General features: G+C 59.0%; 51 protein-coding genes and 1 pseudogene (2 of these 52 only partly in view). 30 read left to right on the top strand and 22 right to left on the bottom strand.

Annotated features, from left to right (window positions below):
- On the top strand, positions 1-1,306 hold the 3' portion of the coding sequence (locus ACUNV4_RS25435) for a M12 family metallo-peptidase (protein WP_430881461.1). It extends 458 nt beyond the left edge of the window; the window shows 1,306 of its 1,764 coding nt (coding positions 459-1,764); the start codon falls outside the window, past its left edge; the stop codon is at positions 1,304-1,306.
- Between the two features lie 31 nt (positions 1,307-1,337).
- Here ACUNV4_RS25435 and ACUNV4_RS25430 read toward each other — a convergent pair whose 3' ends face one another.
- Complete coding sequence (locus tag ACUNV4_RS25430; protein WP_430881489.1) at positions 1,338-2,315, bottom strand: polyprenyl synthetase family protein; 978 nt, start codon at positions 2,313-2,315, stop codon at positions 1,338-1,340.
- A 135-nt stretch (positions 2,316-2,450) separates the two neighbouring features.
- On the opposite strand from ACUNV4_RS25430, the gene ACUNV4_RS25425 reads away from it, so the two are divergent.
- From ACUNV4_RS25425 to proB, 7 genes are all read left to right on the top strand, one after another.
- On the top strand, positions 2,451-3,476 hold the full coding sequence (locus ACUNV4_RS25425) for an ABC transporter substrate-binding protein (RefSeq protein ID WP_430881460.1): 1,026 nt from the start codon (positions 2,451-2,453) through the stop codon (positions 3,474-3,476).
- 91 nt (positions 3,477-3,567) lie between these two features.
- Entirely contained in the window at positions 3,568-4,335 is a 768-nt protein-coding gene (locus ACUNV4_RS25420) for an ABC transporter ATP-binding protein (RefSeq protein ID WP_430881459.1), read from the top strand.
- A 30-nt stretch (positions 4,336-4,365) separates the two neighbouring features.
- Positions 4,366-5,256 carry an ABC transporter permease gene (locus ACUNV4_RS25415; protein ID WP_430881458.1) on the top strand — a complete coding sequence of 297 codons (891 nt, stop codon included), beginning with the start codon at positions 4,366-4,368 and terminating at the stop codon, positions 5,254-5,256.
- 253 nt (positions 5,257-5,509) lie between these two features.
- Positions 5,510-5,824 (top strand): 50S ribosomal protein L21, encoded by a 315-nt coding sequence (gene rplU / locus ACUNV4_RS25410; protein WP_430881457.1) that lies wholly within the window; start codon positions 5,510-5,512, stop codon positions 5,822-5,824.
- 39 nt (positions 5,825-5,863) lie between these two features.
- A complete protein-coding gene (gene rpmA / locus ACUNV4_RS25405) occupies positions 5,864-6,133 on the top strand; it encodes a 50S ribosomal protein L27 (protein ID WP_430881456.1) in 270 nt (89 codons plus the stop codon).
- Between the two features lie 84 nt (positions 6,134-6,217).
- Complete coding sequence (gene cgtA, locus ACUNV4_RS25400) at positions 6,218-7,309, top strand: Obg family GTPase CgtA (RefSeq protein ID WP_430881455.1); 1,092 nt, start codon at positions 6,218-6,220, stop codon at positions 7,307-7,309.
- Complete coding sequence (gene proB, locus ACUNV4_RS25395; protein ID WP_430881454.1) at positions 7,302-8,423, top strand: glutamate 5-kinase; 1,122 nt, start codon at positions 7,302-7,304, stop codon at positions 8,421-8,423. The genes cgtA and proB overlap by 8 nt, the downstream gene beginning before the upstream one ends.
- 65 nt (positions 8,424-8,488) lie before the next feature.
- Here the strand turns inward: proB and rpsT are convergent, their stop codons facing one another.
- A complete protein-coding gene (gene rpsT / locus ACUNV4_RS25390; protein ID WP_430881453.1) occupies positions 8,489-8,752 on the bottom strand; it encodes a 30S ribosomal protein S20 in 264 nt (87 codons plus the stop codon).
- An 80-nt stretch (positions 8,753-8,832) separates the two neighbouring features.
- Here rpsT and murJ point away from each other — a divergent pair, with 80 nt between their 5' ends.
- From murJ to uxaC, 11 genes are all read left to right on the top strand, one after another.
- Positions 8,833-10,386, top strand: coding sequence for a murein biosynthesis integral membrane protein MurJ (gene murJ, locus ACUNV4_RS25385; protein WP_430881452.1), 1,554 nt, complete (start codon positions 8,833-8,835; stop codon positions 10,384-10,386).
- Between the two features lie 31 nt (positions 10,387-10,417).
- On the top strand, positions 10,418-11,347 hold the full coding sequence (gene ribF / locus ACUNV4_RS25380) for a bifunctional riboflavin kinase/FAD synthetase (protein ID WP_430881451.1): 930 nt from the start codon (positions 10,418-10,420) through the stop codon (positions 11,345-11,347).
- 43 nt (positions 11,348-11,390) lie between these two features.
- Entirely contained in the window at positions 11,391-14,225 is a 2,835-nt protein-coding gene (gene ileS, locus ACUNV4_RS25375; RefSeq protein WP_430881450.1) for an isoleucine--tRNA ligase, read from the top strand.
- A 2-nt stretch (positions 14,226-14,227) separates the two neighbouring features.
- A complete protein-coding gene (gene lspA / locus ACUNV4_RS25370; protein ID WP_430881449.1) occupies positions 14,228-14,731 on the top strand; it encodes a signal peptidase II in 504 nt (167 codons plus the stop codon).
- Between the two features lie 135 nt (positions 14,732-14,866).
- Complete coding sequence (gene ispH / locus ACUNV4_RS25365; protein WP_430881448.1) at positions 14,867-15,820, top strand: 4-hydroxy-3-methylbut-2-enyl diphosphate reductase; 954 nt, start codon at positions 14,867-14,869, stop codon at positions 15,818-15,820.
- 114 nt (positions 15,821-15,934) lie between these two features.
- Positions 15,935-17,182 (top strand): ABC transporter substrate-binding protein, encoded by a 1,248-nt coding sequence (locus ACUNV4_RS25360; RefSeq protein ID WP_430881447.1) that lies wholly within the window; start codon positions 15,935-15,937, stop codon positions 17,180-17,182.
- A gap of 51 nt (positions 17,183-17,233) precedes the next feature.
- The gene (locus ACUNV4_RS25355; RefSeq protein ID WP_430881446.1) at positions 17,234-18,262 is read left to right on the top strand and encodes a carbohydrate ABC transporter permease; all 1,029 of its coding nucleotides are present in this window, start codon (positions 17,234-17,236) and stop codon (positions 18,260-18,262) included.
- Positions 18,263-18,274: 12 nt separating this feature from the next.
- Positions 18,275-19,156, top strand: a complete 882-nt coding sequence (locus ACUNV4_RS25350) for a carbohydrate ABC transporter permease (protein ID WP_430881445.1) — start codon at positions 18,275-18,277, stop codon at positions 19,154-19,156.
- A gap of 63 nt (positions 19,157-19,219) precedes the next feature.
- Entirely contained in the window at positions 19,220-19,570 is a 351-nt protein-coding gene (locus tag ACUNV4_RS25345) for a pentapeptide repeat-containing protein (protein WP_430881444.1), read from the top strand.
- 180 nt (positions 19,571-19,750) lie between these two features.
- Positions 19,751-20,857, top strand: a complete 1,107-nt coding sequence (gene hppD / locus ACUNV4_RS25340) for a 4-hydroxyphenylpyruvate dioxygenase (protein WP_430881443.1) — start codon at positions 19,751-19,753, stop codon at positions 20,855-20,857.
- A gap of 158 nt (positions 20,858-21,015) precedes the next feature.
- The gene (gene uxaC / locus ACUNV4_RS25335) at positions 21,016-22,422 is read left to right on the top strand and encodes a glucuronate isomerase (RefSeq protein WP_430881442.1); all 1,407 of its coding nucleotides are present in this window, start codon (positions 21,016-21,018) and stop codon (positions 22,420-22,422) included.
- Positions 22,423-22,558: 136 nt separating this feature from the next.
- Here uxaC and ACUNV4_RS25330 read toward each other — a convergent pair whose 3' ends face one another.
- The 7 genes from ACUNV4_RS25330 to ACUNV4_RS25300 all read right to left on the bottom strand — a co-directional run bounded on the left by ACUNV4_RS25330 (position 22,559) and on the right by ACUNV4_RS25300 (position 28,479).
- Positions 22,559-22,867 carry a hypothetical protein gene (locus ACUNV4_RS25330; RefSeq protein ID WP_430881441.1) on the bottom strand — a complete coding sequence of 103 codons (309 nt, stop codon included), beginning with the start codon at positions 22,865-22,867 and terminating at the stop codon, positions 22,559-22,561.
- Positions 22,868-23,011: 144 nt separating this feature from the next.
- Positions 23,012-23,290 (bottom strand): CsbD family protein, encoded by a 279-nt coding sequence (locus ACUNV4_RS25325; protein WP_430881440.1) that lies wholly within the window; start codon positions 23,288-23,290, stop codon positions 23,012-23,014.
- Between the two features lie 154 nt (positions 23,291-23,444).
- Positions 23,445-23,609, bottom strand: a complete 165-nt coding sequence (locus ACUNV4_RS25320; protein ID WP_430881439.1) for a DUF1328 domain-containing protein — start codon at positions 23,607-23,609, stop codon at positions 23,445-23,447.
- A gap of 440 nt (positions 23,610-24,049) precedes the next feature.
- Positions 24,050-24,226: a hypothetical protein gene (locus tag ACUNV4_RS25315; protein ID WP_430881438.1), complete on the bottom strand. Its 177-nt coding sequence runs from the start codon at positions 24,224-24,226 to the stop codon at positions 24,050-24,052.
- A gap of 191 nt (positions 24,227-24,417) precedes the next feature.
- Positions 24,418-25,671, bottom strand: coding sequence for an HDOD domain-containing protein (locus ACUNV4_RS25310; RefSeq protein WP_430881437.1), 1,254 nt, complete (start codon positions 25,669-25,671; stop codon positions 24,418-24,420).
- 312 nt (positions 25,672-25,983) lie between these two features.
- Positions 25,984-27,942 carry an Ig-like domain-containing protein gene (locus tag ACUNV4_RS25305; protein ID WP_430881436.1) on the bottom strand — a complete coding sequence of 653 codons (1,959 nt, stop codon included), beginning with the start codon at positions 27,940-27,942 and terminating at the stop codon, positions 25,984-25,986.
- A 33-nt stretch (positions 27,943-27,975) separates the two neighbouring features.
- Positions 27,976-28,479 carry an outer membrane beta-barrel protein gene (locus ACUNV4_RS25300; protein WP_430881435.1) on the bottom strand — a complete coding sequence of 168 codons (504 nt, stop codon included), beginning with the start codon at positions 28,477-28,479 and terminating at the stop codon, positions 27,976-27,978.
- A 217-nt stretch (positions 28,480-28,696) separates the two neighbouring features.
- On the opposite strand from ACUNV4_RS25300, the gene ACUNV4_RS25295 reads away from it, so the two are divergent.
- Positions 28,697-29,293: a TlpA disulfide reductase family protein gene (locus tag ACUNV4_RS25295; protein WP_430881434.1), complete on the top strand. Its 597-nt coding sequence runs from the start codon at positions 28,697-28,699 to the stop codon at positions 29,291-29,293.
- A gap of 11 nt (positions 29,294-29,304) precedes the next feature.
- Positions 29,305-29,727, top strand: a complete 423-nt coding sequence (locus tag ACUNV4_RS25290; protein ID WP_430881433.1) for a CopD family protein — start codon at positions 29,305-29,307, stop codon at positions 29,725-29,727.
- A gap of 75 nt (positions 29,728-29,802) precedes the next feature.
- Here the strand turns inward: ACUNV4_RS25290 and ACUNV4_RS25285 are convergent, their stop codons facing one another.
- The 3 genes from ACUNV4_RS25285 to apbC all read right to left on the bottom strand — a co-directional run bounded on the left by ACUNV4_RS25285 (position 29,803) and on the right by apbC (position 32,145).
- Complete coding sequence (locus tag ACUNV4_RS25285; protein ID WP_430881432.1) at positions 29,803-30,285, bottom strand: RNA pyrophosphohydrolase; 483 nt, start codon at positions 30,283-30,285, stop codon at positions 29,803-29,805.
- A 202-nt stretch (positions 30,286-30,487) separates the two neighbouring features.
- The gene (dcd, locus tag ACUNV4_RS25280; RefSeq protein WP_430881431.1) at positions 30,488-31,057 is read right to left on the bottom strand and encodes a dCTP deaminase; all 570 of its coding nucleotides are present in this window, start codon (positions 31,055-31,057) and stop codon (positions 30,488-30,490) included.
- A complete protein-coding gene (gene apbC / locus ACUNV4_RS25275) occupies positions 31,054-32,145 on the bottom strand; it encodes an iron-sulfur cluster carrier protein ApbC (protein WP_430881430.1) in 1,092 nt (363 codons plus the stop codon). Before apbC ends, dcd begins: the two co-directional genes overlap by 4 nt.
- 138 nt (positions 32,146-32,283) lie before the next feature.
- On the opposite strand from apbC, the gene metG reads away from it, so the two are divergent.
- From metG to ACUNV4_RS25230, 9 genes are all read left to right on the top strand, one after another.
- A complete protein-coding gene (metG, locus tag ACUNV4_RS25270) occupies positions 32,284-34,320 on the top strand; it encodes a methionine--tRNA ligase (protein ID WP_430881429.1) in 2,037 nt (678 codons plus the stop codon).
- Between the two features lie 79 nt (positions 34,321-34,399).
- Positions 34,400-34,975, top strand: a complete 576-nt coding sequence (rsxA, locus tag ACUNV4_RS25265; protein ID WP_430881428.1) for an electron transport complex subunit RsxA — start codon at positions 34,400-34,402, stop codon at positions 34,973-34,975.
- Between the two features lie 5 nt (positions 34,976-34,980).
- Positions 34,981-35,652 (top strand): electron transport complex subunit RsxB, encoded by a 672-nt coding sequence (rsxB, locus tag ACUNV4_RS25260; RefSeq protein ID WP_430881427.1) that lies wholly within the window; start codon positions 34,981-34,983, stop codon positions 35,650-35,652.
- The gene (gene rsxC, locus ACUNV4_RS25255) at positions 35,649-37,256 is read left to right on the top strand and encodes an electron transport complex subunit RsxC (protein WP_430881426.1); all 1,608 of its coding nucleotides are present in this window, start codon (positions 35,649-35,651) and stop codon (positions 37,254-37,256) included. The genes rsxB and rsxC overlap by 4 nt, the downstream gene beginning before the upstream one ends.
- Positions 37,253-38,371: an RnfABCDGE type electron transport complex subunit D gene (locus ACUNV4_RS25250; RefSeq protein WP_430881425.1), complete on the top strand. Its 1,119-nt coding sequence runs from the start codon at positions 37,253-37,255 to the stop codon at positions 38,369-38,371. Before rsxC ends, ACUNV4_RS25250 begins: the two co-directional genes overlap by 4 nt.
- Complete coding sequence (gene rsxG / locus ACUNV4_RS25245) at positions 38,368-38,973, top strand: electron transport complex subunit RsxG (RefSeq protein ID WP_430881424.1); 606 nt, start codon at positions 38,368-38,370, stop codon at positions 38,971-38,973. Before ACUNV4_RS25250 ends, rsxG begins: the two co-directional genes overlap by 4 nt.
- Positions 38,970-39,704, top strand: coding sequence for an electron transport complex subunit E (locus ACUNV4_RS25240; RefSeq protein WP_430881423.1), 735 nt, complete (start codon positions 38,970-38,972; stop codon positions 39,702-39,704). The genes rsxG and ACUNV4_RS25240 overlap by 4 nt, the downstream gene beginning before the upstream one ends.
- A 31-nt stretch (positions 39,705-39,735) precedes the next feature.
- Positions 39,736-40,164, top strand: a complete 429-nt coding sequence (locus ACUNV4_RS25235; RefSeq protein ID WP_430881422.1) for a DUF1841 family protein — start codon at positions 39,736-39,738, stop codon at positions 40,162-40,164.
- A 274-nt stretch (positions 40,165-40,438) separates the two neighbouring features.
- Positions 40,439-42,265, top strand: coding sequence for a L,D-transpeptidase family protein (locus ACUNV4_RS25230; RefSeq protein WP_430881421.1), 1,827 nt, complete (start codon positions 40,439-40,441; stop codon positions 42,263-42,265).
- A gap of 373 nt (positions 42,266-42,638) precedes the next feature.
- Here ACUNV4_RS25230 and mazG read toward each other — a convergent pair whose 3' ends face one another.
- The 10 genes and pseudogenes from mazG to ACUNV4_RS25180 form a co-directional block, all read right to left on the bottom strand.
- Positions 42,639-43,634 carry a nucleoside triphosphate pyrophosphohydrolase gene (gene mazG, locus ACUNV4_RS25225; RefSeq protein WP_430881420.1) on the bottom strand — a complete coding sequence of 332 codons (996 nt, stop codon included), beginning with the start codon at positions 43,632-43,634 and terminating at the stop codon, positions 42,639-42,641.
- 286 nt (positions 43,635-43,920) lie between these two features.
- A complete protein-coding gene (locus ACUNV4_RS25220; protein WP_430881419.1) occupies positions 43,921-44,538 on the bottom strand; it encodes a YfaZ family outer membrane protein in 618 nt (205 codons plus the stop codon).
- Positions 44,539-44,620: 82 nt separating this feature from the next.
- Positions 44,621-48,532 (bottom strand): ATP-dependent RNA helicase HrpA, encoded by a 3,912-nt coding sequence (gene hrpA, locus ACUNV4_RS25215; protein WP_430881418.1) that lies wholly within the window; start codon positions 48,530-48,532, stop codon positions 44,621-44,623.
- 85 nt (positions 48,533-48,617) lie between these two features.
- A complete protein-coding gene (locus ACUNV4_RS25210; protein WP_430881417.1) occupies positions 48,618-49,367 on the bottom strand; it encodes a transposase in 750 nt (249 codons plus the stop codon).
- A 429-nt stretch (positions 49,368-49,796) separates the two neighbouring features.
- Complete coding sequence (locus ACUNV4_RS25205; protein WP_430881416.1) at positions 49,797-50,399, bottom strand: SPOR domain-containing protein; 603 nt, start codon at positions 50,397-50,399, stop codon at positions 49,797-49,799.
- Positions 50,400-50,402: 3 nt separating this feature from the next.
- Positions 50,403-51,875: an arginine--tRNA ligase gene (locus tag ACUNV4_RS25200; protein ID WP_430881415.1), complete on the bottom strand. Its 1,473-nt coding sequence runs from the start codon at positions 51,873-51,875 to the stop codon at positions 50,403-50,405.
- A 156-nt stretch (positions 51,876-52,031) separates the two neighbouring features.
- Positions 52,032-54,218: a primosomal protein N' gene (locus tag ACUNV4_RS25195; RefSeq protein WP_430881414.1), complete on the bottom strand. Its 2,187-nt coding sequence runs from the start codon at positions 54,216-54,218 to the stop codon at positions 52,032-52,034.
- Between the two features lie 538 nt (positions 54,219-54,756).
- A complete protein-coding gene (locus ACUNV4_RS25190) occupies positions 54,757-56,133 on the bottom strand; it encodes an NAD(P)(+) transhydrogenase (Re/Si-specific) subunit beta (protein WP_430881488.1) in 1,377 nt (458 codons plus the stop codon).
- A gap of 182 nt (positions 56,134-56,315) precedes the next feature.
- A pseudogene (locus ACUNV4_RS25185) lies at positions 56,316-56,579 on the bottom strand (NAD(P) transhydrogenase subunit alpha); the annotation flags it as partial.
- Positions 56,576-57,671, bottom strand: partial view of a hypothetical protein gene (locus tag ACUNV4_RS25180; RefSeq protein WP_430881413.1) — the 3' portion only. The gene runs 653 nt beyond the window's last position; the window shows 1,096 of its 1,749 coding nt (coding positions 654-1,749); its start codon lies beyond the right edge, outside the window — the gene reads right to left on this strand; the stop codon is at positions 56,576-56,578. The gene ACUNV4_RS25180 and the pseudogene ACUNV4_RS25185, both read right to left, overlap by 4 nt.

Raw genomic sequence — 57,671 nt, 5'->3', positions numbered from 1 at the left:
GCCGCAAGCCCCCGACACCGGAGCAGAGAACCGGCTCCCGGCAGACAGCCACGCCAAACTGGCTGATTCAACCGCGGCAACAGTCACACGATCCATCAAGATCGGCGTAACGGTGGACAGCAGCTACAACGAATACCACGACCAGCGCGGTCTGGCACACGCCCTGAGCATCATCAACGGTGTCGACGGCCTCTATCGAGAGCAACTGGGCCTTGCCGTCATCGTCGCCGGCATCCGCGTCTACGACGACCCCGCCCAGGACCCCTTGGCGAACTACCCGGGCGATGTCGATCAGATACTCGCCAGCTATCGCGACGTGCGGATCCAGGACGAGCAATTGCCGGCCGATCTGGCTCTGGTGCACCTGTTCAGCGGACATCCCGACCCGAACAAGACCATCGGCCTGGGCTGGATCGATACAGTGTGTCGTCTCGATGGCTACGACCTGAGCATGTCGACCCCGTTTCCCCATGACATGCTGTTGTCAGCACACGAAATAGCCCACAACCTGGGCGCCGAACACGATGACGGCGCAGCCTGCAGCACCGATGAGAGCATTTCCGGCAACGAGATCATGTGGTCGGAGCTCTCGAGCAGTACCCGACCCGCCTTTTCCGCCTGCAGCCTGCAGCGCATGCGCCCCGCCCTGTCGGCTACCTGCGTACAGGACAATATCGATGTCGGCGTGGACATCGGCGCCATGGCCAGCAACCAGAGTGATCAGCTGACAGCCACCATCACCGCCTACAACAATGACAGCAGCCGTGTCGCGCCACAGGTGAGCAGTACCACACTGTTTCCCGGCGGCACACAGCTGTCTGCACCCTCCGCCGGCTGCAGCATCGCCGACAACCAGCTGACCTGTCGCCACAGTGTTCTGCAGCCTGGTGGCAGCAATACCCTGTCGGTAACGGCACGATTCATCAATGATGGCGCCACCTACCCACTGGTCGTCAGCGAACTGAGTCACGGCGGCTTCACCGATACACAACAGCTGGACAATCAGGCGACGCTGAACCTGGCCGACCCGCAGCTTGCGCTGAGCGCCGTGACCTTCTCGGACACGGCTGCGGGCCCCACCACTCTGCCGGCATCCGGCGACGACAGGCTGGCGGTGCAGAGCGCAGACGATCCGGCTCCGGAATCCCGGGGCTTGCCACAATCCTCGGGGGGCAGTGCGGGTGCCGGTGGTACCGGCCCTGTGAGCCTGGCTCTCATGGCCCTGATCGGCCTTTTTGCCGGTGTGCAACGACGCCGCCGGCCAGTGCAGACTCAGACTACCGACTTCTGCCATGCTTCAGACTGAGAACAAGCGGCGCATCAGCAGCCGCTGACGATCAGTAGCTTCGATCGACCGAATAGCGCGCTATCTGCTGCAGAGCATCCCGATAAGGCGATGCCGGCAGGGCAATCAAGGCGTCAATGGCTCGGCTGGCAGATTCATGCGCCCGGTTCATCGACTTGTCCAACGCATCCGTCTGCCGGATGATCTCCAGTACCTCGGGCAGACGCTCTAGCCCGCCTGCGCGAATGGTCTCGGCTATGACGGCGGCCTGAGCGTCCGTACCATCACGCATGGCATGGATGAGTGGCAGCGTTGTCTTGCCTTCAGCCAGATCATCGCCGATGTTCTTGCCCATGGTGTCACTGTCGCTCTTGTAGTCCAGCACATCGTCGGCAATCTGAAAGGCGGTACCCAGATGCATGCCATAACTGGCCAGCGCCGCCTGGATATCGGCGGATTCGCCCGCCAGCACCGCCCCCAGCTCGGTCGCCGCCTGAAACAGCCGAGCTGTCTTGGCTTCGATGACCTGTATGTACTGGGCCTCACTGATGCCCGGCTCCCGCACGTTCAGCAATTGCATGACTTCGCCTTCGGCGATGCGATTGGTGGTGGAGGCCAGAATGCTCATGACCTGCAGATTCTGCACCTCTACCATCATCTCGAAGGAGCGTGAATACAGGAAGTCCCCGACCAGCACCGCCGCCTCGTTCCCCCAGACCGAGTTGGCCGTATCCCGACCACGGCGCAGCTCGGAGGCGTCCACCACGTCGTCATGCAGCAAGGTTGCCGTGTGGATGAACTCGATGATGGCCGCCACGGTCACCGGATTCGCCTCGGTATCGGGGTCAAGACCGCAGGCACCGGCGGCCAACAGCACCATCTGAGGACGCAGGCGCTTGCCTCCGCTTCCGATGATGTAACTGGACAACTGATTGATCAGCACCACTTCGGAGGCCAGTCGCTGACGTATCAGTTCGTCCACGCGGCTCATGCCGGTGGCTATCAGGGCCTGGCTGTCTTCGATCGACAAGGTCATCAGTTGTGTAGCAGAAGAGTTCATTAATCGGAATCTTTGATGCGCGCCCTCAATACTGGCAACTTCGCGTCAGGCAATCAACTATTGGGCGCTACAATAGTCCGCGACATTCTTGCAAGGATACAGTGTATGAGCCCCATCAGCCGCCGAAGAGCCCTTGGCATCATGGGCGCAACTGCCGCCTCCAGCCTGTTCGGCCTGCCGGCCATCGGCCAGGCCCGCACCCGGATCAACGTCGGTGCCCTGCGTTTCACCAGCCATGCTGCCAGTTTCGTGGCGTTCGAACGCGGTTATTTCGAGGAAGCCGGCTTCGATGTCGATTTCCGGTTTTTCCAGGCAGCCCAGCCCATGGCCGTGGCCATTGCCTCGGGCGACGCCGACTATGCGGTCACCGCCATTTCCGGCGGCCTGATCTCACTGGCCGAAAAAGGCGCCGTCAAGGTCATCGGCGGCGCCCTGTCGGAGGAGCCCGGTATCTACGGACAGCAGATTCTGGCGTCCAACGCCGCTTTCGAGGATGGACTGGACTCCCCGGCGATGCTCGACGGGCGCAGTTTCGGGATGACCCAGGCCGGCTCCTCCTTTCATTACATGGGGTCGAAAATTGCCGCAGCCGAAGGCGTCAGCGTGTCATTCAAGCCACTCCAGAAAACCGGGGCCATCATTGGCGCCATCAAATCCGGACAGATCGATGCCTGGTCGATCGTGCCACACATCGCCAAACCACTGGCCGACGCCGGCGCCGTGAACATCATCGGCTCGGTGGCTGATTACCTGCCCGACTACCAGGTCACGACCGTCTTCACCTCGGCCAGTGGCGCCAGCGAGGAAACCGAGCGCAACATCGCCTTTCTGTCAGCCCTGTCCAGGGGAGCGGCAGATTTCAACGCAGCACTGGTAGACAAGACCGCTGGCGAGAACGCCCGTGACGACATGGTGCGATTGATTCACAAATACGTCTATACCGATCGGGAGTACGACAAGGCGGCACCCAGCATCATCAACGGCGCCATGCGTATCAACGAAGGTGCGGCCATGAACCTTGCTTCCATCAGGGATCAGATCGACTGGTTCAAGGCCGAGGGACTGGTCAAGGATTCCGTGACCGTCGATACCGTGGTTGACACCTCTTATGTACCCATCATCGGCAAGTGAAGCCGCTGGTCTGACAACCTGCCAGGCAACCCGGACGCCCTGATGGCGCCCGGAGAGCTCCCTCACTGGCTCATCGGCTTAACAGGACTGCATGCAACTGCAATTGCGAGGCGTCAGCCACGCCTACGACAAGACGACCGTCCTTCAGGATATCGATCTGAAGGTCGAAGCCGGGCGCATACTGTGCCTGGTCGGGCCTTCGGGTTGCGGCAAGTCGACCCTGTTACGCCTGATGGGCGGGCTGGAAAAACCGACTGCCGGCTCCATCCGGCTGCTGGGAGAGGCCCCGCCCGGCTGTCTCAATCCACTGACCTACATCTTTCAGGATTTTGCCCTGCTGCCCTGGCGCAGCGTGGAACAGAACATCTCTCTGGTGCTCGAGGACCACTCGCTACCTGCCACAGAACGACAGCAGATCATCGATGAGGTACTGCAGCGTACCCGCATGAGTGACTTCAGGGCGGCCCTGCCGCGCCAGCTCTCCGGCGGCATGAAACAGCGTGTGGCCATCGCCAGAGCCCTTGCTGTCAATCCAGCCGTCCTGCTGATGGATGAGCCTCTGTCAGCGCTGGACAGCCAGACGCGCGAGCTGCTGCTGGACGATCTGGTGCAGCTCTGGACCAACGCGCCCTTCACCGGCGTCTACGTCACACACAATCTGTCCGAGGCCGTTCGCCTGGGGCATGAGATCGTCGTACTCTCGCGCCGACCGGGCCGCATCTTCGAGACCGTGCGCATCGAACAAGCGCTGATCGAGCGGGACCCGCACAGCGGCGAACTGGAACAGGTGCGACGCCAGCTGTGGCAGATGATGCGCGATGAAGCAGAACAGGCAGAACGGGAGCTGCTGAGTTCATGATCCGTCAGACGCAACAATACGAGCCAGCCCATGTCTGAGTCAGGCAATGACCAGTCGACCGGCCCTGACCGGGACAGCAGCACGACCGGCAGTGAGCACACCCGGCGTGGTGCGGTCGCCGCCGAGCCGCCGACCAGCGACATCGAGGTTCCGTTTCGTGGCGGTGGCTTTTCACCAAAACCGATTCGAGGTGTTGCCCTGCTGGTATTTGCCGTCCTGCTGCTGGGTATCGAGTGGGGCAGTCGCCAGGGCTACATCTCGAATCTGACCCTGCCTCGACCGTCCGATGTCATCGCCACCTTCCAGCAACTGTGGAGCAGCGGACTGCTCTGGAAGCACCTTCTGCCCTCGCTCAGCCGCCTGCTGATCGGCGCCTTGTTCGGCATCACGTTCGGGGTGGCTGTCGGCATTCTCATCGGCCTGTTCTCGCTGATACGCGCGGGCCTGGTACCCGTGGTGGCAGCCCTGTTCCCGATTCCCAAGATTGCCCTGCTTCCCCTGTTCGTGATCTGGTTCGGCATTGACGAAGCGTCCAAATACGCCCTGATTGCCTTCGGCACCTTCACCCCGACTGTCGTGGCAACCTACGCAGCCGTGGACAATGTCGATCGCACGCTGGTGCGCATGGGGCAGAGCTTCGGTCTAGGCTGGTTCTCCATCGTGCGCAAGATCATCGTGCCTGGCGCCATGCCCGGCATCCTGTCCGGCCTGCGAGTCAGCCTGGCCATTGCCATCATCCTGTTGGTTGCCGCCGAAATGCTAGGGGCCGAATACGGAATTGGCGCCTACATCCTCGAAGCCGGCTCCTTGTACGATCTGGAAAGACTGTTTGCCGGAGTCGTCATACTGTCGATTCTCGGTGTTGTGATCAGTAGCATGATTGCCTGGATCGAACGCAGAATACTTGTCTGGCGCAGTTGAAACCGACGCCTGGCGCCATCAAGCTAGCCTGAGGACCCGCAGCTGCCTCCCATCGAGTGCATCTGTTCGCAGTTCTTGCCGATACCGGAGGATGTCGATTCGGGGCTTGTCAGATTGCACACTTTGTGCATTCCCCATGCTTGACGAATCCGATAGTCTGCCGGTATAGTAGCGGGCTGTTCGCGGTAGATGCCGCATATCATTGCGCAAAGGCCCGATGTCAGTTTGGGCCCCAGTTTCAGGACCAGTAATCATGTACGCGGTAGTCAAAACCGGTGGCAAGCAGTACCGAGTAAGCGAAGGTGACCGTCTCAAGGTCGAAACCATCAAGGCGGAAGCCGGCAGCGACGTCACTCTGGACGAAGTGCTGATGGTCGGCAGTGGCGAATCAGTCAATGTGGGCGCACCTCTGGTAGCCAACGCCTCAGTCAGCGCGAAGGTGCTGTCTCATGGCCGTGGCGCCAAAGTCAAGATCATCAAGTTCCGTCGCCGCAAGCATCATCGCAAGCAGGCAGGACATCGTCAGAACTACACTGAGCTGCAGATCACCGGCATCAACGCCGGCTGAACACAGCCCTTCGTACAGAATCCAGTCAGGTAATCAGTCATGGCACACAAGAAAGCAGGCGGTAGTACTCGCAACGGTCGCGATTCAGAATCCAAACGTCTGGGCGTGAAGATGTTCGGCGGCGAAAACGCGGTAGCAGGCAACATCATCGTTCGCCAGCGCGGCACTCGTTTTCACGCGGGTGTCAACACCGGCATCGGCAAGGATCACACCATCTTCGCCAAGGCAGACGGTGTTGTCACTTTCAATGTGCGCGGCGCAAACAACCGCAAGTTCATTGACATCATCCCGGCAGCCGTCGAAGGCTGAAGCCCTCGGTTACTTCCAAGGTAACAAGCAGGACGACAGCGAAACCCGCCCAGTGCGGGTTTTTCTTTGCCCGGACACAAACCCATGAAATTCGTCGACGAAGCCAGAATCAACGTTATAGCCGGTGATGGAGGCAACGGCGCGCTCGGATTCCGGCGCGAAAAATACATTCCGCGTGGCGGACCTGACGGTGGCGATGGCGGTGATGGTGGCAGCGTCTTCCTGAGAGCGACTGAAAGCCTGAACACCCTGGCAGACTTTCGTCACCAGCGCACCTACCTTGCAGAGCGTGGCGAGAATGGTCGTGGCCAGAATTGCTCGGGCGCCGGCGGCAAGGATTGCATCGTCGATGTGCCGGTAGGAACGGTTGCCACCGATCGCAGCAATGGCCAGGTGATTGCCGATCTGCGACACCCCGGACAGACCATCGAGGTGGCCAAGGGCGGCTGGCATGGACTGGGCAACGCCCGCTTCAAGAGCTCCACCAACCAGGCCCCTCGCAAGACCACCGATGGCACACCGGGCGAACGTCGTGAACTGCTGCTGGAACTTCGTGTTCTGGCCGATGTGGGCCTGCTGGGCCTGCCCAATGCCGGCAAGTCCACCCTGATTCGGCAGCTCTCCTCGGCGCGCCCCAAAGTGGCGGACTATCCGTTCACCACTTTGCACCCGAATCTCGGCGTTGTCAGCATCGAACCACACCGCAGCTTCGTGATGGCCGACATTCCCGGACTCATCGAGGGCGCCGCAGAGGGGCACGGCCTTGGAGTGCGCTTTCTGAAGCACCTGAGCCGCACTCGGATCCTGCTGCACCTGATCGACGTCATGCCGATCGACGAAAGCGACCCGGTGGAAGGTGCCATCTCCATTGTCAAGGAGCTGAAGAAACACAGCGAAGTGCTGCACGCCAAGGAGCGCTGGCTGGTTCTCAACAAGACCGACTTGCTGCCCGAGAGCGATGTCGACGCGCATTGCGATGCGATCGTGCAGCAGCTGGAATGGAAAGGGCCCGTCCATCGAGTATCGGCGGCAAGTGGCAACGGCACCCGGACCCTGGCAGCTGACATCATGAATCATTTGGAAAGATTACGCGAGCAGGATGAAGAGGCCGCCGCCAAGGCAAGCGGCAAGAGCAGCTCCGGCAAGGAGGACGAGGTCTCCACGGACGATGCGTGACAGATTGCGTACGACCCGGCGCTGGGTCGTCAAGGTAGGCAGCTCGCTCCTGACGGCCGACGGCAAGGGCCTGGACCACGCCATCATCGGTCAGTGGACAACGCAGATCGCCGCGCTGATGGCTGACGACCTGGAAGTGGTACTCGTCTCCAGCGGGTCCATCGCCGAAGGCGTCGCTCGTCTGAAGCTGGCACAGCGCCCTACACAGGTCAACGAATTGCAGGCCGCCGCCGCCGTCGGACAGATGGGGCTGATTCGCGCCTACGAATCCGGCTTCGAACGCTTCAACCGGCTCACTGCACAGATCCTGCTGACGCATGACGACCTGGCCGACCGTCGACGCTACCTGAATGCACGTGGCACACTGACCACCCTGATCAGGCATCGAGTGCTTCCCATCGTCAACGAGAACGATACGGTCACTACCGCCGAGATCAAGCTGGGTGACAACGACACACTGGGCGCCCAGGTGGCCAACCTGATCGACGCCGACGTGCTTGTCCTGCTGACCGATCAGGATGGCCTGTTCGACAAGGACCCGCGCAGCAATCCCGATGCGCGCCTGCTGGAACGCGCCAATGCGAGCGACCCCGCCATACTGGCATTGGCCGGACCTCCGGGCTCGACCCTGGGTAGCGGCGGCATGCGAACCAAGGTACTGGCAGCTGACAGAGCGGCGCAGAACGGCACCACCACGGTGATTGCCAATGGGCGTGAAACCGACATCCTGCTGCGGCTGCGCAAGGGAGAACCACTGGGCACCATGCTGACCAGCGACCAGAAGCCGGTGGACGCACGCAAGCGCTGGCTGGCCGATCATCTGCGAGCGAAGGGCACACTGGTACTGGATGATGGTGCCTGCCATGTGCTGCAGAGCCGTGGCTCCAGCCTGCTGGCTGTGGGTGTTCGCCAGTGCAGCGGGGAATTCTCACGCGGCGAGCTGGTGTCATGCGTCAGCCAGAGCGGCCGGGAAATAGCACGCGGACTGAGCAACTACAACTCATCGGACACACGCAAGGTGCTGGGCAGATCCAGCGAAGAATTCGAACAACTATTGGGCTTTGCCAGCGAACCGGAACTGGTCCACCGGGACAACATGATCGTTTTCCGGTGAACCAGCCTCTGGAGATTCAGCGGCAAGCCAGGTACAACGCCGGGGCCTTGCAGCCCCGGATGGCATTACGCCAGAGCGCGAACCTGAGCGTTGAAACGGCTCTTGTATCGGGCTGCCTTGTTCTTGTGAATCAGCCCCTTGCGAGCCATGTGATCCAGAACGGGTACGGCTTCCTTGTAGGCTGCCTCTGCCGCGGTCTTGTCACCGGTTGCAAGTGCTGCGAATACTCTCTTGACCATCGTACGCATCATGGAGCGCTGGCTCGCATTGCGTTGACGGGATTTTTCTGCCTGACGGACGCGTTTACGCGCCTGAGCTGTGTTTGCCACGGACTATCCTCTAACTTGACATTACTGAATTCAGCCGCCCATTATCCACCGCCTTTTGCAAGACGTCAACGACAGATTTCATGAAACCGGCAAATCTTGTTCGATCCGGGTCCATTGTGGGCCTGATGACCCTGCTTTCAAGAGTGCTGGGCTTTGTTCGTGACCAGGTTCTCGCGATCGTGTTCGGTGCCGGTGCCACCACCGATGTGTTTCTGGTGGCCTTCAAGATCCCCAATTTTCTGCGTCGCCTGTTTGCCGAGGGTGCCTTCGCCACGGCCTTTGTGCCGGTGTTCACCGAGTACAAGGAAACCCGCAGCCGCGAGGCCATGATCGATCTGGCGGCGCATGTCTCCGGCACACTCAGCGTCATCCTGCTGCTGGTGAGCACACTGGGGGTCATGCTCAGTCCGCTGCTGATCATGCTGTTCGCACCGGGCTTCATCGATGAGCCTGAGCGCTTCGAGCTGGCCACCCACATGCTGCGCATTACCTTTCCCTACCTGTTCTTCATCAGTCTGGTTGCCTATGCCGGCAGCATGCTCAACACCTTCGGCAAGTTCGCGGTGCCCTCGTTCACGCCGGTGCTGCTCAACATCTGCATGATTGCGGCAGCCCTGACCTTCAGCCCGATGTTCGAGGCGCCCGTGGTGGCGCTCGCCTGGGGGGTCTTCGCCGCCGGTGCCGTGCAGCTGTTTCTGCAACTGCCCTTCCTGCGACAGATCGGCCTGATTCCCCGGCCCCGCTGGGGCTGGAAGCACCCGGGGGTCAGACGCATCCTGAAGCTCATGGCACCGGCCATTCTCGGCTCCTCGGTAGCGCAGATCAATCTGCTGCTGGACACCATCATTGCCTCCTTTCTGACAGCCGGCAGTCTGAGCTGGCTCTACTACAGCGATCGCCTGATGGAATTCCCGCTGGGCTTGCTGGGTGTGACCCTGGCGACGATCATCCTGCCCAGACTCTCACGCGAACATTCGCTCGATACCCCTGATGAATTTCGTCGAACGCTGGACTGGGCCCTGCGTCTGCTGGTGATCCTGGGTCTGCCGGCGGCCATCGGCCTCATGATCCTGGCCAGGCCGATGTTGCTGACCCTGTTCGGCTACGGAGAATTCACGCCCGGCGATGCCAACATGGCCAGTTACAGCCTGATCGCCTATGGCGCCGGACTACCGGCCTTCCTGGCGGTCAAGATCTTCGCCCCGGCCTTCTTCGCCCGGCAGAACACCCGGACCCCGGTACGCATAGGCATCATCGCTCTGGTCGCGAACATGGGTTACAACCTGTTGTTCGTCTTGCCGATGATCTGGCTGGATTTCATTGCCCCGCATACGGGCTTGGCGCTGGCCAGTTCGGTGGCCGCCTGGCAACAGGCCATCATGCTCTATCGTCGGCTCGAAGCCGATGAGATCTACACGATCTCTGCCAGCGTCTGGGAGTTCATGCGTCGCAGCCTGCCTGGACTGCTCGCGCTGACGGTCCTGCTGCTGCTGTGTACGCAGATTCAGTGGCAGGCAATGGGCGCGCTTGGTAGGCTGGGAACTCTCCTCGGTATAATCGTGGGCGGCAGCCTCGTCTACGCAGCAGGATTGCTGCTGGCCGGCATCCGTCCTCGACAACTGGCGAGCCCATGAACCTCCATCCATCCGTCATGACAGCGATACCATGCAACTGATTCGAGGCCTCGGCAACTGGCCGGATGCCATTGATACCGCCATTACCATTGGCAATTTCGATGGCGCTCATCTCGGACATCAGGCCATGTTCGACGAGGTGGTCCGAACGGCGCGCGAACGCCAGCTGGCAAGCACGGTCATCAGCTTCGATCCGCTGCCGCATGAATATTTCGTGGCGCAGGCCGCTCCGGCTCGCTTGCAGGGCCTGCGCGACCGTTACAACAGCATCAAGGCCGCCGGCATCGAGCGCCTGTTGCTGCTGGACTTCGATCACGAATTTGCCGCACAGTCGGCTGATGACTTCGTCAATGAGGTACTGATCGACACCCTGCATGCCCGACACCTGGTCATTGGCGACGATTTTCGTTTCGGGCACCGGCGTCTGGGCAACTTCGAGCTGCTCGAAGCCGCCTCGAAAACACATGAATTCACCCTGCAACAGAGCCCGACCTGTATTTCTGGTAATCAACGTGTGTCCAGTACGCTCATCCGGGATCATTTACGCAATGGTGCGCTGAGCGAGGCCGCCACTCTGCTCGGTCGCCCCTATCGCATCAGCGGACGAGTCGTCCACGGCGACAAGGTTGGCCGCCAACTGGGGTTTCCCACCGCCAATGTGGCTCTGGGCCGTCATCGCCCGGCGCTACGCGGTGTCTTTGCAGCCTGGGCGCACGACGAGGACACTGGCCGACGCCATGCTGCGGTGGCCAATCTCGGTGAACGACCCACGGTCGGCGGACACAAACTGTTGCTGGAAGTGCATCTGCTGGATGCCGAGGAGCAGCTCTACGGCCATCATCTGGCCATCGATTTTCTCGAAGCACTGCGTCATGAACAGCGATTTGCATCACTGGACGAACTCAAGGCACAGATTGCGCGCGATGCGGACGCTGCACGCGAACTCATGAGCCGCAGATGACTTACACTGACCCACTTTGTACGACTGACGAAGCAAGACACACGTGACCGATTACAAAAAGACGCTGAACCTGCCCAAGACCGATTTCCCCATGCGGGGCAATCTGGCCAAACGCGAGCCGGAAATGCTGGCGCGCTGGAACGAGCAGGACCTGTACCAGCACATTCGCGAGCACTCGGCGGGCCGCCCGAAGTTCATTCTGCATGACGGACCTCCCTACGCCAACGGCGATATTCATATCGGCCATGTGGTCAACAAGGTCATCAAGGACATGATCGTGAAGTCCAAGCAGCTCGCCGGTTTCGATTCGCCCTATGTGCCGGGCTGGGATTGCCACGGTCTGCCCATCGAGAACAAGGTGGAAGGGCTGATCGGCAAACCCGGCGGCAATGTCACCGAAGCCGAGTTTCGCGCACGCTGTCGGGAATACGCCAGCGAACAGATTGCCAACCAGAGCACGGAATTCCAGCGCCTGGGCATTCTGGGTGAGTGGCAGGCGCCTTATCTGACCATGAACTTTGCCAATGAGGCAAACATCGTGAGAGCGCTGGGCAAGATCATCGAAGCCGGGCATGTCTACAAGGGCACCAAACCGGTCTACTGGAGCTGGGGTGCGCATTCCGCCGTTGCCGAGGCCGAGATCGAGTACGAGGACAAGACCTCCACCGCCATCGATGTGCGTTTCGCCCCGCGCGACCAGGCAGCCGTGCTGAACATCTTCGGCGCCGAGGATGATGGCAGCGAGGTCAATATCGTCATCTGGACCACCACGCCATGGACCATCCCGGGCAATCTCGCCATCACGCTGCACCCCGAGCTGCAATATGCGCTGGTGGCCGTCAATGGCGAGCGCCTGATCATGGCCGAGGCCATGGTCGATGATGTCATGGCACGTTACGGGTTCAGCGATTACAGCACGGTGGCCACCGCTGCAGGTGAATCACTCAAGGGGCAGTTGTTCAAGCACCCGCTGTATGAACGCGATTCCCTGCTCATCATGGGTGACTACGTGACGACCGATGCCGGCACCGGTGCCGTGCATACGGCGCCGGATCACGGCGTCGACGACTTCTACGCCGCCAAGGCCCATGGCCTGGGTCTGCTGGATTACGTCAATGATCACGGCGTCTTTCGAGACCACGTCGAGCTGTTCGGTGGCGAGCATGTCATGAAAGTGGACGCTCACATGATCGAGGAACTGGAGAGCCGCGGCCGTCTGATCAAACATGAAAAGTATCAGCACAGCTACCCCTACTGCTGGCGCACCAAGACCCCCATCATCTACCGCGCCACGCCGCAGTGGTTCATCGGCATGGACACCGAAGGCCTGCGGCGCGACACCCTGGCCGAAATCGACAAGGTGAAATGGATCCCTGACTGGGGCCAGTCACGCATTCATGGCATGATTGCCGGCCGCCCCGATTGGTGCATTTCGCGTCAACGCTACTGGGGGGTGCCCATCACGCTGTTCCTGCACAAGGAAACCGGTGAACTGCACCCGGACACCACGGCTCTGGTGGAGAGGGCGGCACAGCGCATTGCCGAACAGGGCATTCAGGCCTGGTTCGATCTCGATCCAGCCGAGTTGCTGGGCGACGATGCCAATGACTATGACAAGGTGACGGATGTGCTGGATGTCTGGTTCGACTCCGGCACCTCCTGGATGCATGTCCTGCAACAGGACGAGAAACTGAGCTATCCGGCCGATATCTATCTGGAAGGCTCTGACCAGCATCGTGGCTGGTTCCATTCCTCGATACTGACGAGCGTTGCCATCAATCGCCATGCCCCGTATCGCCAGGTACTGACTCACGGCTTCACGGTGGACCAGCAGGGTCGCAAGATGTCCAAGTCCCTGGGTAACATCATCGCTCCGCAGAAGCTGCTGAAAACCCTCGGTGCCGACATCGTGCGTCTGTGGGTCAGTTCGACCGACTATCGCGGTGAAATGACGGTATCCAACGAGATCCTGGATCGCATGGCCGATGCCTATCGCCGCATCCGCAACACCGCCCGCTACCTGCTCAGTGCCATCGATGACTTCGACCCCGACCTGCATACGGTTGCGCCCGAAGACATGCTGGCGCTGGATCGCTGGGCCGTGGATTGCGCCCTGCGCACACAGAGCACGGTTCATGAAGCCTACGAGGCCTATCAGTTCCATACGGTGTACCAGACCATTCACCATTTCTGTGCAGTCGACATGTCGAGCTTCTATCTCGACATCATCAAGGACCGCCAGTACACCATGCCCGCCGACAGCCTCGGCCGTCGCTCGGCGCAAACAGCCATGTACCAGATCACCGATGCCCTGGTACGCTGGATCACACCGGTTCTGAGTTTCACGGCCGATGAAATCTGGCAGCATCTGCGCGAACAGTCGGAAACCGATCGCAGTACGCGCTCACCGACGCCATTCACCCAGACCTACCTCGAGACATTGCCGGCTCTGGACGATGACGCCCTGCTGAGTCGGGCTGATTGGCAGGCAGTGACCCAGGTACGTGAAGCAGTGTCCAAGTCACTGGAAAACCTCAGAAGCGCAGGTACCATCGGCGGCGCTCTGGAGGCCAGTGTGACCGTCTATGCCTCCGATGCGCTGGCGCAGATTCTGGCCAGACTGGGTGATGAACTGCGCTTCGTGTTCATCACATCGACAGCGGCAGTGGAATCCCTGGACCAGAAACCGGCGGAGGCAGAAATGCACAGCGCCAGCGGACTGGAATTTGCCGTACAGACCAGCAAGGCGAGCGGTGAGAAATGCGTTCGATGCTGGCATCTGCGAGAGGATGTCGGTACTGACAGCGAGCATCCGGACGTCTGCGGTCGTTGCATCAGCAATGTACACGGCAGCGGCGAACAGCGATCCATTGCCTGATCATGTCTCACGCATTGCGCTATGGCATCGTGATTCTGATCGTGATACTCGATCAGATCACCAAGATCTGGGCGGATCGCTCGCTGGAGATGTATCAACAGATTCCGGTGACCGGTTTCTTCAACATCACCAAGGCTTACAATTACGGTGCTGCCTTCAGTTTTCTGGATAACGAGGGAGGCTGGCAGCGCTGGTTCTTCACAGCCATCAGCCTGGTCGTCAGCATCGTGCTGTGCGTCTGGCTGTTTCGCATGACACGGGCAGAGCGCTGGCTGAGTGTTGCCATCGCCCTGATTCTGGGTGGGGCAGTCGGTAACCTGATCGATCGTGCCGTTTACGGCTATGTCGTGGATTTCATTCAGGTGTACTGGAATACCAGCTACTTCCCCTCTTTCAATATTGCCGATGCCGCCATAAGCTGCGGTACGGTGCTGCTGCTGTGTCTGACCCTGTTCGAGAAGAACGACCCGACAGCCGAAAAGCACGAAGACAAGCCGGCGTCCTGATTCAGGGCGCTGTTGACGGATGATCGCACGACCAGTTCGAACACAGGACCGGTCGCCGGAATCAGCGCAGGCTGGCAGAGACTGCAGCCGTTACAGCGCGGCCGGGTTCAGCCCCATTAACCAGGATTGACTACCATGAAAATTCTACTCGCCAATCCACGCGGCTTCTGTGCCGGTGTTGACCGCGCCATCGAAATCGTCGAGCGCGCCATCGAGATTCACGGGGCGCCCATCTACGTGCGTCACGAAGTCGTGCACAACAAGTACGTGGTTGATGGCCTACGGGACAAGGGCGCGGTGTTCGTCGAGGAACTGGATGAAGTACCGGACAATGCGACAGTCATCTTCAGTGCCCATGGCGTTTCACATGCCGTGGAAAGCGCGGCGCATGGACGGGGTTTGCAGGTGTTCGATGCCACCTGCCCGCTGGTCACCAAAGTTCACCTGGAAGTCGTGAAATACGCACGTCAGGGCAAGGAAGTCATCCTGATCGGTCACGCCGGACACCCTGAAGTGGAAGGCACCATGGGACGTTATGACACCAGCAATGGTGGCCGCATCATCCTGGTGGAAAAGCCGTCGGATGTCGAGACACTGGAAATCAGGGACCCGGAAGGCCTGGCATTCGTGTCACAGACGACCTTGTCCGTGGATGATACCCAGGATGTCATCGATGCCCTGCGCAAGCGCTTTCCCGCCATTGCCGCACCGAATCGCGATGATATCTGCTACGCCACGCAGAACCGCCAGGATGCTGTCAAGAAGCTGTGCGAAGAGGTCGATCTGCTGCTGGTCGTCGGGGCGAGCAACAGCTCCAATTCCAACCGATTGGCAGAACTCGGAGAACGTGCAGGCGTCGAATCACGCCTGATCACCCGAGCAGTGGATATCGACAGCCGTTGGCTGGCCGGCAAACAGAGCGTCGGGGTCACCGCTGGTGCATCAGCTCCCGAGATTCTGGTCAACGAGGTGATCGAGCGACTGCGTGCAGAAGGCGGGCAGCCTGCTGTCGAGTACGATGGCATACGCGAGACGATCACCTTCTCGATTCCGAAACCTCTGCGCCGCATGGACAGATCCGCCAGCTGACTGTTCTGTAAGCAGCCCTCTCACCGACGAATCCTGCGCTTGTGTCGCAACCCGGCGTACGAGGGCAGACGGGGCACAGCACCTGCCTCGCACGCACCATTCCCAGAGAACCCCATGAAGCACCTGTTGAAATCCACCGCCGCAGCCAGCCTTCTGCTCGGCACCATGAGCCTGGCCTCGGCGCAGGCTGACTGCGGCATCGACAAGGGCAGAGTCAGCATACTGTCCGACGATTTCGAAGCTATGCATGTCGTTGCCGACAGAGCCGTGGCATGCGCCAGCGACACCGTACAGATCACCACGAACCAGACCGCAGAGCACAAGAACATCCAGGTCCCGGCACTGAGTGCCGAGCCTGCCACCTATACCGTTGCCATTGTGCCGAACAATTCCCTGCCGCCATTGCTCAATGAGGATCTGGTACGGCCGCTCGATGCGCTCATCGACAAGTTCAGACCCGCATTGCAGGACCATCAGCTGATCCGGATCGATGGCAAGGTCATGGCCATTGCCTTCATGGTCAATACCCAGCATCTGTGGTACCGCAAGGACTTGCTCGAGGCAGCCGGGGTCGAACCACCAGAGAGCTATGAGGAAGTTCTGACAGTGGCTGCAGCTCTGCGTGAACAGGGCATCAAGGAATATCCACTGGCACTGAACCTGAAACCCGGCTGGGATCTGGGCACCGAGTTCCTGAACATGTACCAGGGTTTCGGTGGTGAACTGTTCAAGGACAATTCCGCTGAACCCCGCATTGACAGTGAAGAGGGTGTCAGGACGCTGAACATGCTCAAGGAGCTGTCCGAATACATGAGCCCGGAGTTCGCGACTTTCGATACCAATGAAGTCTCACGTCGCTGGGCCGCCGGAGAACTGGCCATCTACAATGGCTGGAGCTCTCGCCCCGGTGGCATCATCGATCCGGAGGGCAGCTCTGCGCCCGAGGTCATCGCCAACTCGGCCTTCGGCGCTGCACCCACGGTTGCCGGTGGCACCACACCCGCCAGCTATCTCTGGTGGGTGGGCTTCACGATCGCCCGCAACATCTCGGACGAAGACGCTGAAGCATCATTTCAGGCCATGATGCATGCGATTTCACCAGAACTGCTGGAAACTTCCGCAGAGCAAGCCGTCTGGTTGATTGCAGGCTACCAGCCAACGGCCGCCTCCACCGGTGCGTTCCTGACCGTCGAGGCCGGAGCCGAACCGTTTCCCATGCTGCCCTACATGGGCTTGCTGCACACCGCCCTGTCCGAGAACCTGATCGAATTCCTGCAAGGCAAGGAGAGTGCCGAGCAGGCACTGGCCGATGCCACACAGGCCTACCGGGCAGCGGCCACGGAAGCCGGCTACCTGAAATGACCATGCACTTGGCACACTTGCATTACGCTGCCAGCTGACACGACTCGAACAATGAGGCATCGGCAATTCCTGTTGTTCATGCTGCCGACAATGCTCGTCATGCTGCTCTTCATTGCACTGCCACTGATCTCGGTGGCCGTGCAGTCGCTCTTCGTCGAGCATGAGCAGGTCATGAAAGCGGTAGAGAACTGTGGCCCCTTCGGCTGCCGCCTGGAAATGCAAGTCGATGCCGAGGCCATGAAGACGCTGCGGGAAGATCAGCCGCTGGGAAGATTCAATGGCTTGGGCACCTACCTTGATGCCAACCACCTGGCCATTGAGCAGATCGGCACCATCTGGCAGCAGAGCAGCACTCTGTCACAGGCTGTCGGACAGCTGCTCAATCTTCCCTTCTACAAGGCATTGAGCTTCACCCTTGCCTACACGGCCATCGTCACACCGCTGGTCATCGTGTTCGGCTTCATCATTGCCCTGGCCGTCAACCAGTTGCCAGCCTTGCTGCGTGGACCGGTGATCTTCTTTTCCCTGCTGCCCATGATCGTGACGCCACTGATCGGATCTCTGGTCCTGTTCTGGATGATCGATGCAAAGGGGATCATCGGCGCCAATCTGCAACTGCTGTTCGATGATCCGCAACTGTCGTTGAAAGCCTCTCCCGTGCTGACCTGGGTGACACTCTTCGTCTACGGTGTCTGGCACTCGATACCACTGAGCTTCATCATCTTCTTCGCCGGTCTGCAGACCGTGCCGAAGGACATACTGGATTCTGCCCGAGTCGATGGTACCCATGCCCTGCAGCGGGTTCGCTATGTCATCATTCCTCACCTGATGCCGTTGGCGATCTTCGTGGCGCTGGTTCAGTTGATGGACAATTTTCGCGTTTTCGAACCGATTGTCGGTCTGAGTGCCCAGGCCAATGCCACCTCCCTGAGCTATCAGATCTACAGTGATCTGCGCGGCCAGGAAAGCCCCTTGTACGGTTCGGCGTCGGCAACCTCCCTGATGACCATCATCGGCATCATCATCCTGTTGCTTCCCATGCTTCGACGCAGCTGGCGCGACTTCAGACAGCAAGTCTGAGTGATGCCCCTGATGAACAGACCATTCAATTCCCGCTCCATGGCGCTGGGTCTCCTGTCGCTGACAGTGGTCTTGCTGTGGGTACTGGTCGCCGCCTTTCCCTTTGCCTGGACACTGTGGGGCTCGTTCAAGCTGGAAGCGGACTTTCTGTCACCTGCCGACTGGAAAAACGCCCTGCATGGCCCGAACACCATCGATCGTACCGGCAGCGCGTTTTCCGGTTCGGCCTACTACGGCGCCTGGATCGAGAAGGCCTTCTGGAAAGCGACGCTGAATACACTGATCGTCACCGTATCCGTGGTTGTATTGTCCCTGGGTATCGGTCTGCTCGGTGCCTACGCCCTGGCTCGCTCGGGGTTCCGCTACGCTTTCTGGCTGCTGATTGCAGCCCTGGTATTTCGGGCCATGCCACATATCACTCTGGTGTCCGGCTATCTTCTACCTTTCTTCGAATTGAAGATCTGGGGCTACCTGCCAACCAGCATCATTGTCCTCGTGGCCATCAATCAACCGTTCACCCTGTGGATGCTGCACGCGTTCTTTCTGAACATTCCACGCGAGATCGATGAAAGCGCCATGATCGACGGTTGCACCCAGTTCCAGGCGTTTCGACTGACCGTCATCCCGCTGATGTGGCCCGGCATCATCACCACGGGCCTGTTCAGCTTCCTGCTGTCCTACAACGACTTCACGGTGACCTCGATTCTACTGAGCCAGGACAACCAGACCATGATCCCCAGAGTTGCCAGCTTCCTGGGCACGACTCAGTCCGAAGGTGAGGTCATGTATGCTGTGGCAGCGGCCGTGTCCTCCATTGCACCGCTCTGCATCCTGATCCTGCTGTTCCAGCGGCAGATCGTCAGCGGCCTGACCGCGGGTGCCGTCAAGGGTTGAGCCCGGCCAACACGTCTGCAGTGCCGACTGCAGTTCCTTCAACACCCAGGGAAGATCCCGCAAATGAACGACAGACGCGACCCATTCGACGGCCCCGACCTGCACGGTCAGACCTACTCCCGGGCAAACATGAGCCAGACGAACTTCGATGGCGTCAACCTCAGTGAATCACGGTTCTTTGCCGTATTGAGTGATGCCAGCTTCCGCGATACCAATCTGAGCCGCGCCGAGTTCGACGATGTCAATCTGTCCGAGGCCCGGTTTCACGATATCAATCTGCAGAACGCGCGTTTCGACAACATCAATTTCTCGAACGTCAGTATCAGCAATGCCAATCTGCAAGGCATGACCATCAACGGCATTCTGGTTACCGAGCTGCTGGACGCCTTCGCAGCGCAGACAGGAAAAAACTGAAAAACCTGAATTTGGTCTGCACAACACGTGCATTGAACAACGATTTTTCATACTGAATAGTCGTAGAATTTCCTTGTTTGCACATATCACGCGTTTTTCTCAAGATATTTGCATATTGTCCGCAGCATTCCCATACTGCCCTTACAGACAGTCAGACGACTGCGGACACTGGAGACTCTCATGGGCCCCTACCCTCACAATGCACCCAAAGCCACCATCGACGATGTCAATGTCGCAGGCACCGATGGCTTCGAGTTCGTCGAGTTTGCCCATCGCGATCCGGCGGAGCTGGAAGCTCTGTTTGACAGGATGGGATATCTGGAAGTCGCCAGGCACAGGAGCAAGAATATCTCCCTGTATCGTCAGGGGCGTGTCAACTACATTCTCAATCGCGAGAAGGACTCCCATGCTTCCCGCTTCGTGGAGGAACATGGCCCCTGCGCACCCTCCATGGCCTGGCGGGTCGTGGATGCCCAACACGCCCTGAAATGTGCGCTGGACTATGGCGCAGAGGAATACACCGGCGATGACAAGACCCTGGACGTGCCGGCGGTCATCGGTATCGGCGGTTCCCTGCTGTATCTGGTCGAGGAATACGATCAGGGTCGCTCACCTTATGACAAGGAGTTCGAATGGCTGGGCGAACGAGATCCGCAACCCACAGGCGCTGGCTTCTACTATCTGGATCATCTGACGCACAACGTCATGCGTGGCAACATGGATACCTGGTACCAGTTCTATGCCACGGCTTTCAACTTCCGGGAAATCCGTTTCTTCGACATCAAGGGCAAGATGACGGGGCTGACCAGCCGCGCTCTGACATCACCTTGCGGCAAGATCCGTATTCCGATCAATGAAAGTGCCGATGAAAACAGTCAGATCGAGGAGTACCTGAAGGAGTACAAGGGCGAAGGCATTCAACACATCGCCGTGGGTACTGATGATATCTATGCAGCAACCGACCGGATTGCCGACAAGGGCATGGAGTTCATGCCTGGCCCACCACCCATCTACTATGACAAATCATTCGAGAGAGTGGTGGATCACGAAGAACCCATCGAAAAGATGAAGAAACACGGCATCCTGATCGATGGTGAAGGTGTAGTGGACGGCGGATCAACGCGCATTCTGCTGCAGATTTTCTCGAAGACGGTGATTGGTCCGATCTTCTTCGAATTCATTCAGCGCAAGGGTGACGACGGTTTCGGAGAAGGCAATTTCAAGGCCTTGTTCGAGTCGATCGAGGAAGACCAGATTCAGCGGGGTGTACTGAAAGCCTCTGCCTGATCAGGAACGGGCTCACGGACGAGCCTCCTGATCCTCCGGGTCCAACAGGCCCGGCTGGTTCTCCCGTCTGCGGCCTTGACGGCCACTGTGCGCCATTCCCGTGTCATGTTATCTTGCTGGAATTCCAGTCACTCGCCGACACAGGTCATACGATCATCATGCCGCAGCTTGATCCGGACAGACTTTTCCCGCTCGACAATCGCAGCCAGGCAATCGCACGAGAACTCTACCAGCGCATTTCGGACCTGCCCATCATCAGTCCGCATGGTCATACGGACCCGAGATGGTTTGCCGAGAATGCCGCATTCCCCAACGCCGCAGAGTTGTTCGTCATTCCCGACCATTATGTATTCCGCATGCTGGTTTCACAGGGAATCAGCCTCGAGTCGCTGGGTGTCCCTCGGGTTGATGGCGGCGCCGTGGAAACGGATCCCAGAGCCATCTGGCGCGTCTTTGCGGAGAATTATCATCTTTTTCGCGGTACGCCATCTCAGCTGTGGATCGATCACTCCTTCGAACAGGTATTCGGTATTGCCGAGAACCTGAACGCCGCCACGGCAGACAGGATGTATGACACGATCACGGAGAAACTGGCAACCGACGAATTTCGTCCCCGCGCTCTGTTCGAGCGATTCAACATGGAGCTTCTGGCAACGACCGAGAGCGCCCTGGATCCGCTGGAGGCACACAGTGCACTCGCAGCATCGGACTGGCAGGGTCGTGTCATCACGACCTATCGACCCGATGCCGTGACCGACCCCGAGTTCGACGGATTCGTGGAAAATGTCAGGCAGCTTGGCCTGTTGACCGACTGCGACACCAGCACGTATGCCGGTTATCTGGATGCCCATCGTGCACGTCGCCGGTTTTTCAAACAGCACGGCGCTACCGCAACCGATCATGGTCACCCGACGGCGCGCACCGAAGACTTCAGTCAGGACGAGATGACGCGACTGTTCGACAAGGTGTCAAGCGGGCGCTGCAGTGCCGAGGAAGCGGATGCCTTTCGTGGACAGATGCTGACCGAAATGGCCCGCATGAGCCTGGATGACGGGTTGAGCATGCAGATCCATCCCGGATCACTGCGCAATCACAATCACGGCGTCGCGGCACGTTTTGGCCGTGACAAGGGATTCGATATTCCAACACGAACCGACTACGTCAATGCCCTTCAGCCGCTGCTCAATGCAGTGGGTATGGAGCCACAATTGACCATCATCGTTTTCACACTGGACGAAACAGCCTTTTCCCGTGAGCTGGCGCCTCTGGCCGGGGTCTACCCTGCCTTGAAACTGGGACCACCCTGGTGGTTCTTCGACAGCTATGAAGGCATGCGCCGCTTCCGGGAAAGCACGACCGAGACCTGTGGCTTCTACAATACTGCAGGCTTCAACGATGATACTCGTGCCTTCTGCTCCATTCCCGCCCGTCACGATGTCGCTCGACGTGTCGACTGCGCCTATTTGGGGACACTGGTTGCCAGTGGCAGATTGAGTGAAGACGATGCCGGAGAGGTCGCTCAGGCCTTGACCTACGATCTGGCGAAGAGCGCCTACGGCCTGTAGTTGCCAGCAACGACGGCTGGAGTCTTTCAGGCGTTTTTCCAGGCCGAAAAAAAGCCGGACCAAGTCCGGCTTTCTCCTGCTTCAGACCTACATGGCGAGTGAACAGCGTACTTGGGGAACGCTGTCACTCAACCGGTCACGAACGAGCGACGTTGTTCTCGATCTTCGTGTTGGAACTCTCGGTACGCTCCTCGATGAGCTGGTTCAGTGCATCGAAAGCCTGCTGATCATCGACAATACCTTCAATTGCAAGTGTGCCGTCTTCCATCGGATTCACCGAAATACCATAAGATCCGAGCATGGGATGCAGCTGGATATCACTCTGCAGTTCGGTAGCTTCCACCTTGGCCGCATCGGATGCATCAGCCAGAGCTACATTACCGAGAGACATCATGGTCAACATGCCGGCAGCGGTGATGGCAGTCAGTGTATTTGATACTTTCATTGATATATCCTCTTTCGTTGATTGTGGTTGGTAATACAAGGGCGAATTCAGTCTCGGTTGTTCGACTTGCAATCCCGATCTGTCACAGCCCTGAACTTGCAAATGCCGGATGGGCGTGCAATCGCCATCCGTAAAGGATGGTTTCTATCCGTCCATATCCAGTGATTCAGCCCACTTGTCTACCTGAGCCTCAGCCTCTTCCTGAGCGATTCCGTATTTCTCCTTGATCATGCCGACAAACTGATCGCGCTTGCCTGACAGCTGGTCGACTTCGTCGTCAGTCAAGTCACCCCATGTCTCCTGGACATTGCCCTTGAACTGATCCCAGTTACCTTCCACCTGATTCCATACACCGTCATCAGCCAGAACAGGACCGCCAAGCAGTGCCAGACCAACTATTGATGCTCCAATGATGCGCTTCATGAATATGATCTCCATCTTTTAATAATGACTTCGGTAATTGAAAGTGTCTTTGCTGCACCGTGCGCGCGCAAAGCTTTCGCAACGGTTCAACCCAAATCTGTCACTGATATGACCGGGCTTCTACAGCCTCTTTCACTCACTGCTCAGCTGGCGTCTATGTCCTGGGACCGCGCCCGCGAATGAACGAAATGATGGCCAATATCAGAAATACGACAAACAGAATCTGAGCGATGCTGGTAGCGCTTCCGGCGATACCACCAAAACCCAGAACAGCTGCGATAATGGCGATGACAAAAAATGCGATTGCCCAACTAAGCATGACGTTCTCCCTTTTAATCGTTTCTCGCCGTGATTGGCTGTAAACGTTGGAGATAAATCTACAGCAGGCTTGCGGGGACACAGCACGATTGAAAAATGGACAATCCCGCCGACACCTGTCGCCAAACAGGCTTCCCGGAACCGGAAGGAGGCGTTGCCATGCAATCTTTCCGAACTGCAAGGCGCGGGGGGATATGTCCGGCCATGGGAGCAGTTCACACGCTGAAGCGGTCCTCTGCGACAGGGCGGGAGTTGTGCTTATCTCCCCGGGATGACATCGGCATCAGGTTCACACAGACATTCCTGCGGCCACGATGAGCAAGTGCTGACGGGATCCGGCCGCGTACTGGCAACCGTCATTACTGCGGTGTAATCATGCCCGTTCGAGTCGCGGGGCATTCACGCAAGCAAGCGCAGGCATGCAAGCCGACAGCGGCATTTTCACTTCAATCGGCTGAAAAACCAGTCGGGAGAATAGCCAGCGGCAGTAGGCGCGACCCGGGGTATGGCAGAGCATGCTCTGGAGCTGCGCGAGGCATCATCGCTCTGCGGACTCTCGACAGACGGGACATTGTCAGGCGCTACGTGGAAACGCCAATCCAGGTCGACGTTCGACATCGCCCCCTCATATAAACCACGCCTGGGCGCAGCCTCCGGCCGCAGCCTGAAACGCTGGCGATGACAGCACAGCACGCAAACCTGCGACACCAACATAAGAGTGCCGGAGCTGTGGTATTGAAGTGAGCACGGAGACCATCGTCCACCGCCACACTACACCGATACTACAAGACCTCTGTCAATCGAGCGCTTCAGCTGGCCTTGAGCAGCGCCTCGACCGTGACCAGTCGGCCGGTTGCCGCCTTGACGATTTCACCGGGTGTAGTCAGGTCGATACCGGCCTGCTGCAGTCGACGAGCCAGCAACAGATTGTTGGCACTCGGGATGGAACTCTGCTTCGGCTCCGGCATTTCGGATTGAATGATCAGCAGTGCTGCCGTCACAAGATCCGTATAGGTGATTTCACCGTTATGATTGCGATACCAGTCGCGCGCAGTCTGGCAGGCATCGATGAACTCGACCGGAAAGTCCCAGTCGGCGATCAACCAGCTACTGACGATGACTCGCAGCTTGTCGATCACACCAGCCAGTTGCTCTTCATCATTGAAGCGATCGGCATGCTGATTGGCATGCGTCAGTATCAGCAGCTCACCCACGTCAGCCGTCAGAGCCACCATCATGGCCACTTCCGGCTTCAGATGCGGCACCTCTCTGGCCAGCACCTGAACGATGGCCGATGACAATCGTGTGCGCTGGATGTACCTGCGCAGTCGTTTGCCAATCACTTCATTGGCGGGAATCATGGTATTTCGTTGCAGGAGCTCCGACAGATTGCGCTGGGTTTCCTCCACCCCCATACGGGTGATGGCACCGCGAATACTGGAGGTGGCATCCGAACTGGCAGCGTCAATACTGTTGGCAACTCGCACGATATGCACAGCGAGTCCGGGGTCGCTCTGAATGACTTCGGCCAACTCGGGAATACCACCGACCTGCTTGTAGGCAGCCAGAATCCGGGTGGCAGCATCCCTGGAGCTGGCCAGCGTGACGTTACGACTCTTGATGGCCGCCACGATATCGTCAAAGACGACATTGTCGTCCTCTCCGACCTGAACATCCATCACACTGATGGCGTTTTTCTGCTGTTCCTTGAGCAATATGCTCAGTTGCTCGCGGCCGAATCTGACGATTCTCGCCACCGTACTGGTTCGCGCACTCTGGTACGCGCCCTTGTCCTGAAACAGGGGCTGCAGGGCTTCGCTTGTGTTGGCATTGATGACACCCACCTCATCCTTGCCGGAATACAGATTGAGGGAACCATCAACAAGGTACATCAGCCAGCGGTGGGAGTTCTCGGGCTTTATCTGGTCGTTGCGCTGCACATGTACCACGGTGGCAGTCTTGCACAGGGCCTCGCGATTGCTGGCGTTCAGTTCGCTTACTGGCGACACGGCAGCGGCCGCCGCCAATATCACCGACCCGCTCTCATCGGCGCCTGATGTCACTGGGTTCGAATCGCTCTTGAAAACCATAGTACCTGTATCTTCCTGTTGACCGATCGGCGCTTGATACCGTCTCGGCAAAACCACTGATTCTGAGAATGATGGCGGCTAACATCCGGAAAAGTTTACTGATCATCCCTCATGGGATGTGTTCGGGACGCGTAGTCCGGACTGCACCCGGGATCCGTGGTTCGAGACTTGCCGTCCGCAAGGTACGGGCCGAAATGCGTGATACCTGGCATACAGTCCGACGCATGCCGTCCGGGACACGGAGCCCGGAACGACATGCCCACTTCGATGAACCGACTCACGCCCTCAGTTGGTGTTGCTGCAATCCAGGTCCGATCCGTACGGACTGATATGGTTGGCTGGAATCTCGTCATCCTTGGTCACTTCCGAGCTTGGCAACGGGAGTGTCGTTCTGAAGGAATCGTCCGCCTCTGCCCCCAAAGCCTCAGCCCTGGCCGTTATCTCGACATAGGACCACAGGGAATTACTGGCCGGATACAGCATCTCGAAATACCCCGAGCCGTTCTTGTCCGTGGTCAGAGACCCACCGGAAATGGTGGCGTAGTCCTCATCATCGATGGCAGCCAGCGCGGCCGGATCCTGCGGGTCCAGCGAACCGTTGTTGTTGAAGTCCTCGCCGGAGTCCAGCAGACGGTTGCCATTGTCATCTTCACTGTCGCAGTTGACACTGCCACCGAACATGGCCCAATGATGTGCCGACCAGTTCTCGATATCCGGGGCATACTCGAAGCCACCTTCGTTGACCAGAACCATATACCCCTTCGTGTATCGAATCGGGCGGATGGACAGTTTCACGGTGGCATCTTCCAATGGGGTACCACTACCATCGGCAACCTGCACGATGAACGGCAATGCATACTGGGTACCCAGCGGCTTGATGTTGATTTCGTTCGATGTACCAATCGTCACATTCAGAGCACGCTCGACCACCGTCAGATTCAGCTCATCCATCAGTTCCGTTCCCTTGACACGGGCTTCGATCAGGATGTCATCCAGCTCGGTGGCATTGGCACCGGCAGTAAACGCAACACTGGCCACCCCCGAACTGTTGGTCTTGGCCGATGCCGGATTCAGCTGACCGCCCTTCAGGTCCACACTGGTGAAGTCCACGGTCTGATTCTTCACCGGATTGCCATTGTCATCGGTAACCAGCGCCATCAGGGTGCTCGCCTCGTTTGCATGCACCCGTGTGGTTGTTGCGTCTATGGACACATCGCCCGGCACCGTGGCCACGAATTCCACATCGACACTGGTCTTGGGATTGCCGGCCTGTGCACCTTCCACCGTCACCTTGGCAGGGCCGGCGCTGCTCGAGCGAAGCAGAATCGTCGCCTTGCCGGTTGCATCCGTCAACACCGTAGAGTCACCCACGATCTCACCGGCAGTGGTGGAAAAACGCAGCTCGCGCCCCGACACCACCGACCCCTGGCTGCTCCAGAAGACGACGATGCGATTGTTCTGGGACACGGGCAATTCCGCATTACTGGTATTGCTGGCAAAGCGCAGAACATCTTCTGCAACTTCGAAACTGTGCGTGGCGGTGACCGTACTGTTCAGCGCACTGATGCGGATCTTGTCGTCGGAATTGTCCGAACCGACCAGAATGGACACCCGTCCATCAGGGTCCGTGACGACCAGCGACGGTTCGATGCTGTTGCCGACCGATGAGGTTACATCGATCACCTGATTGGATATCGGCTCACCATTACCGGCAATCAGGCTCAGTACCAACTCTGCCTTGTCACCCAGAACCAGTGTGTCCGGCCCGGTCACCTCGAGCGTGCTACCCAGTGCCGTCACCTTGACTTCCGCATCGTTGCTGCCCGAAGCGACGGTAACGATGATGTCCCGGTTCTGAAAATCCTGGGGAAGCTTCAGCGTGGCGCTGGCCTCGCCGTTCTCATCGGTAGTTTCAGAGATGTTCTGCAGTACACCGCCGGTCGAACTGAAGGTTACCGGCGTATCCGCCAGAGCATTGTTGTTCTCATCTGTCACCAGAGCTGTAATGTTGGCTACATCGGTGCCGCCGGTATTGATGCTGTTGACATTGCTCAATACACGCAGACTGAGCTCATCGGCGCTGCCGCCATCGCCATCTCCATCAGTGCCGTTATCGACATCGCCACCGGTATTGAAGTCCGGCTGACCGGTACTGTCAGTGGTGCCGTCTTCATTGCGTTGTCCGCAGGCCGACAGCAAGATACTGGTCGCCAGCAGCAATACACCCAGATTCAACTTGTCCATTTTTTCAGACTCTCTTCTGCGCATGAGCATGACCTACCGGAACCCGCCGAAGTAGTGCTGAAAACCGATGGTCGTCGTGGTGAACGCACCGTCATCGAAATCGAGCACATGCAGATTCAGGGCAGTGGTCTCGTTACCGAACAGATTGATGCCGAAGCCCACCGCCGTACCCGCATCGCTGTCGTTGAAGTCCTCGTCGATATCCAGTCTTGCATGGCCGCCCAGCACATAGACCCCGACTCGGTCCCAGCGGTAGCCCAGACGCAACATGGCTGCCTGATAACTCACCAGGGAGTCGCTGAGGATGCTGCCACTCTGATCAGAGGCGGCTCCCGCTTCAAGTTCGATACCGACAAAGTCGAGTAACTGGATACCGACAGTGGCCGTGATGGTGCCCAGGCTCTTGTCACCACCGTCGGTGACATCGACACTGCCGTCGGCAAACCCTGCGCCAAAATACAGCTTGGTGACATCTGCGTGCGCAGTGCCTGCCAGTAGGCCAAGGCTCAGCACCAATCCGCTGAGTAGTCTTCTCATGAAACAATTCTCCAGTTAACGACTGCTTCATCACATTCCTGCGTGGAAGCGTTTTGAATTTGGCGATCCAGCGGGCAACGCAAGCCCCGCCGAGAAAAAACTTGAGTCAGAACAGAAACGTCCATCAAAAATGTCGGCCACTCCTCGAATTTCCTTAGCGTTTTGTTGTCCTGTACACATTGCCGCATGAATCAGACGAACAAGGTCACGACTCGGTATGATTGACCCCATCCACAAGCAGCGACTGAAAATCGTGCCGTATCCCCGCAAACGTCCGGATCGGACATCCGCAAGAATCAGCCTGGCAGACACGGTGTCGATTCATTGGCGACTGCTCATCCAGTGCCTGCTGGCCATGGCATTGCTTGCCTCATGCAGCAACCGTACCGAGCTGGACGATTCGGTTGCCGAGCTCACCCTGAAGACACTCTCCGGCCAGCCCGTGAAGGTTGGCGACGCCACGGGACCACTGCTGATCAATTTCTGGTCGACCAGCTGTGTCATCTGCGTGAAGGAGATGCCGGACATGGCTCGTCTGTATGGCGACTACGCCGACAAGGGCCTGGAGCTGGTGGCCGTCGCCATGGCCTACGACCCACCCAACCATGTGCTGGAGTTGGCAGAGGCCTGGAATTTCCCGTTTCCGGTAGCGCTGGATATCAATGGAGAGGCCGTCGCCGCCTTCGGCGGCATCAAGGGCACCCCGACCAGTTACCTGCTTGATTCGGAAGGTAGACTGGTCAAGCGTTACGTCGGCGCCATACCGTTCGACGGACTGCGCGAAGAACTCGACGAACTGTTCGGAATCAGCTGATAATGCTCTGGATGAAATCCCTGCACGTGATCTTCATGGTCACCTGGTTTGCCGGACTGTTCTACCTGCCGCGTGTCTTCGTGTATCACGCCATGAGCGACCAGAACAATCTTGCACAAATGGAAACGTTCAAGGTCATGGAGCGAAAGCTGATGGCCATGACGAATATCGGCGGCCTGCTGACCATCGTCTTTGGCAGCCTGCTGTTGATCATCTGGCTGCCCGGGTTGCTGACGCTGGACTGGATGAAGCTGAAACTGCTGCTGGTCAGCGGGCTGATCGTCTACCACGTCTATTGTGCACACCTGGTGAAGGTGTTTCGCGATGATGCCAACACGCGATCGCATGTCTGGTATCGCTGGTTCAATGAAGTGCCTGTCCTGTTTCTGGCAGGCATCGTCATTCTGGTCATCGTACGACCCTTCAACGGATGAACCGTCGGCCGCTGCCGCCTGGCACCTGCATGCCGTGCCGGCGGCGGCGGCTGATCGAGAGCTCTTTCGCCTTGTTCAGCCTTGCACGGGTACCAGCAAGGGCTGCAGTTCAGTCAGTGCCCGCTTGTAGACCTTGCGCTTGAAGAAGATCACCTGCCGCGAAGGCTCCCAGTAATCCACCCAGCGCCAGTGATCAAACTCCGGTTTGGGACTGTTCGCCAGATCGACGGCGGTTTCGCTGCCCATCATCCGCAGCATGTACCAGATCTGTTTCTGACCGATGCACAGCGGCTTCTGGTGCCGTCGCACATACCGTTTGGGCAAACGGTATCTCAGCCACTCTCGTGTACAACCCAATACGTCGACATCACCGGGTGATAACCCTGTCTCCTCTTTCAGCTCGCGGTACATGGCCTCCTCGGGAGATTCGGCAAGGTCGATTCCGCCCTGCGGAAACTGCCATGCGTTCTGACCGACTCGTCTTGCCCAGAAAACCTGTCCTTTGCTGTTGCTCAGAATGATGCCGACATTCGCTCGATAGCCATCGCAATCAATCATGTCGGTGCTCAATGTTTGTTGATACACCCGATTCAACCAAAAAAACTCGCCACTGGCAAACAGACAAGCACCAACCAGACCACAGTGTCACGCCGCAGAGTGGCAATTGGCCGAAACGGAACCGCTCTCACAAGCTCATACGCGCGGATTTCCACGAAGACTGATGCGCCTGGGGAAGCTGGTCGGAACGTTGCTGCCTGACTCAGGTTCTCGGCAGTGTTACACCCTGTTGCCCCTGGTATTTTCCTCCGCGATCGGCATAGGAGGTCTCGCAGACTTCGTCGCTTTCGAAAAACAGCATCTGCGCGATGCCTTCATTGGCGTAGATCTTGGCCGGCAAGGGCGTCGTATTGGAAAATTCCAGTGTCACATGGCCCTCCCACTCGGGCTCCAGTGGTGTCACATTGACGATGATGCCGCAGCGCGCATAGGTGCTCTTGCCCAGACAGACCGTAAGCACGTTTCGCGGAATGCGAAAGTACTCCACCGTACGCGCCAGCGCGAAGGAGTTGGGCGGAATGATGCAGGTGTCGGATTGCACATCGACAAAACTGCCTGAATCGAACGCCTTGGGATCGACAATGGCGTGGTTGATATTGGTGAATATCTTGAATTCATCGGCACAACGCACGTCATAGCCATAGCTCGAAGTGCCATAGGAGACGATGCGTTGATCATTGTGATCCACTCGTACCTGGCCCGATTCGAACGGCTCGATCATGCCGTTGCTTTCGGCCATGCGCCGGATCCACTTGTCGGATTTGATGCTCACGTATTCTGTATCACGATATTGGGGAAAGCGGCCGAGTAGTCCTTGGCCTGACGGGAAAGACGCGCAGCGGCCTTGCGAGCGATCTCTCTGTAGATTTCGGCGGTACGGCCATCGGGATCGGCAACCACCGTCGGTTTGCCACTGTCGGCATTCAGCCGGATACCCATTTCCAGCGGCAGCGACCCGAGCAGCTCGATGCCCGCTTCGGACGCCATACTCTGACCGCCACCGGCACCGAAGATGTGCTCCTCATGGCCACACTGGCTACAGATATGCGTCGACATGTTCTCGACCACGCCGAGAATCGGCACCTCGACCTTCTCGAACATCTTCAGGCCCTTGCGGGCATCCAGCAATGCAATATCTTGCGGAGTCGTGACAATGATGGCCCCACTGACCGGGACTTTCTGTGCCAGCGTCAACTGGGTATCGCCGGTGCCCGGTGGCAGATCGATGATCAGATAGTCCAGGTCCTTCCAGCGGGTATCGTTGAGCAGTTGCTCCAGCGCCTGGGTGACCATGGGTCCGCGCCAGATCATGGGTGTCTCTTCATCGATCAGGAAGCCGATGGACATGGTCTGTACGCCATAGTTCTCCATGGGCTCCAGACTCTTGCCATCCTTCGACTCCGGCTGACCGGACAGGCCCATCATGCGCGGCTGGCTGGGCCCATAGATATCGGCATCCAGCAGACCCACCGTCGCACCCTCGGAAGCCAGTGCCAGCGCCAGATTGACCGACGTCGTGGATTTGCCGACACCACCCTTGCCGGAGGCCACGGCAATGATGTTCTTGACGTTTTCGAGCCGTTTCACACCGTGCTGCACACTGTGGGCAATGATCTTCTGCGTCACGTTGACAGTGACATCGGTGATGCCATCCACCGGCGCCAGCTGCTCGGCCACGCTGGCACGCAGGGTCTCCGCCCAGCGTTGACAGGGATAGGGCATGCACAGGTCAATGCCGACCGACCCCTTGTCGATACGGATATTCTTGACAGCCTTGGCTGCAGTCAGGCTGATTGCCAGATGGGGATCTTCCATTCCGGCAAGCAGGGATTCGATTTTTTCGCGCGAGACTTCAGACATCCGACTGCGACACTCCTGTACGAGTATGAACTGGTTGAACGGGACTGTTAAACTACATGCAACCCGCAACTATACACTTCTGCGCAGCGGGGGAAACCCCCGCATTTCTCACTCAGCCACCACAGTGACACAGACCCGATGAGCCGTCGTATCCTGGTTACCAGCGCCCTTCCCTACGCCAACGGTGCCCTGCACATCGGGCATATGCTCGAATACATCCAGACCGACGTCTGGGTACGCTACCAGCGTCTCATGGGCAATGACTGCCAATGGGTATGGGCCGATGATGCCCACGGCACGCCCATCATGCTCAAGGCGCAGGCCGAAGGCATCGAGCCCGAACAGCTGATTGCACGCGTCAAGACCGAGCACGAACGCGACATTGCCGGCTTTCTGCTGTCGCCGGACAACTTCCATACCACCCATTCGGAAGAAAACCGGGAACTGGCCAATCTGATCTATGAACGCAACCGGGACAACGGCAATATCGTACGTCGCACCATCAAGCAGTTGTACGACCGCGAGCGCGAGATGTTCCTGCCGGATCGCTTCGTCAAGGGTATCTGCCCCAATTGCGGCACACCCGATCAGTACGGCGACAATTGCGAGAACTGCAGTGCCACCTACGATGCCACAGACCTGAAGGAGCCGATTTCGCAGGTCTCCGGTACCACCCCCGAACTGCGAGACTCCGAACAACTGTTCTTCGCTCTGGGCAACTTCAGCGAGATGCTGCGCGAATGGACCGACAGCGGCACCTTGCAGCCCGAGGTGGCCAACAAGCTCAGGGAGTGGCTCGAAGGAGGACTGAAGGACTGGGACATCTCGCGCAATGCCCCGTATTTCGGTTTCGAGATTCCGGATGCCCCCGGCAAGTATTTCTATGTCTGGCTGGATGCCCCGATTGCCTACATTGCCAGCCACAAGAATCTGGCAGCACGGACCGGCGAAGACTGGGAAGCCAGCTGGAAACCCGACAGCGACGTCGAGCTGTATCACTTCATCGGCAAGGACATCATCAATTTCCATGGCCTGTTCTGGCCCGCCATGCTCGAGGGTGCCGGCTTTCGCAAGCCCACCGGCGTGTTCTGTCACGGCTTTCTGACCGTCGACAACCTGAAGATGTCGAAATCCCGGGGCACCTCCATCACCATCGAGACCTGGCTCAAGCACCTGCAACCGGAATACCTGCGCTACTACTTTGCCTCCAAGCTCAGTGGCAGCGTGGTCGATCTGAACATGAATTTCGACGACTTCATCACACGCGTCAACGCCGATCTGGTGGGCAAGGTGGTCAATATCGCGAGTCGCTGCGCCGGCTTCATCAGCAAGCGCTTCGACGGCAAGCTGGCCGCCACCTATCCCGCGGACATGATCGAAGACTACCGGCACTTCACCAGCGCGCAAAGCATCATCATGCAGTACTACGAGCAACGCGAATACGGCAAGGCGATGCGCGAGATCATGCTGCTGGCAGAGCACGCCAATACCTATATCAATGACGCCGAGCCCTGGGTGAAGATCAAGGACCCCGAGCAGGCCGAAGCGGTGCAGCAGATCTGCACGGTCGGACTCAACTACTTCCGCATCATTGCCACCTATCTGAGCCCGGTTCTACCGGAACTGGCGAGCAAGACCGAGCAGTTCCTCAACACGTCGCTGACGCTCGCATCTCTCGAGCAGCCGCTGTGTGATCACGCCATCAATCGATTCCAGCCGATGATGACGCGGGTGGAAGCCAGCCAGATCGAGAAGGTCATGGAGGAAACCAAAGCCAATGCCGATGCGCAGAAACCTGCCGCCAGTGCTGCCGGCAGCAAGGCTGAGGCGTCATTGGAGCCGCTGAAGCCGGAAATCGAGATCGACGACTTCGACAAGGTGGATCTGCGGGTAGCCCTCATCACCGACGCTCAACCGGTTGAAGGGGCTGACAAACTGGTACAGCTGACCCTGGACATCGGCATCGAGACGCGTACGGTCTTCGCCGGCATCAAGGCAGCCTACGACCCGGCGGATCTGATCGGTCGACGCACCGTCATGGTCGCCAACCTGAAGCCTCGCAAGATGCGTTTCGGCCTGTCCAGCGGCATGGTACTGGCCGCAGGACCCGGTGGTTCCGACCTGTTCATTCTGACGCCGGATGACGGAGCCACTGCCGGCATGCGGGTCAAGTAGAGAACATGTCGACATCGTGCAACAGGCCGGCGGCAGGCACTCGCCGCCCGCCACCGCTCTTCCGGTTGTGGATGAGCTGATGCGCGATGTCGCCCTCATCCTGCTGGGCACGGTACTGGTCAACAACTTCGTGCTGGTGCAGTTTCTCGGTCTGTGTCCATTCATGGGTGTGTCACGGCGCGTGGATTCAGCCCTTGGCATGGGCGTGGCCACCACCTTTGTACTCACCCTGTCCGCGGCTCTCAGCCACCTGGTGAATCGCTGGCTGCTGATTCCCTTCGACCTGGAATACCTGCGCACCCTGAGTTTCATCGTGGTGATTGCGGTCGTGGTGCAGTTCACGGAAATCGTCATACGACGTCAGAGTCCCTTGCTGCACCGCGTACTGGGCATCTACCTGCCATTGATCACCACCAACTGCGCGGTACTGGGTGTGGCACTGCTCAGCGCCAGACAACAGCATGATCTGCGGGATGCGGTGCTCTATGGTTTTGGCGCTGCCGTTGGCTTCACGCTGGTGCTGCTGCTGTTTTCCGTGCTGCGCGAACGCATCGAACTGGCCGATGTGCCCGCGCCCTTCCGTGGCAGCGCCGTGGCCCTGATGACCGCCGGCATCATGTCACTGGCCTTCATGGGCTTCAGCGGTCTCGGGTGAACACGATGTCGACATCGCTGGCAATGATCGTGTTCATCCTCGTCCTGGCCCTGCTGGGTGCCGTGCTGGGCTGGCTGTCGGCCTCCAGTGGCTCTCTGACGCTGCGTCGCCCTGCCAGCCGACAGACTGACAGGGCCAGCGGAAAGGCGTTCAATACGACGGACACGGCCACAGGCAATCCGACCGAGCAGGCACAAACGGCGGACACTTCCGAGGAACAGAGCCTGCTGCCTGCCGATCAGTTGATCGAACGGGTCAATGCCTGTCTGCCACAGACGCAATGTGCCCAGTGTGGCCATCCGGGCTGCCGTCCCTATGCCAGTGCCATCATCAACGAAGAGGCGCCGATCAACCAATGCCCTCCCGGCGGTGAGGCACTCATTCACGAACTCGCCGATCTGCTCGGCAAGGAGTTCATGCCACTGGACGCCGAGCGTGGCGAGACCAAACCACCACAAGTCGCCCTGATCGACGAACCGCTGTGCATCGGTTGCACACTGTGCATTGCTGCCTGCCCGGTTGATGCCATCGTTGGCGCCTCCAGACTCATGCACACCGTCATCATCGATCAGTGCACCGGCTGCGAACTCTGCCTGCCACCCTGTCCGGTCGATTGCATCAGTCTGGTTCCGGCCGATGATTCCCTGTCCCACTGGCGCTGGCCCAAACCGGCATGAAGTGGCCGTTCCTGCAAGCAATCACCGGCGCCTCTCGTGCGCAGCTGCACGGTGGACTGCGTCTGCCAAGAGACAAGCCGGGTCTGCCGCTTGCCGGTGACATCCGCACATTGGCATTGCCACCCCGACTGATCCTGCCACTTCTGGATTATCGCCGTGACGCGCTGCCGCCGCTGGTACAGGTCGGTCAGGAAGTCGAGGTCGGACAGCACCTGGCGGCCGGAGTGATAGCCACGGCCAGTGGACGAATCCTGTCGATCGAACCACGACCCGTCATCCACCCATCGGGCAAGCTTGCCCCCTGTGTGATTCTCGAACCGGATGAACATCAGGATAACGACGCTGCCTGCTACGAGGCGCTGCCAGCGATTACCGCCGATCGACTGGATCAATGCGGTGTGACTGGACTGGGCGGCGCCGCCTTCGCCACTGCCGACAAACTGACTGCGGTCGCCCGATCCGGCAGCCCGCTACAGACCCTGCTGATCAATGCGGTGGAATGTGAACCGCAGATTGCCTGCGATGAAGCACTGATGATGTGCGACGCAAGCGCCATCATCAAGGCCATAGATGTGCTGAAACGGACAACGCAATGCCGGCGCTGTGTGCTGGCCGTGGAAAACGACAAGACCGCTGCCATTAGCGCCATTCATCAGGCCTTGCAGGCGCACCCGGTCGAGCTTGAGTTGATGTTGCTGGAGCCCGTCTATCCTGCAGGAGCCGAACGATCCCTGATCAGGCGCATCACGGGCCGCTCTCTGGCACCTGATCAACGACCTGCCAGCCTCGGTATTCTCAGCATCAACGTTGCCACGGCACTGGCCGCCTACCGTGCCAGTCAGGGCTTTCCCCTGCATTCGCGAATCGTGACGGTATCCGGCGAGGGCTTGCCCGAGCCTGTCAATGTTCGGGTTCGTTTCGGCACCCCGGTGGAAGACGTTCTGCGTCAATGCCACTACTCGGCCTCTGCAGGCAGTCATCGGGTACGCGCCAATGGCCCCCTGAGCGGATTCGATCTGCATTCACTACAGGCCCCGATCACGGCCAGTACCAACAATCTCGGTATACACCGCATCGAACCGGCACCGACGAGCCTGCCCTGCATCCGATGCGGGGCCTGTGAGGATGTCTGCCCCGAGCAACTCCTGCCTCAACAACTGTATTGGTATGCACAGGCTGATGACCTGTCGGGCAGTCGGCGCTTCGGGCTGGACAGTTGCATTACCTGCGGCTGCTGCGACCTGGTCTGCCCTTCTGCCATTCCGTTGACGCAGGCCTTTCGCCACGCTAGGGATGCACAGCGTGAACAGGCACGTCAGGAACGCATGGCAGCCTTGTCGCAACAACGGCATCAGGCTCGCGAACAGAGACTGCAGGAACGAGCCGCCGCGCGCGAGGAAAGACGCCGACTGGCCAAGGCACAGTCGAGCTCCGGCAGCGATCCGATCGCCGATGCGCTGGCCAGAGCCCGTCAGCGGCGCAAACCACGACTTTCACAGGCTGGCCGTACATCAGCGCCTGCCGCTGATGAGTCAAACCGGGATTCACCGCCCGCCTCGGCGACTGAGGCGTCGGTCAAACGACCGGATGATGGTCGCCCATGAGCACGCTCGCACCCGACACGAAAGCCATTGCCTTGCAGCAGCGTCGCGTCCACCACATCATGCTGAACGTCATGCTGGCGCTGCTTCCCGGTACCCTGCTGCAAGCATGGTTGATCGATGATCGCGTACTGCAGACAGTGCCGATTGCCATGGCCGCTGCACTGTTGTTCGAAGCCGCGGCATTGCGACTGCGCGGCAAGGCCTTGCGTCCATCGCTCGCCGACGGCAGCATCCTTCTGGCCGCCTGGCTCCTGGCACTGTGTCTGCCGCCGTCTCTGCCCGTGTGGCAGCTGGTTGTCGGGATCTTTGTCATGGTCATGCTGGGCAAGCATCTATATGGCGGACTGGGGCACAACCCATTCAATCCGGCCATGGTGGCCTACGCCGTGCTGATCATTTCCTTCCCGGTCACGATGAGCGACTGGCAGGCAAGGCAGCACACGGAGGTACCGGCCTCACAAACTTCTTCCTGGGACGGCATCAGCGGCGCCACGCCTCTGGATCAGCTTCGGCAGATTCGCGTGAAGCTGGCCAATTCCAGCCTGACAGCCTTGTCCGACAGCCCGTCCGTGCCCGCCGCGAATGCCGACCCGGAAGACACCCCTGCGAATACAGGGGCAATTTCCACGGTAGAACGCAATACTGACACTCAAGGCAGCTTGCCATCCTATCAGGATAGAGCGCAGGACCTGATCATGAATTCCAATTGGATGTGGGTGAATCTCGCCTGGCTGGCCGGAGGCATCTATCTGTTGTTGATGCGTGTCATCAGCTGGCATGTGCCGCTGGCAGTACTGTCCGGCATCGCCCTGATGTATCTTGGGCTTGCCGCAGGTCAGTCCTCCCACGCCCTCCCTCTGATTCCCGCTCTGCTTTCCGGTGCGATCATGCTGGGGGCCTTCTTCATTGCCACCGATCCGGTGACGGCGGCAGCCAGTCGTCGAGGCAAACTGGTCTACGGTGCCGGAGTTGGCATTTTGACCGTGGTGATCCGTGAATTCAGCAGCTACCCGGAAGGCCTGGCCTTTGCCGTCCTGCTGATGAATACCGGCGTCCCTCTGATCGACTATCTGATTACCGGGCCTGCGGGCCGCTCGCGATCGTCTGCGCCATGAGAATACCAGCCAGAACCGGCCTGACTCTGGCCTGCTGCGCAGCGCTGGCAATCATCTCGCTGAGCCTCGTCCATCAAATGACTCGTGAACGTCTGGAGGCAGCGCGCCAGCAATGGTTACTGCAGGGACTCTCGGCGGTGTTACCCGAAGGGCCCTACGATGAGGATCCGCTGAGCAGCCGCAGGATGATCACGGCTCCCGAACTGGGCAGTACGCAAGCGCTGCCTCTGTACACGGTGTATCGTGACAGGCAACCTCTGGCCGCCGTGCTCAGCGTGATTGCGCCGGATGGCTACAATGGTGATATCCGCTTGCTGTTGGGAGTCCGACCCGATGGGCAGATCATCGGTGCACGTGTGACCGAGCACCGAGAGACACCTGGCCTCGGAGATGATATCGAGATCATCCGCTCGGACTGGATCACGCAGTTTGCCGGGCGTTCGCTACAGCACGATACCGCCTCCGCCTGGGCGGTGACACGCTTCGGCGGACACTTTGATTCGCTGACCGGCGCAACCATCACCCCGCAAGCCGTCATCACTGCCATCCACCGAGCCTTGCAGTGGTACCAACAACATCGCGACGAGGTTTTTTCGTCATGAACACCGATACGCTCAAGCCGCCAGCCTCGATGCCAGTCACACCACTGTGGAGAGAGGGCCTGTGGTCCGGCAACCCCGCTCTGGTGAAACTGCTGGGACTCTGTCCCTTGCTGGCGGTCAGCAACAATGTCGTCAATGGAATCGGACTGGGCCTTGCCACCCTGCTGACACTGCTTGTCGCCAACGCCTCTGTGTCACTGATGCGCCCCTGGGTACTACCCGCCATCCGTATCCCGATCTATGTACTGATCATTGCCAGCACGGTCACCATCATCGAGCTGCTGATGCAAGCCTGGCTACCTGCACTACACGCATCTCTGGGAATCTTCCTGCCCTTGATCGTCACCAACTGCCTGATCATCGGCCGCTCGGAAGCCTATGCCTCGCGCAACGACCTGCGCAGTTCGACGCATGACGCACTGGCCATGGGCAGCGGGTTTCTCTGGGTGCTGGTGCTGCTGGGCGGTCTGCGTGAATTGTTCGGACAAGGCACATTGCTTGATCAGGCACAGCTTCTGTTCGGCGAACCGGCGACACAACTATCCCTGCAGATCTTTGCCGCCGACAAGGGCATGCTGATCGCACTGCTTCCACCCGGTGCATTCTTCGCACTGGGACTGTTACTTGCTGGCAAGAATCTGATCGACTCGCAGTTGGCACAGCGGCAGCGGTCCGACAGACTCACGACAAGCGGTGACCCCGAACCCACCGACACACTCACCTCTCACTAGAATCGCCAGACTAACCCCGGGGAGCCCCCACATGCTGTTCACACAGGACCGAACCCGTACTCGCCAGATGTTTCGCAGCACCTGGCAAAAGCACACTCGCGGTGACATGCTGGAGCCGCTGGAAAAGCAGATCGCCAGTCTGCTTGAAGAACACCCGGAATACCATTCTCTGCTGACCGGCAATGACGATGTCGTGGACCATGACTTCACCGCGGAAGACGGACACGAGAATCCGTTTCTGCACCTGAGCCTGCATCTGGCGCTGCGAGAACAGGTGGGTACCGACAGACCGGCAGGTATTGCCTCCATCACTCGCTCGTTACTGCTCAAGCATGGTGATGGGCACAAGGTCGAGCACATGATGATCGAGCGACTCGGCCTGTTTCTCTGGGAAGCTCAGCGCCAGAGCCGCGCACCTGACGAACAGGCGTATCTGGCCAGCCTGCGCGAGCTGCTGTAGATCTGACAATGCGGCAGATCTCAAAGCGACGCTCGTCACGCTACGGCTGATACGGCCATCGCAGATCAGAAGACCGGAGACGGCCGTACCCTCGAATCGATTCAGCTGTCTGACAACAGGTCGATGCAGCAGTGTGGCTGCCTGTTACGTCGATACTGTCAAACGCTCGGAATTCAGCCCGCCGAGCCATGCATGAGCGTCCTGTTTCGTGGCGAAATTTCCGAATATCCTTGTGGTATCCCTGTCTTGTCTTGCAGTTATCAGCCTCCCCCGGATGGCACTGGCGGATCCTCGGTCCGAGCACCCGGCGGAACTCTCTGCCAGACAGCTCTTCGACACACAGGCTGTCAGCTACGCCGAGCGTTTCACCAGACAGTCGGTCGAACCACTGCTGGCCTATGCACGCAGTGCACCGACAGCCATGGCAGCGGAGCATGCACCCGAAGAATACAAGCCTGTCAGCAGTAGTCACAAGCTGAGCCTGGCGCTGGAGCTGTCGAAAACACTCGACAGCGAACAGATCGCGTCATTGCAGGCCAATGACCCCTGGCTGACAGAGGATGGACTGTCCATCAATGCTCAGCAGCTGATTCGCAGTATCCAGAATGCCGCCATTCACGGCCTGAATCCCGACAGCTACGGTCTGGCGGAAATACTGCGTACGGTGGACACACTGAGCGGTCTGGACAGAACCGGTGCAGGTGCAGGGAAATTGCAACATGGCGTGCATCTGCCAGGCAGTCTGTCATTGAGAGAACTCTTGGGCAGGCAGATGGATCAGGCCTTCGTGGGTCTGGTGCAACACCTGGGGCAAGGTGTCGTGGATGCTCGTGCCACGCAGAAAGACCTGTTTCGGGACGTGCCGGCAATCAATGCACAGGCGCAGCTTGAATCCGTACGCTCGGGCCGCAGCAGTGCGCTGCAGGCATTGAATTCGGTAACACCCACTCACGCCGACTACCAGCGATTGACCCGGCGCATGCGCGACCTTCTGACAGAACACGCCAGTGGTATTCGGCGCAAGACCATCGAGCACCATACCAGCGCCTCGAGCATGCTCAGCCATGCCGACATCTATGCCATCAAGTCTCGCCTGGTGGACACGGGTGACCTGTCACCAAAAGGCACGGTCATGCCGTACTTCGATCAGGAACTGACGAATGCCTTGCGGCGGTTTCAGCAACGTCATGGACTGAAGGCCTCCGGCAGACTCGATCTGCGCACCCGCCAGGTGCTGAACCTGAGTATCGAGGAGGAGATACGAGCCATTGCCCTGAGTCTGGAACGCTGGCGCTGGATGCCGCGCAAGCTGGGGGACAAGCATATCTTCATCAATATTCCCGATTACCATGTGGTGGTCAGGGACGGCGACGAGACTCTCCTGAACATGACCGCCGTCGTGGGCTCCGTGGAACACCAGACACCCACATTCTCGCGTGATATGAGTTACATGGAATTCAATCCGACATGGACGGTACCGGCATCGATTGCCAACCGGGAACTGATACCCAAGGAACGAAGACAACCCGGCTATCTTGTTTCCCGGCAGTTCGACTTCCTGAAACGCGACGGCAAACAGCTGGTGGTTGTTCCACCGGAAGAGGTAACCGCGGCCGATTTCAACATGGAGCGTTTTCCCTATCTGCTGCGTCAGCGAGGTGGGCCGATCAACGCTCTGGGCCGCATGAAGTTCATGATGCCCAACCCCTACGCCATCTATCTGCATGACACTCAGGCCAAGAAGCACTTCACCCTCAATGATCGCGCCTACAGTCATGGGTGCATCCGCCTGAGCGACCCGGACGCATTGGCCATTCTGCTGATGCAAATGGACGGCTACAGTCAGGACACCATCGACAAGAGTCTGCAAGGTAGCGAGACCAAACGTGTGAGATTGCGATCACCGGTGCCGACGCACCTGACCTATCTGACTACCTGGGTGGATGAAGCCGGCGAGCTGCAAAGGCGCGCAGACATCTATCATCAGGATGCGGCGCTGGTCAAGGCCTTGCAGGAGGCCGGCACCTTGCTGAGCCTGTTGAAAGGGCCGAGTGAGACCGACACGACACTGCAGAAACTGGCCAGTAACGAATCCCGTTGAGCGAGTACTCGCTGCATCGTCAGGGGAATGCGCGCACCGGCGAACGGCCTGGACACTGAAGCAAGGCTCGGATTGGCTGATTGGCTGATTGGCTGATTGAATCTTGGATTCTTGGATTCTTGGATTCTTGGATTCTTGGATTCTTGGATTCTTGGATTCTTGGATTCTTGGAAGCGTGGAACCCTTGAAGCTTTGGGCTTTGGGCTTTGGGCTTTGGGCTTTGGGCTTTGGGCTTTGGGCTTTGGGCTTTGGGCTTTGGGCTTTGACAGGCATGGTGATGGGTAGGCACGTAGCGGTATCCGTGTCGGACATTGCTCCAGATTGCGCGGCTGACCGGGCTCGATCATTGCAGCGAAGCGCAGCGCTGCAGTGTTCACTCTTGCCGTTTGGCCTGCTCCCATAACGCATCGAGCTGTTCCAGCGTCTGGCTCTTCATGGGTGTCGGCTGCAATGCAGCGAGCCGTTCAACCCGCCTGAAGCGCTGATCGAACTTGCCCGAGGCGCGCTGCAGAGCCTGCTCCGAGTCCACGCCACAGTGCCTGGCAAGATTCACGACGGTAAACAGCAGGTCACCCAGCTCATCTTCGATCGTATCCGGATTCCCTTCTGCCACTGCCTCCCGCACCTCGAGGATTTCCTCGTCGATCTTGCCCCAGACGGGTTCGCTATCCGGCCAGTCGAAACCGTTGCGCGCTGCGCGACGTTGCAGCTTGTCTGCACGCTTCAGCGCGGGCAGATTACGCGCGATGCCATCCAGGGCTGACGCGGGTGGCACCGCCACCGGTGGGATGGGGGCCTGTGCCTGTGCCTGTGCCTGTGCCTGTGCCTGTGCCTGTGCCTGTGCCTGTGTGGGTGCCTGTGTGGGTGTGGGTGTGGGTGTGGGTGTGGGTGTGGACGTGGGCGTGGGCGTGGACGGAGCATCGACAGACCCGGGATCGGCGGCGTCGATCGATTGCTGACGAGCCGCCTTGCGAGTGGCCTTCATGCGCCGCTCTTCCGCCTTGATGGCCTCCCAACCCGCCTTCAGATCCGCTTCGGTCTCATACACGACATCGCCGAACACATGTGGATGACGTCGCAGCATCTTGTCAACGATGGCTTGAGTAACGTCCTCGAAGGTGAATGCCCCCAGCTCACGAGCCATCTGCGCATGGAAAACCACTTGAAACAACAGATCGCCCAGCTCGTCACACAGATCCTCCAGATCATTGCGTTCGATGGCATCGGCCACTTCGTAAGCCTCTTCCACCGTGAACGGCGCAATGCTTTTGAAATCCTGCTTGATATCCCAGGCACAGCCGGTGTCGGGATCGCGAAGCCGCTGCATGATATCGAGCAGGCGGGCCAGGGTAGAGGTCTTTGTCGTCATGCCATCACACTAACATCAGCCCTGCCGACAAAGGGGCAATCCGCAGTTCTGCTCCCGCAGAAAATGGCGAGCCGCGTTATTCACGCAGTAGTGGATACGCGCTGCGCGGTATACACGCATGGCTCTTCGCACGCAATTCGTCGAACGCAATTCGTCGAACGCAGCACGCAGCACGCAGCACGCAGCACGCAGCACGCAGCACGCAGCACGCAGCACGCAGCACGCAGCACGCAGCACGTTATTCAGCGTGCGGCATGGCGTGCGGTCCCGTCAATCAGGTTGCCAATCAGAAGGAAATATTCAGTCCGAAGTGCGCGCTGCGGTCCAGTTGCACATTGTCATAGTCATTGGTATCGAAGCGCATTCGCCGATAACCGACATAGGCTCGGGCACGTGGCATGATTTCAACCTGCAGTCGCACACTGACCTCACCGTAGCGCTCTGCATCGGAGAAGCTGGTGATATTGGGCGCATAGAAGCCTTCGAAACTGAGTTCTACCGGGTTGTAAGCTGACTGCTGTAACAGCAGACCTGCCTGAAACCCCAATGCCAGCGCCCCCACGGTCTCGCTGTCGGTGCTGTTTTCCCGATCGACACCGGTTTCTATTTCACCACCAACCAGTTTCATGCCGGCACTGATGTGATATTGGGAATTGAGGGTCTGACGCACTCCTCGAGCCAACAAGGTGCCGTGCACCAGGTTGTCTCCCACTTCACTGATGAAACCACCCACAGCAATTTCCGCCCCGCCATCCTGTGTGCGCGCCTGGTCTGTGTAGAACGGATCGCGATTGAGAATGACGGACAGATTGGCTGTCTCATTGCTCAGGGCCAGGTCGATACCTCCGGCCCAAATGGGGCCGGCAGCCATCAGCAGAGCCATGCCCACCAGATACTTCTTCATACAACACCCCGGGATTATCGTCTGTTTATGGGGTGAGTCTAGACGCGATTTCAGCCCTCGCAAGCTTAATTGCACATCTCCGTCAAAGCTTCGGCAGCCATTTGGCAAGCTCGTCGACACGGTTCTCCAGACGGGACACGGACACCTTTTCACGGGTGCCCAGATCCTGTGCAAACAGCGATACCCGCAGCTCTTCGAACGCCCAGCGCAGGGCCCGATGAGCCTGTCGATAAGCGGGATCATCGTCACGTTCCTGCGGCAGATTCTTGAAGGACTCCCAGACCGGGAGCAGTTCGGCTCGCCGGCGGCGATCCTTGTCCGGTGCCATGTCGATCGCATCCAGACGCTTGTCCATGGCCTGAAAATAGATCGGCAGTCGCTCCAGGCGCAGCAGACCGGTTTGCGTCACGAACCCTGCATGTATCAGCTGTTCGATCTGATCACGAATATCCACTGCCGGTTCGATCCAGCTCAATGAGATGGATCCCTCCAGACGCTTGGCCACCTGTCGATGCTGCTCGAACACTTGCCCGAGAATATCGCAGAAGCGCGCCGCCACTCCGACCAGTTCAGGCCGGCCGCTCTCCAGTTTCTGCATGAAACTGTCACGGCTGCGTGGCAGTTGCTCGCGATCGACAAAAACATGATCAACGGCCGCGTTGATGATGTCGTCAATCAGGGTCTGCTTGTTACCAAAAGGCGTAAAGCGCAGACTCAGCACATTGATGTTGGGCAGTTTCCGCTGCAGATACCGCACTTCATCCTTCAGTACTTCCTTGTAGAGCGCGCGAACTCCTACCGGCATGGCGCTCATGGCAGCCGCCTCGGTGGCAAACAGCTTGATGCCCACTCCATCCCTTGTTGCTTGCAGGGCAGGAAAACCCTGCAGCGTCATGCCGCTCTTCTCGATATCCACGCTCTGAGGCAAGTCGCCGAAATTCCAGTCGCTGACCTGATCACGCTCGATGCTGTTGTCACTGAAGCGCAGCAGGGTTTCCTCCACTTCACCGACATAGGCTTCCTGCAATGCGGTCAGATTCCGGCCTGCACGCAGCATCTGACCTTCATTTCCAACCACTTCGAACCGCATCGACAGATGAGATGGCAGATTGCCGCTGTCCCAGTCTTCCTGCGTCACTGTCACACCGGTCATGCGCTGCAGATGCCTTGACAGGCTTCCCAGCAGGGAGCCATCGGCGGGGTCCATGGCCGCCCGCGCGGCCGCCGCATAATCCGGCGCGGGAACGAAATTACGCCGCAGACTCTTGGGCAATGCCTTGATCAGCAGCGTAATCTTCTCTTCCAGCATGCCGGGGACCAACCACTCGCAGCGTGCTGCCGACACTCGGTTCAGCACTTCGACCGGACAGATCAGGGTCACCCCATCATCGTCTTCTCCCGGGGCAAAATGGTATTTCAGGGGCAGCACCATGCCGCTCATCTCCATCTGATCCGGGTAATCCCTGGCGCTGACATCCACGGCATCATCCAGCAGCAGCTGCTCACGTTCGAAGAACAGGGCACGTGGGTTGTCCGCTTCGAAGCTCTTGCGCCATTTCTCGAAATCGGCTGCGGTGCAGATTCCCTCCGGCAGAATCGCATCGTAGAAACGCACCAGCTCTTCGGGATCAACGACGATATCGCGGCGGCGGGACTTTTCCTCCAGAGTCGTGACTTCGTCCAGCAGGGCGAGATTGTATCGGTGAAACTCTCCCCGTGTGTTCAGCTCACCGGCAACCAGAGCCTCGCGAATGAAGATCTGCCTTGATTCTGCCGGATTGATCCTGCCGTAATTGACGCCTTTCTTCGGATTGATGATCAGACCGTACAGCGTGGACTGCGCCCAGGCATTCACGGTGCCTTTCTTCTTGTGCCAGTGGGCATCGCGGTAGCTGTACTGCAGCAGATGGGTGGCCAGAGTTTCTATCCATTCGGGCTGTATGGCACCCACCTGGCGCGCATACAGCTTGCTGGTCTCGGCCACCTCGCCCGCCATGATCCACTTCGGCCCCTTCTTGAACAGGCCTGAGCCGGGGAAGATGCTCAAGTGTCGATTGCGGGTACCCAGATAAGCCTGCTTGTCGGTCTTGATGGCAACGTTGGCCAGCAATCCGGTCAGCAGCGCTCGATGAATATTGTCCTGGGCAGCCTCGCCCGTCGACTGTTTCAGATTCAGTTCCTTGCACAGGCGTTCGAGTTGGCGTCGCACATCCATCCATTCGATGATTCGCAGAGCCGACAGATAACGTTGCTTGCACATCTTGCGGAATTGCGAATTCGACAATGCTTCCTTCTGCACCGTGACGAAATTCCACAGATTCAGCCAGGCCATGAAATCGGAGTTTTCATGGTTGAATTCGGCATGTTGCTCGTCGGCAGCCTGTCGCTTCTCGAACGGGCGTTCCCGCGGATCCTGCACGGACAATGCACTGACAAGCGTCAACACTTCACTGACACAACCTTCATCGGCCGATGCCAACAGCATGCGTCCCAGGCGCGGATCGATCGGCAAGCGTGCCAGACGCTTGCCCAGAGGCGTCAGCCGACGCTGTGTATCCAGGGCCGCCAGTTCCTGCAAGGTGCGATAACCATCGTTGATGAACTTCGATTCGGGCGCTTCGACGAAAGGGAAATCGTCGATGCGACCGAGCTTCATGGATGCCATCTGCAAAATAACCGACGAGAGGTTTGTACGCAGAATTTCCGGCTCGGTGAACTCGGCGCGTGTCAGAAAATCCTCTTCGGAGTACAGACGAATGCAGACACCGGGGGCCACTCGACCGCAGCGCCCCATGCGCTGATTGGCCGACGCCTGTGACACCTTTTCGATGGGCAGACGCTGTACCTTGCTGCGTACGCTGTAGCGCGATACTCGTGCGTAGCCCGGGTCGACAACCGCGCGTATGCCAGGCACCGTCAAGGAGGTTTCTGCCACATTGGTGGCAAGCACGATACGGGGATTGCTGTGTGCCTGGAAAATACGATTCTGATCGGCATTGGACAGTCGGGAGAACAATGGCAGTATATCCACGCTGCGAAAGGCTCGGTTGTGTGAAGACTGCTTGCCAAGCAAGTCGGCCATTTCGCGAATATCGCGTTCACCGCTGAGAAAGACCAGAATATCGTGTTGACGCTCTTTCAGCAGCGTTTCGCAGGCATTGATGATGGCCGTGGGCATATCGATGTCATCCAGCGAATCGGATTCGGCCTCGGGCGGCGCGTAGCGCAGTTCCACCGGATAGGTGCGACCTTCGGCCGTGATGATCGGCGCCCCATCGAAGTGCTCGGCAAAGCGTTCCGGGTCGATGGTGGCCGACGTGATGATGAGCTTCAGATCGCGGCGGCGTTTGAGCAGGTTCTTCAGGTAGCCCATCAGGAAATCGATGTTGAGCGAGCGTTCGTGTGCTTCATCGATGATCAGGGTGTCGTACTGGTTCAGCCAGGGATCATTCTGGATTTCGGCCAGCAGGATGCCATCGGTCATCAGCTTGACATAGCTGCGATCGCTGACCTGATCGCTGAAGCGGATCTTGAAGCCGACGGCTTCACCGACAGTGGTATCGAGTTCACTGGCAATGCGTGAGGCCACACTGCGCGCTGCGATTCGGCGGGGCTGGGTATGACCGATGAGCCCAGCCACGCCACGGCCGGCTTCCAGACAGATCTTCGGCAATTGAGTGGTCTTGCCCGAACCGGTTTCGCCGCACAGGATGATCACCTGATTGTCCTTGATGGCCTGCAGGATTTGCTCGCGCTGCTCGACTACGGGCAAGTCCGGCGGGTACACCGGTGTGGGTACATTGGCAGCTCTCGTCGCCCGCTGCGCAGTCGATTTTTCCACGCGTTGCAGAAATCGCAGACGCTCGCGATCATCCTCCGGCTTCGTCGCCAGCTTCTTCACCACCCGCCGCAGCTTGTGCTGATCCACCAGCAGACACCCATCCACCAGCTTGTGCCACTCTCTCTCGGGTTCTCTCTCGGGTCGGACCACCATAACTCGTTGATAATTGAAACGAATACGAGCCCAAAACGCACGTATTCGCTCTTGTACAGGGATATTTGACCCCGAAAAGGGGCGATTAGGGACTAAGTGTACTGCCTCTCGATCGATATCTCGCCATCTGCTCGCGAACGGCAAAACTGCCTGCTTTTTCGGGCCTGGCACGTCGACCGGGATTGCTGAAACCCAACGCACGCTTCATCATAAGGGCATATTCAAGCGTGCCAACAGCAGCGCTGTCACTCCACATGCCCTCTCGTTCGAGCGTTCCATGACACATTTGATCGTCTATCCAGCTCTCGCGCGCGATCAACAGCTCCTTGGGCGAGTCGAACTTCAGTAAACGGCAGGCACTGTCCAGGTCGATTCGCGAACCTCGTCGGCGCGGATGTTTCGCTTCATGATAACCGCTGGCTGACCACTCTTCCGGATGCGACACTTCGCCGGCACGCACCATGTTCAGGTCGATGTAGGTCATGCAACGAGCCAGATGATTGTCTGTCTGGATGGCTGTTGCGTGGTACCGATCTTCCCAGAACGCCCCGGTGCGCCCCTGTCTTTTGTTGAATTCCTGCGCGGTCCGACCTGAAACCAGTTGCATCGCCGCCGGAATGGCGTTGTTGCCAGAGTCGTGCACCAGCAAATGGATATGGTTGGACGTCACGATGTAATTCAACACGCTCAGGCCGAAGCGACGTCTGGCCTGGTACAGCCAGTAAAGCCAGCGACGTCGATCCATCTGGAATTTCAGCAGAAATTCGCGTTGATGGCAGCGCTGCGTGATATGCCAGACTTGTCCGGCGATGAAATGGCGATTGGCTCGCGGCATGGCGTCCCTCCCTGGAACCCGTTGCTGACGATGGAAATCATTGGCGTTGATGCAATTCGCTTCCTGCGAAAAGGCCTTCAGGCTCGCCTAGTAAACAGGACGATAGGCATCGTGGCAAGAAGGCGGAGCATAAAATGAGAACTGGCAGAGCTTAAGGCCGTTTACTTCTCGATGTGCGGTCGAAGAGAACGGGGAATCGGCATTAACGGTTGCTTGGTGAGGGAGTTTTCAGTGACTTGCGATGGTCCGACCCGGGAAATGGTGAACCCTGACTTTCAAGAACTTACGATGGTCCGACCCGGGGTACTCCTTGATCGGGCCTTTTGCTCGGTAAAAAGCCTCGTTCAAGCGCGGAAAACCGCCATATTTCAGCCAAAATATCCAGACTATCAATGACTTATGATGGTCCGACCCGGGGGTTCCCGGGGGTTAGCCGGTGACGCGGATGAGTTTGTAGCTGATGCCGTTGCGTTTGAGGCGTTCCTTGGCGATGCTGATGCGTTCCTGATCGAAGAACGGTCCGATGCGAACGCGATGTCCGATGACGCCGTTGTTGTCCTGTCGCGGGACGATCGTGGACTCCAGGCCAAGCAGCAACAGTGAGGCTCGGGTCTTCTCGGCATCGGCCTTCTGGCGGTAGTTGCCAGCCTGCAGAAAATAGGACTCGTGTCCGACGCTGTTGGCCGGGACCTCGGCATAGTTCTCCGACACCAGAGCACGCGCGGACAGGCTCTGCACACTGCCGGGCACCACTCGCGTCGCCGGTGGTACGGTGCGGCTTGGCGGCGGCACCACTTCGCGCACGGCTGCCTGCTGTTGCTCGATGGTCGACTCGGGCAACAGGGAATAGAACTGATAGCCAGTCACGCCCGCTTCGGACTGCATCTCGGCGGCAGCCATGTCAGCCGCCGGCATGCCGACCGGCAAGCGTGACAGCAACACCACGAAGCCGAATACCAGCCCTACCAGCAAACTCAGCGCCAGCACGCACAGGCGACTGCCATGCATTTCCGATTCTCGGCCACTTGCCATCGATCACATTACCTCAGGGGTCGATACACCAATCAGCGACAACCCGTTACCCAGTACCTGCCGTACGGCAAGCAGTAAACACACTCTTGCATGCCGCAGCTCGTCATCATCGACAAGTACTTTATGCGCGTTGTAATAACTGTGTAGACCATTTGCGAGATCCCGCAAGTATCTCGTGAGTTGATGAGGCTCACGAGCCAGAGCTGCCCGCTGGACCCGTTCAGGGAACATCGCCAACAAGCTCATGAGCTCGAACTCGGCCGTTTCACTCAGCCGGAACAGAGCTGCCAGACCGGCTTCCTGATCGAATGTCAACGCTCGCTGATTCAGTTGTCGCATGACGCTGCAGACGCGCGCATGGGCCATCTGGACATGATAGGCAGGGTTTTCGTTTGACTGGGACCTGGCCAGGTCAAGGTCGAAGTCGAACGGTTGCGAGTGCTTGCGCATGACGTAGAGGAATCGCGCAGCGTCCTTGCCGACTTCATCACATAACTCGCGAAGAGTGACAATGGAATCACATGCTGTGGACAACGATACCGGCTCCCCGCCGCGAAACAGGTTCGCGAACCGCGTCAGCAGTATCTCGAATTTCTCCCGCGGATGACCCAGTGCCTGGCAGGCCGCGGACAGGCAAGCCGCCCGCTCATGCTGATCGGCACCGAAGACATACAGCACCTTGTCGACACCGCGTTCGAGCGTGTTGTCGATACAGGCGATATCAGAGGCGAAACAACTACCCTGCCCATTGCCCCATAGCAGCGCACGGTCCCTGTCATCACCGAATTCGCTCGACCGGAACCAGCGCACACCTTCCTTTTCATACAGCTGGCCCGATGCCTCCAGCCTGTCTACCACACGCTGCAGGGCGTCGCCCAGGCTGCATTCGCTGACCCATTCAGCGTGGTGAACACCGAATTCGTTCAGCTCCTGTCTGATAGCAGTGGCGGCCGGACCATCCATCTGACACCCGGCATCAGTGAGGCGATATACGCGCCGCACCTCGAAACCGACCGCTTCCATCAGATCGGCAATGGTCGCCCCCAAGGCGACAGGGCGGCCCTGACTCACAGGCAGCGGCCCTGCCGGGCAGGACGATACGCATTCCACCTGGACCCGCTGCCCTGCTCCCAGCTGGCTCCGACCGAATTGCCTGCCCTGGGACAGAACCGCAGGGACCACGGCTGCCTGAGCCTCGTCCGCCTGAAAGAAGTTGATGAACCCCGGGTCAGCAACAACCACGTCGCGAATGTCATCTGACACCGGCAATGCCTCGATCAATGCCCGGGCAATGTCACACGGCGCATGCCCGGTCGGCTTTGCCAGCATCATGGCCAGATTGGAAGCAAAGTCACCGTGACCGGCATCGCGTGTGCGTGTCACCACGATCGATGGATTGACGTCTGAAGGAACCATACCAGTGGACTGCAAGGCAGCGAGAGCCACGGCCAGGTCCTGTTCCAATCGGTCTTTCACCTCAGCTCTTTACACGCTTAGTCCGGCAGCCGAGTTTAACCTCAATGAGGCACGAATCCACGACCGGAAATCACCTTGGCCGGGTGGCGCGCCGCCCCGCGCCATACTGACGGTCACAGCCACACGCTCGCCTCAGGCACTCCCCGGAAAGGACCCTCAGAACAGATCGACCGGGTCCACATCGATGGACCAGCGGCACTTGCGCGCACCGGGCAGCTGATCGATCTGTGTACACAGCCGCGCCAGGCTGTCATTGAGTACCGAGCGGCGATCCGACTGCAGCAACAACTGTGCTCGATATCGCCCTCCCAGTCGTTCCATCGGGGCTGGCGCTGGCCCCATCACTTCCAGGCGCCCAGCCCTGCTTGCCAGCAAGACCTCTGAGACCTGCTGCAGAAAGGCATGCGCTTCCTGCCCGGCACTGGCTTCGGCACGCACCAGTGCCATGAAGGAGAATGGCGGCAGATCAGCCAGCCGCCGGTCAGCCATGGCAATATCGGCAAAGGCTCCATAGCCCTCCCTGACCAGAGTCTGCAGCATCGGATTATCGGGATTGCGTGTCTGTATCAGAACCGTGCCCTGCCGCGTTTCCCGCCCGGCACGCCCGGCGACCTGCACGGTCAACTGTGCCATGTGCTCCAGCGATCGAAAATCGGTGCCGAACAGGCCACGATCGGCATCCAGGATGCACACCAGCGTCAGCTTCGGAAAATGATGCCCCTTGGCCAGCATCTGCGTACCGACCAGGATGCGCGCCTGTCCCGTGGTCGCCTTGTCAAGCTGCTTTTCCAGCGCCCCCTTGCGCCGCGTGCTGTCGCGGTCGATCCTGGCGATTTCCACATCGGGAAATTCTGCCTGCAGAGCATCCGTGATGCGCTCCGTGCCATAGCCGACCCGATCCAGCTCGGCAGAGCCGCAGCTGTCGCACACGGCGGGCAGCGGCCTTTCGGAACCGCAGTGATGACAGCGCAGGCGATTCTGCCGCACGTGGACGGTCATGTGCGCATCGCAGCGCCGACAATCGGCCGCCGCACCACAATCATTGCACAACAACGTGGGCGCAAAACCCCGCCGGTTGATGAAGACCAGCGCCTGACCATCCTTGTCCAGATGATCGCGAATGGCATCCAGCAGCCGATCACTCATGCCTTCGATGAGCTTGCGCCTGCGGATGTCCAGCAGGTTCATGATCGGTGGAATGGCATTGCCAGCCCGCTGCGTCAGACGCAGTTCCCTGAATCGACCGGTCTTGACGTTGTTGATCGTCTCGAAAGAAGGGGTAGCAGTACCCAGCACAACCGGACATTGCCGGTCACGTGCCCGCATCAGAGCCAGGTCACGCGCGTGATAGCGAAAGCCATCCTGTTGCTTCAGCGAGCCATCGTGTTCCTCATCGATGATGATCAGCCCCAGCCTCGGCAAAGCCGCCAGAATCGACGAGCGGGTGCCGATGACGACATCGGCATGACCTTCAGCAGCGCACAACCAGTTCTGCAGTCGCTCGTTATCGTTGAGCCCCGAATGCAGGCTGACCAGACAGCCACTGATGCGCCGCTCGAAGCGGCTCATCAACTGCGGCGTCAGCGAGATTTCCGGCACCAGCACCAGCGATTGCAGACCTCGTTTCCCAGCCTCTTCGATACAGCGCAGATACACTTCCGTCTTGCCACTGCCGGTAACTCCGCGCAGCAGAAAACTGGTAAAACTGCCCAGCGTCTGTTGCACGGCCTGAACAGCGACGGCCTGCTCATCCGACAGCGCGGGACCGGTTTCAGCCGCATGATTGCGCGGCACTTCGATCGCGGTATCACAGGCCACCCAGCCACGCTCCAGTAAGGGTTCCATGGATTTGCGCCAACCGGGACTGATGGCTCGCAGCGCATCAACGGCAACCGGCCTGCCGTCGTGCTCGCGCAGATACTCCAGCAATCGTTGCTGAACGGGTGCCGCCCGTGACAGGCCGGACTCCGCTTCATGCGGAACCCAGCGGTAGTAGTCGCGTTCGGCAATCACCGCCTCGTGTCCCTTGCGCAGCAGCACCGGCAATGCCGAACCCAGCACCTCCCCCAGGGGATAGTGGTAATAGCGACTGGCCCATTGCAACAACTTGAGCAGATCTTCCGGCAGAACCGGCTTTTCATCATGCACCTTGTGCACGGCGCGCAGCTTCCCGGACGGTACGTCACTGTGCTCGATGGCAGCCACCACGACACCGATCACCTGTCGACGCCCGAAAGGAACTGTCACCCGCGTACCCGCAATGATCGGTGATGCTGCTTTCCAGCGGTAATCGAACACGCCGTAGACCGGTGACTTCACCGCCACTTGTACCAAGGGATTCATGCGCTTAGCAAAGTCTCTGAGGATATCGGTCGAGCGCAGACAGGCCTGCCGGGGCCCTGAGGTTAGCGTCAAAACAGGCGCACTTCAGTGCCGGAATACTCACACAGTGTCCACAAATCTGTGGATAACTATGTGGACAAGGTTTGAAAAACGGTGCCAACGTGACGCACAACCGGGATTCCGGAAATTGATCCCATATTGCGAAATTACAAAATTATTCTTATATTTCAATAGTTTATGAAAACTTCCGAAAGCTGAAAAGGAGCCAATACACGATTTTCCGACTTTCCACAAGCGATCTGGAGCATTGTGTATAAGCCCGGACGTATTTCCAGATCGTCAACCCCGAAACGCGACAAATTCCAGTCATTTAACCGTTACATGCGGGTCCGGAACAGCACAATCGCCGCCCCATCATCGAGCAGGAAATGCACCGCGGACCGTGCAACACACGCCGACACACCGTTGGCACGCTTGTCCGTGGCGCAATCCTGTCTGCCTGAACGAACTTGCCAGACCGTGGTGGCGTTGCCGGGTATCAGTCCAGTCCCTTGATGGCCATGATCAGGTCCTGCACGGTATCCCGCGCATCACCGAACAGCACACGACTCACGGGGGAGAACAACAGGGCATTCTCGACACCGGCATAGCCGGTACCGTCACCGCGTTTCACCACGATCACCCGCTTGGCCTGATCGACATCCAGTATGGGCATGCCATACAACGGGGAATCAGGGTCATCCCTGGCTGCCGGATTGACGATATCGTTGGCGCCGACCACCAGCACCACATCGACTTGCGAGAACTCGGCGTTGATGTCGTTCAGATCGCTGATCTTCTCGTAAGGGACCCCCGCTTCCGCCAGCAGCACATTCATGTGCCCCGGCATGCGCCCTGCCACCGGATGTATCGCAAAACCGGTATGCACGCCGCGCTCCTCGAGCAACTGGGTCAACTCCCGCAGCTTGTGCTGTGCCTGGGCTGTTGCCATGCCGTAGCCGGGAACAATCAGGATGCGATCGGCATAGGCCATGTCGACAGCGGCATCACGAGCGTCGATCTTGTTGACATGATCCCGAGCCTGTGTCCTGACCTGCCCGTCTGCCGTGATACCGAACCCGGAATACATGATTTCCGTGAGTCGCCGATTGACGGCGCGCGCCATCAACCGGGTCAGCAGGGAACCCGCGGCAAACACGATGGTACCCGCAACCATCATGGTGGGATTCTCCAGCACGAAACCGTCCAGAGCGACGGCCAGACCGGTCAATGCGTTGTACATGGAAATCAGCACCGGCATGTCGGCTGCCGACGTCGGCAGGGTCATCAGCAGGCCGAAACTGATTGCCAGGATGGCAAAGGCCAGCAGCAGCACCGGATGCGCCGTGGCCGAGGTGGCCAGGATCAGACCCAGCAGCAGCACCAGGGCACCATTCGCCAGATACGCCACCTGCCGCTTGGCAAAGTCTTCCCGTCGTGAAAATCGACCGGTCAGGCGCAGATAGGCAAACATGGAGCCGGCAAAGGAGATACAGCCGATCAGACCACTGAGTACCGCCAGCGCCTTCACCAGTGCGCCATATTGAGTCACGTTCAGCAGGACCAGCATGCCGATTCCCGCTGCGGCAATTCCACCCAGCCCGTTGTAGAGCGCCACCACCTGCGGAATACTGGCCATGTCGACGCGGCGTGCATGCAGGAGTGCAATGCCCCCACCGAGTACCATGGCAGCCAGTATCAGAGAGTAATTGCCCCCCAGACCGGGATGCAGGGCAGTGGCGATGATGGCCAGCGACATGCCACCGCCGGCACACCAGATACCGGAGCGCGCACGAGTCGGCGAGCTCAGACGACGCAGACCGATGACAAACAGCACCGTAGAGGCAAACCAGGCCAGCTCCAGGGCGAGAGGCAGATTGTTGGTCGTACTCATGCCTTGCCACCCGACGAACGCCTGTTCGATTTACGTGCCGAGGATGCAGACTCGGGACGGACCAGAGGTCGGCTCTTGGCCCCCGGCAAGCGACGGTCTTCGCTGGCAGGACCATCGACGCTCTGGTAACCGGACGCCGAGCGTCGCCCCCGTGACTTGTGATCGAACAGTGCCAGCATGCGATCCGTGATCACGAATCCGCCAACGACATTGGCGGCAGCGGCGGTGACCGCCAGGAATCCGATGATCTGCTCGAGGGTGCCTTCGGCATTGCCCAGCGCCAGCATGGCACCTGCCAGCACGATGCCGTGAATGAAATTCGACCCCGACATCATTGGCGTGTGCAGAATCGAGGGAACTCGCGCAATCAGCACGTAGCCGGCAACCGCTGCCAGCAGAACCAGATACAGGCCGCCTACACCGCTCATGAACTTTTCTCCATCAGTCGTCGAGCCTGCCCACGCCAATCCTGCTCGCGGATCTCCTCGGCGAGTTCGAGTTGTACGGAGAGCTTTTCGATCGCATCGTCATCCAGCTCGGCCAGTTGCCGCAACTGTCGATAGCCGAAGGAATAGAGCCGCTCCTGCAATGCCGGGCCAACACCATCAATCACGGTCAGCTCATCGCGTGGCAAGGGTTCTTCTGCCCGCTCATGCTCCGGCAGGGAATCATCGACTCCTGCCGCCAAGCTGATCATTTCATCGGCATCTGCGCCTTCAAGCGCCGCCAGATCCCGCAGATCCTGCTCGTCGGCGACACCACCATCCTGCTGTTCCGGGTGCGCCATGGCCTCACTGGAGGAGTGAGCATCAGCCGGGCTACCCTGATCACCGTCTCGCCCAGGCGACGCAGCGGTGTTCCTTGCCGCCTCGCTGGCAGGCGAGGATCGATCTGTCGTGCCCGCGTCCGCAGCGGCAGCCGACGTTTCCTTCACCGCGCCATCCGCCTCCTGTTTCTCCGGCTTTGCCTCTTCCTCTTCCTTCAACCAGCCCGATGTCTCGTCCGCCATTTCCTCTGCACTGGCAGGGGGCGCGCCAAAGGGCGCTTCCGGCATTTCCAGCAGAGCCGCAATATCGGGGTGATTGACTTCGCCATCGTGCATCAGCACGCAACGGGCGATGATTTCATCGTCGGGATTCAGCACCACCTTGCAATCCGAAATGACCAGCTGCAACATGTTGTAGATGTTGCGCGCATACATTTCGCTGGCGTGCACGGCGCCGTGACTGGGCAGATTCAGCGGGCCGACGATCAGCGTATCGTTGTGATAGTAATGCTCGCCGATCCGCGTCAGCTCGCAATTGCCACCGGTGGACGCCGCCATGTCCACGATCACCGATTCCGGCAGCATGCCATCGACCATGTCCTCGGTGATGATGCGCGGGGCTCGTCGTCCGGGGATCGCTGCCGAGCAGATGACGACATGGGCTCGTGCCAGATGCTCGGCCAGCACATCATGCTGGATCTGCTTTTCATCCTTGCGCAGCGCTCTGGCGATGCCGCCAGCACCTTCCACTTCC

The sequence above is a fragment of the Granulosicoccus sp. 3-233 genome (assembly GCF_052681095.1).
This window is presented reverse-complemented; position numbering and strand designations above follow the sequence as displayed.

Bases quoted from the DNA above. Each gene is read 5' to 3' on its own strand.
- ACUNV4_RS25300 (WP_430881435.1), bottom strand. From the start codon at position 28,479: ATGAGAAGACTACTCAGCGGATTGGTGCTGAGCCTTGGCCTACTGGCA.
- rpmA (WP_430881456.1), top strand. From the start codon at position 5,864: ATGGCACACAAGAAAGCAGGCGGTAGTACTCGCAACGGTCGCGATTCA.
- ACUNV4_RS25415 (WP_430881458.1), top strand. From the start codon at position 4,366: ATGTCTGAGTCAGGCAATGACCAGTCGACCGGCCCTGACCGGGACAGC.
- ACUNV4_RS25285 (WP_430881432.1), bottom strand. From the start codon at position 30,285: ATGATTGATTGCGATGGCTATCGAGCGAATGTCGGCATCATTCTGAGC.
- ACUNV4_RS25290 (WP_430881433.1), top strand. From the start codon at position 29,305: ATGAAATCCCTGCACGTGATCTTCATGGTCACCTGGTTTGCCGGACTG.
- rsxG (WP_430881424.1), top strand. From the start codon at position 38,368: ATGAGAATACCAGCCAGAACCGGCCTGACTCTGGCCTGCTGCGCAGCG.
- ACUNV4_RS25330 (WP_430881441.1), bottom strand. From the start codon at position 22,867: ATGAAAGTATCAAATACACTGACTGCCATCACCGCTGCCGGCATGTTG.
- ACUNV4_RS25230 (WP_430881421.1), top strand. From the start codon at position 40,439: ATGGCACTGGCGGATCCTCGGTCCGAGCACCCGGCGGAACTCTCTGCC.
- metG (WP_430881429.1), top strand. From the start codon at position 32,284: ATGAGCCGTCGTATCCTGGTTACCAGCGCCCTTCCCTACGCCAACGGT.
- ACUNV4_RS25355 (WP_430881446.1), top strand. From the start codon at position 17,234: ATGAGGCATCGGCAATTCCTGTTGTTCATGCTGCCGACAATGCTCGTC.
- mazG (WP_430881420.1), bottom strand. From the start codon at position 43,634: ATGACGACAAAGACCTCTACCCTGGCCCGCCTGCTCGATATCATGCAG.
- ACUNV4_RS25210 (WP_430881417.1), bottom strand. From the start codon at position 49,367: ATGCCGCGAGCCAATCGCCATTTCATCGCCGGACAAGTCTGGCATATC.
- ACUNV4_RS25205 (WP_430881416.1), bottom strand. From the start codon at position 50,399: ATGGCAAGTGGCCGAGAATCGGAAATGCATGGCAGTCGCCTGTGCGTG.
- ACUNV4_RS25350 (WP_430881445.1), top strand. From the start codon at position 18,275: ATGAACAGACCATTCAATTCCCGCTCCATGGCGCTGGGTCTCCTGTCG.
- ACUNV4_RS25325 (WP_430881440.1), bottom strand. From the start codon at position 23,290: ATGAAGCGCATCATTGGAGCATCAATAGTTGGTCTGGCACTGCTTGGC.
- ACUNV4_RS25195 (WP_430881414.1), bottom strand. From the start codon at position 54,218: ATGAATCCCTTGGTACAAGTGGCGGTGAAGTCACCGGTCTACGGCGTG.
- ACUNV4_RS25240 (WP_430881423.1), top strand. From the start codon at position 38,970: ATGAACACCGATACGCTCAAGCCGCCAGCCTCGATGCCAGTCACACCA.
- ACUNV4_RS25345 (WP_430881444.1), top strand. From the start codon at position 19,220: ATGAACGACAGACGCGACCCATTCGACGGCCCCGACCTGCACGGTCAG.
- lspA (WP_430881449.1), top strand. From the start codon at position 14,228: ATGTCTCACGCATTGCGCTATGGCATCGTGATTCTGATCGTGATACTC.
- apbC (WP_430881430.1), bottom strand. From the start codon at position 32,145: ATGTCTGAAGTCTCGCGCGAAAAAATCGAATCCCTGCTTGCCGGAATG.
- murJ (WP_430881452.1), top strand. From the start codon at position 8,833: ATGAAACCGGCAAATCTTGTTCGATCCGGGTCCATTGTGGGCCTGATG.
- proB (WP_430881454.1), top strand. From the start codon at position 7,302: ATGCGTGACAGATTGCGTACGACCCGGCGCTGGGTCGTCAAGGTAGGC.
- ACUNV4_RS25305 (WP_430881436.1), bottom strand. From the start codon at position 27,942: ATGGACAAGTTGAATCTGGGTGTATTGCTGCTGGCGACCAGTATCTTG.
- uxaC (WP_430881442.1), top strand. From the start codon at position 21,016: ATGCCGCAGCTTGATCCGGACAGACTTTTCCCGCTCGACAATCGCAGC.
- ACUNV4_RS25315 (WP_430881438.1), bottom strand. From the start codon at position 24,226: ATGTCGAACGTCGACCTGGATTGGCGTTTCCACGTAGCGCCTGACAAT.
- ACUNV4_RS25360 (WP_430881447.1), top strand. From the start codon at position 15,935: ATGAAGCACCTGTTGAAATCCACCGCCGCAGCCAGCCTTCTGCTCGGC.
- rsxB (WP_430881427.1), top strand. From the start codon at position 34,981: ATGTCGACATCGCTGGCAATGATCGTGTTCATCCTCGTCCTGGCCCTG.
- rsxA (WP_430881428.1), top strand. From the start codon at position 34,400: ATGCGCGATGTCGCCCTCATCCTGCTGGGCACGGTACTGGTCAACAAC.
- ribF (WP_430881451.1), top strand. From the start codon at position 10,418: ATGCAACTGATTCGAGGCCTCGGCAACTGGCCGGATGCCATTGATACC.
- ACUNV4_RS25250 (WP_430881425.1), top strand. From the start codon at position 37,253: ATGAGCACGCTCGCACCCGACACGAAAGCCATTGCCTTGCAGCAGCGT.
- ACUNV4_RS25220 (WP_430881419.1), bottom strand. From the start codon at position 44,538: ATGAAGAAGTATCTGGTGGGCATGGCTCTGCTGATGGCTGCCGGCCCC.
- ACUNV4_RS25295 (WP_430881434.1), top strand. From the start codon at position 28,697: ATGATTGACCCCATCCACAAGCAGCGACTGAAAATCGTGCCGTATCCC.
- cgtA (WP_430881455.1), top strand. From the start codon at position 6,218: ATGAAATTCGTCGACGAAGCCAGAATCAACGTTATAGCCGGTGATGGA.
- ACUNV4_RS25425 (WP_430881460.1), top strand. From the start codon at position 2,451: ATGAGCCCCATCAGCCGCCGAAGAGCCCTTGGCATCATGGGCGCAACT.
- ACUNV4_RS25235 (WP_430881422.1), top strand. From the start codon at position 39,736: ATGCTGTTCACACAGGACCGAACCCGTACTCGCCAGATGTTTCGCAGC.
- rsxC (WP_430881426.1), top strand. From the start codon at position 35,649: ATGAAGTGGCCGTTCCTGCAAGCAATCACCGGCGCCTCTCGTGCGCAG.
- ACUNV4_RS25320 (WP_430881439.1), bottom strand. From the start codon at position 23,609: ATGCTTAGTTGGGCAATCGCATTTTTTGTCATCGCCATTATCGCAGCT.
- ispH (WP_430881448.1), top strand. From the start codon at position 14,867: ATGAAAATTCTACTCGCCAATCCACGCGGCTTCTGTGCCGGTGTTGAC.
- hrpA (WP_430881418.1), bottom strand. From the start codon at position 48,532: ATGGTGGTCCGACCCGAGAGAGAACCCGAGAGAGAGTGGCACAAGCTG.
- hppD (WP_430881443.1), top strand. From the start codon at position 19,751: ATGGGCCCCTACCCTCACAATGCACCCAAAGCCACCATCGACGATGTC.
- rplU (WP_430881457.1), top strand. From the start codon at position 5,510: ATGTACGCGGTAGTCAAAACCGGTGGCAAGCAGTACCGAGTAAGCGAA.
- ACUNV4_RS25420 (WP_430881459.1), top strand. From the start codon at position 3,568: ATGCAACTGCAATTGCGAGGCGTCAGCCACGCCTACGACAAGACGACC.